Below are 57671 nucleotides of genomic sequence, written 5' to 3' on the forward strand. Positions count from 1 at the left end.
ACCGCAGGCGGAACCGAGCCGGCTCAACCCCAAGTACGTCTTCGAGACGTTCGTCATCGGGTCGTCGAACAGGTTCGCGCACGCGGCGGCGGTCGCCGTCGCCGAGGCGCCCGCCAAGGCCTACAACCCGCTCTTCATCTACGGAGACTCGGGCCTCGGCAAGACGCACCTGCTGCACGCGATCGGCCACTACGCGCACAACCTCTACCCGAACGTCCGCGTGCGCTACGTGAACTCCGAGGAGTTCACCAACGACTTCATCAACTCGATCGGTGAGGGCAAGGCGGGCGCGTTCCAGCGCCGCTACCGGGACGTCGACGTCCTCCTCATCGACGACATCCAGTTCCTCCAGGGCAAGGAACAGACGATGGAGGAGTTCTTCCACACCTTCAACGCCCTCCACAACGCCAACAAGCAGGTCGTCATCACGTCCGACCTGCCGCCCAAGCAGCTCAACGGGTTCGAGGACCGACTCCGCTCCCGTTTCGAGTGGGGTCTCATCACCGACGTCCAGCCGCCGGACCTCGAGACGCGCATCGCCATCCTCCGCAAGAAGGCATCGAGCGAGCGGCTCGCGGCTCCGGACGACGTGCTCTCCTACATCGGCTCCCGCATCTCGACGAACATCCGCGAGCTCGAGGGTGCGCTGATCCGGGTGACGGCCTTCGCGAACCTCAACCGCCAGCAGGTCGACCTCCCGCTCGCCGAGATCGTCCTCAAGGACCTCATCACCGACGAGGACAGCGCGGAGATCACCCCCGCCGCGATCATCGCGCAGACGGCCGCGTACTTCGGCCTGACGATCGACGACCTCTGCGGGAGCTCGCGCTCGCGCGTCCTCGTCACCGCGCGGCAGATCGCCATGTACCTGTGCCGCGAGCTGACCGACCTCTCGTTGCCGAAGATCGGCCAGCAGTTCGGCGGGCGCGACCACACGACGGTCATGCACGCGAACCGCAAGATCACCGAGCAGATGGCGGAGCGACGGTCCACCTACAACCAGGTCACCGAGCTGACGAGCAGGATCAAGCAGCAGCACCGGGGCTGAGGCGCGTCGCCGTGGGCCGGCCCGCGCACGCCGTCGGGAAGGTCCGACCCGGTCCGTCGATCCACCGTGGCCTCCCTACGCCCCGCACGGGAGGCTGCACGGCTCCTGCACGACCGCACGCTCCCCGTCACGCGCCCGCGGCGTCGGGTCTCGACGCGCTCGACGCTTCCAACCGTGCCGATCCTCGTTCCGCAGCGCGCTCCCGTCATGGGTCCATGCCGGGCTCCCGCGCGAGCAGGACCGTGTCACGTTCCCGCACCGGCTCTCCCGCCCGCCCAGGTGCCCGTGCGGCCACGTCGGCGACGACCGGTGCCTCCGCCGCACCGTCTGGCGACGTCCTCCTCCGCCTCGTCCACACCGATCCACAGAGATGCCCACTGAGGTGCATCGTCCTGTGGATACAGCCCTCACGAACGTCCCGACATAGCCTGGCGACCCCGGAAGAACGCTTCGTACACAGCGTGTGGGTCGAGTTGTCCACAGTCATCCACAGGGCATCTGTGAGTTGTGACATCCGCGTGATCTGGGGACCCGCGTTCGCCCACAGCACCCAGCGGCTCTCCACAATCCGCGGAGTACCGAGCGTTTTTCCCGGGAGGCCTGTGGAAACGGTGCGTCGTGCACAGTCTGTGGACGGCGCTCGGAGGCGGCTGCTGTGCACGCTTCTGTGGATAACTGTGGACGACCGGCCCTACGGTGTGGACGACGAGGTGCTCCACGGTGGACGACGTGTGGGGACAGATCGCTCGCCCACAGGCCGTGCGACTTTCCCACAGCCAGACCACGGGTTTGTCCACACGCGTTTCCGGGTCCTGACCTGCACTGACACCCGTTTTCCACGCATTCCACAACCCCTATGACGACGACGAAGGTTTGATCAAGGGGGAATTCCACACGCCTTCATCAGGCTCCGGCGGCCGACCCGCGCGACCTGCCCCGACCACGATCCCGCACCAGCCGCCGACCGGCCATCGGCATGCCGACGGAAGGGGCAGGCGCACCGGCCGACACCACGTCGACGTCGGTGCACAGGACCGTCCCCAGGCACGTCGTTCCAGTTCCTCCCGACCTGCTCCTCGCGTAGGGTTCATGCACGACACGTGTGCGCGGACCTGCGACCCGAGCTCCTCGCGTCCCCCGCCACGGCTCTCGCCCGGGCGGTCAGGACGTCACTCAGCCCGACGACGAGCCGTGCGCCGAGGCGCAGCCGGACGGCACATGTGAAGATCGAGTCCGATCAGGACGTTGGGACGAGAGGGTGTGGGATGAAGTTCCGGGTTGAGCGTGATGTCCTGGCCGACGCGGTGACCTGGACGGCGCGGACCCTGCCGACCCGCCCGCCTGCTCCGGTGCTCGCCGGGGTGCGGCTCGAGGCCGACGCGTCCGGGACGATCGGCCTGTCGAGCTTCGACTACGAGGTCTCGGCCCGCTCGGAGATCCCCGCGGAGGTGAGCGAGCCCGGCACGGTGCTCGTGTCCGGTCGTCTGCTCGCCGAGATCTCCCGCGCGCTCCCGGCGAAGCCGGTCGACGTCGTGCTCGAGGGCAGCAAGGTCACCGTGACGTGTGGCGCGAGCCGCTTCACGCTCCTCACCATGCCTGTGGACGAGTACCCCGCGCTGCCCGCCATGCCCGAGCTCTCGGGGACGGTCTCCGGCGACGAGCTGACGAACGCCGTCGCGCAGGTCACGGTGGCGGCGAGCCGCGACGACACGCTCCCCCTGCTCACCGGGGTCCGGGTCGAGATCGAGGGCGAGAAGATCACGCTCCTCGCCACGGACCGCTACCGCCTGGCGCTCCGCGAGCTCACGTGGACCCCTGTCACCCCCAGCTACTCGGCGGTCGCGCTCGTCCGGGCACGCACCCTCAACGACGTGGCGAAGTCGCTCGGCAGCTCGGGCCTCGTGAACGTCGGTCTGAACACCGGGGCCGGGGTGGACCTCATCGGCTTCGAGGCGGGCGGCCGCCACACCACGTCGCAGCTCGTCGACGGCGACTACCCCGCCGTGCGTCGGCTGTTCCCCGACGAGACCCCGATCCACGCGGTCGTCCCCACGGCTCCGCTCATCGACGCGGCCAAGCGCGTGTCGCTCGTCGCGGAGCGCAACACCCCGATCCGGCTGTCTTTCACGGACGGGCAGGTGGTGCTCGACGCGGGGCAGGGCGACGACGCGCAGGCGTCCGAGGCGCTGGAGGCCGTGCTCGTGGGCGAGGACATCTCGGTGGCCTTCAACCCCCAGTTCCTCCTGGACGGTCTCGGGGCCCTCGGGACGGACTTCGTGCGCCTGAGCTTCACGCACCCGAACAAGCCCGTGGAGTTCACCGGGCAGGACTCGCTGGACGGCGAGGACTCCTCGCACTACCGCTACCTGCTCGTGCCGATCCGCTTCGCGGGCTGACCGCGCGGACGGCTCCGCCCTGTCTCTCGACCGCCTCACCGCACCCCGGAGGACTCGCATGGTCACGCGCATCGGACTCGTCGGCCTCGGCAAGATGGGCAACAACATGCGGGCGCGCATCCGCGCGGCCGGCATCGAGGTCGTCGGCTACGACCCTCGCCCGGAGGTCTCCGACGTCGCGAGCCTCGCCGACCTCGTCGCGGACCTGCCCGACGACGGTCCGCGCATCGTGTGGGTCATGGTGCCCGCGGGCGAGCCGACGCGTGGCGTGGTGACCGAGCTCGGCGACCTGCTCGGCGCGGGCGACTTCGTCATCGAGGGCGGCAACTCGTACTACGCGGAGGACCAGGCGCGCGCCGCCGAGCTGGCCGAGAAGGGTGTGGGCTACCTCGACGTCGGTGTCTCCGGCGGGGTCTGGGGTCTCGAGAACGGCTACGGCCTCATGGTCGGCGGCGACCCGGTCCACGTCGAGGCCGCCATGCCCATCTTCGACGCCCTGCGGCCCGACGGCCCCCGCGAGGAGGGCTTCGTCCACGCCGGCGAGGTCGGTGCCGGTCACTTCGCCAAGATGGTCCACAACGGCATCGAGTACGGCCTCATGCAGGCGTACGCGGAGGGCTACGAGCTGCTCGCCGCGAAGAGCGAGCTCGTCAAGGACGTGCACGGCACGATGAAGGCGTGGACGCGCGGCACGGTCGTGCGGTCCTGGCTCCTCGACCTGTTCGTCAAGGCGCTCGAGGAGGACCCCCAGCTCGCCGAGATCGACGACTGGGTCGACGACTCCGGCGAGGGTCGCTGGACGGTCGACGAGGCCATCGACAACGCCGTCCCGCTGCCCGTCATCTCGGCCGCGCTCTTCGCGCGCTTCGCCTCCCGCCAGGAGCAGTCCCCGGCGCTCAAGGCCGTCGCGGCGCTGCGCCAGCAGTTCGGCGGACACGCCGTCAAGGCCGCGGGCCCGGCCTCCCCGGGGGCCGGACCCCTCGAGCCCCCGGCCTGACCGGGGCGTCCGCCCGCCTCGTCCTCGACCTCTCGCTGAACCGATGTACGTCTCGCACCTGTCCCTCGTCGACTTCCGGTCCTACGAGTCCGTCGACGTCGAGCTCGTCCCCGGCGTGAACGCCCTCGTCGGGCAGAACGGCCAGGGCAAGACGAACCTCGTCGAGGCGATCGGGTACGTGGCGACGCTCGCGAGCCACCGGGTCGCGGGGGACGCGGCGCTCGTCCGCGCCGGCGCCGCACGCGCCGTCGTCCGGACGCGGGTCGTCCGGGGCGACCGGGCGAGCACGGTCGAGCTGGAGATCGCCTCAGGCCGGGCGAACCGGGCCCGCATCAACCGGTCGCCCGCGCAGCGGCCGCGCGACGTCCTCGGCATCGTGCGGACCGTCCTCTTCGCGCCGGAGGACCTCGCCCTGGTCAAGGGTGACCCGGACGGTCGTCGACGGTTCCTCGACCAGCTCGCCGTTCTCCTGGTCCCGCGGGTGGCCGCGCTCCTGGCGGACTACGAGCGGGTGCTGCGCCAGCGGGGGGCGCTCCTCAAGTCCGCGACCGCGCTCCGGGGTCGCGGCCGCGGGACCCGCCGTCCCGCGGCCGCGGAGCCGCCGCCGGACGACGACGCGCCCGAGGGCGCGTCGTCCCCCCTCGCGACGCTCGAGGTCTGGGACGCGCGGCTCGCGAGCCTCGGCGCCGAGATCACGGCTCTGCGCCTCCAGCTCGTGGCGGCACTCACGCCGTACGTCGCCGAGGCGTACGAGCAGGTCAGCGCCGGGCAGGGCGAGGCGCGGATCGCGTACCGCTCGTCGGTCGACGAGGCGCTCGACCCAGACGGGGCCGGAGGCGCCGGTCCGGCGCCGGGTGAGACGGTCCCCGGCGGCGACGGTCCGACGTCGGCCCTCCCCGGCACGCCGGCGCTCGAGCAGCGCATGCTGGATGCCATGCGGGTGGTGCGGGCGAAGGAGGTCGAGCGCGGGGTGAACCTCGTCGGGCCGCACCGCGACGACGTCGTGCTCACCCTCGGCGGCCTGCCGGCGAAGGGGTACGCGAGCCACGGCGAGTCGTGGTCGTTCGCCCTCGCGCTGCGCCTCGCGTCGTACCGCCTCCTCAAGGACGGGGCGCCGGCGGGGCTCGACTCCCTCCTGTGGGCGGACCAGTGGGGTCCCGACGGCGAGCCGGTGCTCGTGCTCGACGACGTGTTCGCCGAGCTCGACGTCCGGCGGCGCGAGCGGCTGGCCGAGCTCGTCGCGGACGCCGGCCAGGTCATCATCACCGCGGCCGTGCCCGACGACGTCCCCGCCCTCCTGGACGGGGCGCGGTTCGCCGTCCACGACGGGACGGTGACCCGTGTCGAACCGTGACGGATCGCGCGGCGTGGCGTCGTCCGATGCCGGTGGGCCGCCCTGGGAGCGGGAGAAGGCGGCCGCCTCGGCAGGCGTCCCCGCGTCGGCGCGCGAGACCGTCGAGGACCGGGACGAGGTGGAGCCTCGGGCGACCGGGGTGCCCGTCGGAGACGTCGTGGAGCTGACGCCGCCGGCGGAGGTCGCACGGCAGGCGCTCAACCGCGCGAAGGCGGCGGCCCGGGCGAAGGGGCTGCGGCCGGGGCAGGAGCCTCGCCGCCGGATCCTGGCCGACCCGCCCACGTCGGGCGCCCGGCCGGGTGGACGCGACCCGCAGCTCCTGGGCGACGTCGTCGCGCACCTGCTGCGGGAGCGCGACTGGGTCGCCGACGTGTCGGTGGGCGGTGTCGTCGGGCGGTGGCGCGAGGTCGTCGGGGACCAGGTGGCGGACCACTGCGAGCCCGAGACCTTCGAGGACAAGGTGCTCGTCGTGCGCGCCGACTCGACCGCGTGGGCGACGCAGGTGCGGCTGCTCACCCCGCAGCTGCTGGAGCGCCTCGCGCGCGAGGTCGGCGAGGGCGTCGTGGAGACGGTCACGGTCCTCGGGCCGGCGGGGCCGAGCTTCCGGCGCGGCAAGAAGTCGGTCCGCGGACCCGGCCCGCGCGACACCTGGGGCTGAGGGCCCGACGCCGCGGGCCGCGTCGATCAGAGACGCACCAGAGGCGGTACCGACAGACGACGAGGCCCGCCGTGACCGGGTCACGGCGGGCCTCGCGGGTGGTGACCGGGGCGCTGGTCACCACGTCATGAGGTCAGGACTGCACGCGACGGCGCAGCCAGAACACCAGCGCGCCGCCACCGACGAGCAGCGCCGCGAACGCCGCGGCTCCGGCGACGGTCGCACCGGTCGTGGCGAGCTCGGGACCGCTCGCCCCCGCGGGCGCGGGGACGTCCTCGGCCGCGACGGGCGCGACGGGAGGGTTGGCGCACGCGCTCGTCGCCGGCGGGTACGACACGACCGTCGAGTACGCCGGGTTGACCTCGAAGAGGACCTCGACACCGTCACGCGTCCAGGCGTAGTTGCCCTCGGTCTCGGTGTACGACCCGTCCTCGTTGCGGACGAAGCCGGGCCACTGCTTCGGCTCCTCCGCCGAGGCGCCGGGCCACAGGATCGTCCCGTTCAACGGCTGGCCCTCCACGACGTAGTTCTCGCCACCGTTCGGGTGCAGGAACGTGATCGTCAGCGGGTTCTCGTCGTCGACCGTGATCCCCTCGGGCAGGGCCACCTCGTAGCCGAGGTAGGGCACGTCACCCTCGCAGACCGCCTCGATCGCGCCCGGGACGAGCGCGCAGGCCTCCTCGGACGGCAGCAGGTCCGCGATCGGGAAGAGCGCGCTGCGGCCGTCCTCGGCGACGACGTAGCCGAGCTCGGCCGTCTCCGCCGAGAACTCCACGGTGGCGCCCTTCGGCTCCGCGACGACGCCCTCGGCCGTGACGGTGTAGCGGAACTCCTCGGACTCGGCCGGGACGTTCTCCTCCGTCAGCTCGGTACCGCACACCTCGACCGCGGAGGGGACGACCGGCGTCGCGGGGGCGACGACCTCCTCGTCGACCGGCTCGGGCGTGTCGCACGCACCCTCGGGGAAGAGCTTCACGAGGTCCTGGTGGTCCCAGGAGATGAGGGTGCCGTCGGGGAACTCGCCGAGGTGCTTGCCGTCGGGCGAGTAGCGGATGTCCGTCGGGAGCTCGGCCAGGCCACCGGGCAGGTCGACGAGGTCCTGCTGGACCGCCCACGCGGTGCACAGCTCCTCGGTGGTCACGTCGGGCTCGATGGTCCTGGCGACCTCGCGCACCGCCTCGAGGTCGAGAGGCGCGACGAGCCACGTCTTGTCCCAGGGCTTCTCGGGCAGCGCGACCTCGTCGCTCGTGACGAGCTTCTGCGGCCCCGAGTTCTCCCAGGCAGCACCCCGCGTCGGGTCGAGCTTGGGGTAGACGTAGACGCCGACCTGGACCGGGCTCTCCTCCTCGGGAGCCTCGCAGGCCGTCGTCGTGCCCTTCCAGGACTTGTCGTACCTGTCGTTGTCCGAGGCGTCGACGGCGACGCTCCAGGTGTGGTCCTGGGTCGGGTCGAGATCGTAGGTCTTCTTGAAGTGCCCGTCGAAGCTGCGGGGCTCGAGCGTCTTGCCGTCGACGACGACGGTGAGCCCGTTCCCGGGTGCGTAGGCCCAGAGGTCGACCTTCAGGCTCTGGCAGTCGGCGACGGGTCCGCCGCTGTGGGCGGAGGCGGGGGCCGCGGTGGCTACCAGCAGGCCGCCGAGTGCGAGCGCTGTCGCCGCAGCGCTCGCGAGGAGTCTCTTCACGGGGTGAGGGTCCCTTCGGGGTCGGGCCGCCCGCGCGCCGATCACTCCGTGCGCGGACGACGCGCGAATCAGGATGGTGTGTGGTATTAGACCACCTTCGCGGCGAAATGCCGATTCCCGACTTGTCGGGACCGGGAGCGTTCCCACGACTGCCCCGGCGCGGTGGTCTGCGCGCGTTCCGGCGACGGGTGGCCGGACCGTCGGGCCGCCTGTACGCACGGCCTGTGGACAACGATGTGGAGAACTCACGACGGCACCGCACGGATCACGTCGGGAACGGCCTCGGAGATGTCCCCAGGGGCGCCACAATCCGCGGAATTCGGGTCGTGGCGGGTAGACTGGGGAGGTCATTCCGGGTCTGTTCACCACCCGTGCGCGCAGCCCTTCCGAGGAGGCGCGGCCAGCCGTCCACGGCCGACCGTCCACCCTCGCGGAGGAGCCGACGCCGACCGTGGTGCGGGCCCGGAACCCTTGAGCAGCAGCGCCCTGCTTCCGCGCGAACGCGGGCGCAGTCTGCACGACGACGAGGAGCAGTCCTGCCCGTGGCAGACCACACCGACACCGCCATCTCCGACCCGACGGCGTCCGCGGAGGCGGCACCCTCGGCGGGCGGCGGCTACGACGCGAGCAACATCACCGTCCTCGAGGGCCTCGAGGCGGTCCGCAAGCGTCCGGGCATGTACATCGGCTCGACCGGCGAGCGGGGCCTCCACCATCTTGTGTACGAGATTGTGGATAACTCTGTGGACGAGGCCCTCGCCGGGCACGCGGACACGATCGACGTGACGCTCCTCGCGGACGGCGGCGTCCGCGTCGTCGACAACGGCCGCGGCATCCCCGTCGCGATCCACCCGACCGAGGGCAAGCCGACGCTCGAGGTCGTCATGACGATCCTCCACGCGGGCGGCAAGTTCGGCGGCGGCGGGTACGCGGTCTCCGGTGGGCTGCACGGCGTCGGCATGTCCGTCGTCAACGCGCTCTCGACGCGCATGGTGTCCGAGGTCCGTCGTGACGGGTACTCGTGGCGCCAGGAGTTCACCGAGGGCGGCAACCCGGTGACGCCCGTCGAGCGGCTCGAGCCGTCGGACGAGACGGGGACCACGCAGACCTTCTGGGCCGACCCGGGGATCTTCGAGACGACCGAGTACGACTTCGAGACCCTGCGCGCCCGCTTCCAGCAGATGGCGTTCCTCAACAAGGGTCTGCACATCACGCTGACCGACGAGCGTCCCGCCCACCTCGACACCGGCGACGAGGTCACCGGGGGCGACGGGGCGGCCGACGCGGACGGCGTCTCCGAGGCGGACGACACGACGTCGGGCGCGTCCACCCCGGCTCGCACCGTCTCGTACAAGTACGACGGCGGCCTCGTCGACTACGTCAAGCACCTCAACTCGGCGAAGAAGGTCGAGCTCGTCCACCCCGACGTCATCGACTTCGAGTCGGAGGACACCGAGAAGCGGATCTCGGTCGAGATCGCGATGCAGTGGACCAGCGCGTACTCCGAGTCCGTGCACACGTACGCGAACACCATCTCCACGACCGAGGGCGGCACGCACGAGGAGGGCTTCCGCGCGGCGATGACCTCGCTGGTCAACCGCTACGCGCGCGACAAGGGCATCCTCAAGGAGAAGGACGACAACCTCACGGGCGACGACATCCGCGAAGGCCTGACCGCCGTCGTCTCCGTCAAGCTCGGCGAGCCCCAGTTCGAGGGCCAGACGAAGACGAAGCTCGGCAACACCGAGGCGAAGACGTTCGTCCAGCGCGTCGTCCACGAGCAGCTCACCGACTGGTTCGACTCGCACCCGAACGAGGGGCGCGACGTCATCCGCAAGGCGATCCAGGCGTCCCAGGCGCGCATCGCGGCCCGCAAGGCGCGCGAGGCCACGCGCCGCAAGGGCCTGCTGGAGTCGGGCGGCATGCCCGGCAAGCTGCGCGACTGCCAGTCGAACCGCGCCGAGGAGTGCGAGATCTTCATCGTCGAGGGTGACTCGGCCGGCGGTTCCGCCGTCCGCGGTCGCAACCCGCAGACGCAGGCGATCCTCCCGATCCGCGGCAAGATCCTCAACGTCGAGCGCGCGCGCCTCGACCGGGCCCTCTCCAACCAGGAGGTCCAGTCGATCATCACGGCGTTCGGCACGGGCATCGGCGAGGACTTCGACCTCACCAAGCTGCGTTACCACAAGATCGTCCTCATGGCCGACGCGGACGTCGACGGCCAGCACATCGCGACCCTCCTGCTCACGCTGCTCTTCCGGTACATGCGCCCCCTCATCGAGAACGGGCACGTGTACCTCGCGCAGCCGCCGCTGTACCGGCTCAAGTGGTCGAACGCGCCGCACGACTACGTCTACTCGGACAAGGAGCGCGACGCGTTCCTCGCGTCCGGGCAGGCCGCCGGCAAGCGGATCCCCAAGGAGAACGGGATCCAGCGCTACAAGGGTCTGGGCGAGATGGACTACTCGGAGCTGTGGGACACGACCATGGACCCCGAGCACCGCACGCTCAACCAGGTCACCCTGGACGACGCCGCCGCCGCGGACGAGATCTTCTCCGTCCTCATGGGCGAGGACGTCGAGTCCCGCCGCAGCTTCATCCAGCGGAACGCGAAGGACGTGCGGTTCCTTGACATCTGACCAGCCGGCGCCCGCCCCGCGCGGGCGACCGGCCCGCGAACGCGCCCCGGCGGCGCGGACCGCGGCAGGCGACGAGCACAGCGAGCACGCACGAACGAACGAACGAGGTAGACCGTGAGCGACGAGCAGAACCCCGAGACCGAGCCCGCGGCTCCCGGCGACGGGGCCGAGGAGATCGTGCACGCCGACGGGACGGCGGTCGCGGTGCACCACGGGCGCATCGAGCAGGTCGACCTCCAGCTCGAGATGCAGCGGTCGTACCTCGACTACGCGATGAGCGTCATCGTCGGGCGTGCCCTGCCGGACGTCCGCGACGGCCTCAAGCCCGTGCACCGCCGCGTGCTGTACGCGATGTACGACGGCGGCTACCGGCCGGACCGGTCGTACTCGAAGTGCTCGCGCGTCGTCGGCGACGTCATGGGCAAGTTCCACCCCCACGGCGACAGCGCGATCTACGACGCGCTCGTGCGCCTCGTGCAGGACTGGTCGCTGCGGTACCCGCTCGTCGCCGGCCAGGGGAACTTCGGCTCTCCCGGCAACGACCCGGCGGCCGCCCCGCGGTACACCGAGTGCCGCATGGCCCCGATCGCCATGGAGATGGTCCGGGACATCGACAAGGACACCGTCGACTTCCAGGACAACTACGACGGCCGCACGCAGGAGCCGGCGGTCCTGCCGTCGCGGTTCCCGAACCTGCTGGTCAACGGCTCGGCGGGCATCGCCGTCGGCATGGCGACGAACATCCCGCCGCACAACCTGCGCGAGGTCGCCGAGGGCGTCCAGTGGCACCTGGACCACCCCGAGGCGACCCGCGAGGAGCTCCTCGCGGCGCTCCTGCTGCGCATCAAGGGCCCGGACTTCCCGACCGGCGCGACGATCCTCGGCCACAAGGGCATCGAGGAGGCGTACCGGACCGGACGCGGCTCCATCACGATGCGCGCGGTGGTCAACGTCGAGGAGATCCAGGGCCGCGTGTGCCTGGTCGTCACCGAGCTCCCCTACCAGGTGAACCCGGACAACCTCGCGGCGAAGATCGCCGACCTCGTCAAGGACGGCCGCGTCCAGGGCATCGCCGACATCCGCGACGAGACGTCGGGCCGCACGGGCCAGCGCCTCGTGATCGTGCTCAAGCGCGACGCCGTGGCGAAGGTCGTGCTCAACAACCTCTACAAGCACACCCAGCTCCAGGACACGTTCGGCGCGAACATGCTCGCGCTGGTGGACGGCGTCCCCCGCACGCTGAGCCTCGACGCGTTCGTCCGCCACTGGACGACCCACCAGCTCGACGTCGTCGTGCGGCGCACCCGCTACCTGCTCGCCGAGGCCGAGCGCAGCATCCACATCCTGCGCGGCTACCTCAAGGCGCTCGACGCGCTCGACGAGGTCATCGCGCTCATCCGTCGCTCCCCCGACGTCGAGGTGGCGCGCACGGGCCTCATGGAGCTGCTGGGCGTGGACGAGGTCCAGGCGACGGCGATCCTCAACCTCCAGCTCCGCCGTCTGGCCGCGCTGGAGCGGCAGAAGATCCTCGACGAGCACGACGAGCTCGAGCGCAAGATCCTCGACTACGAGGACATCCTCGCCAAGCCGGAGCGCCAGCGGACGATCGTCGGCGAGGAGATGGGCGAGATCGTCGCCAAGTACGGCGACGAGCGGCGCACGACCATCCTCCCGTTCGACGGCGAGGTCTCCATCGAGGACCTCATCGCCGAGGAGGAGATGGTCGTCACCATCACGCGCGGCGGCTACGTGAAGCGGACGCGCAGCGACAGCTACCGGGCGCAGAAGCGTGGCGGCAAGGGCGTGCGCGGCGCGCAGCTGCGCGAGGACGACATCGTCGACCACTTCTTCGTGACGACGACGCACCACTGGCTGCTGTTCTTCACGAACCTCGGGCGGGTCTACCGCGCCAAGGCGTACGAGCTCCCCGAGGGCGGTCGCGACGCCAAGGGGCAGCACGTGGCCAACCTGCTCGCGTTCCAGCCCGGTGAGAAGATCGCGCAGGTGCTCGACCTGCGCGACTACGACGCCGCGGAGTACCTGGTCCTGGCGACGCGCCGCGGCCTCGTCAAGAAGACGCGGCTGTCCGAGTACGACTCGCCGCGGTCGGGCGGGCTCATCGCGATCAACCTGCGCGAGGACGAGTCGGGCACGCCCGACGAGCTCGTCGCGGCGCTCCTCGTGGACGCCGACGACGACCTCATCCTCGTCTCGCGCAAGGGCCAGTCGATCCGCTTCCCCGCGGCCGACGACACGATGCGGCCGCTCGGCCGCGCGACGTCGGGCGTGACGGGCATGAAGTTCCGCGAGGGCGACGAGCTCCTCTCGGCGGACGTGGTCGAGGAGGGCTCGGACCTCTTCGTCGTGACCGAGGGCGGTTTCGCCAAGCGCACGCGGATCGACGAGTACCGGGTCCAGGGGCGCGGCGGGCTGGGCATCAAGGTCGCGAACCTGGTGGAGGCTCGTGGAGATCTCGTGGGGGCTCTGGTGACAGAGGCCGACGACGAGGTGCTGGTGATCATGGAACGCGGGAAGATCGTGCGGTCCGCGGTCGACGAGGTGAACCTCACGGGCCGCAACACGCAGGGGGTGACGTTCGCGAAGCCCGACAAGGGTGACCGCATCATCGCGGTCGCGCGGAACGTCGAGCGTCGCCTCGGAGAGGATCGGGATACCGTGGAGGGCGAGGACGGGACCGGCACGGCCCCGGTCGGCACCGACACGAGCAGCGCACCGATCATCGACCCGACCGCCTCGTCCGACGGGGCGAGCGGGACCGAGCCGGCCCCCGGAACCACCGAGGAAACCAGATGAGCAGCGAGAACAACGCACCGCCGACGATCACGCCCCGGCTGACCGTGCCGCGTCCGGACACGGACACGACCTCGCGCGCGGGCGCGTCCACGGCGAGCAAGCACGCGGAGTCGAACGGCGCGTCGAACGGTTCGGCGTCGGGCGCCGTCCCGCCGCCGCCCCCGCCGCCGCCTCCGAGCCAGTCCGGGAGCCAGACCGGCCAGGAGCGCGGGGTCGACGACGACGGGATGGAGCGGGCGTCGGGCGAGAGCCGCGTCGCCGTCGCGCGCGCGGGTGCCGTGAAGGCGGCCGCTGCGGCCATCGCCGCGGCGAAGACCGCGGCCAAGAAGGTCTCTGCGGCGGTCCCGGCCGCACCGGCGGAGTCCGACCCTCAGCAGACCGGTCACGACGAGATCGACGACGAGACGGTGAGGCGCGTGCCCACGACCACCTCGGCGGCCTCGGCCGCGACGAACGCCCCGGCGGCGGCCTCGCTGCACTACTCCGCGGCCGGCGTGTCCGGCTCCGCGACCCCGCTCACCGGTGCCACGCCCGCCGTCGGGACCGCGACGGGCGCGACGCCCACGGTCCGGCACGACGGCGGCCCGCGCCGCGTCAGGCTCGCGGTCTCGCGCATCGACCCCTGGTCCGCGATGAAGCTCGGCTTCCTGCTGGCGGTCGCGATCGGCATCATGACCGTCGTCGCGACGGCCGTGGTCTGGTACGTCCTCGACGGGATGATGGTCTTCGCGAAGATCGAGGACCTGTTCACGCAGATCGTCGGCACCGAGACCGACGTGGACATCCAGCAGTACGTCGCGTTCGGCCGGGTGATCTCCATCGCCACGCTGCTGGGCGTCGTGAACGTGGTGATCATCACCGCGCTGTCGACGATCATGGCGTTCCTGTACAACATCGTCGCCGCGCTCGTGGGCGGCGTGCACCTCACGCTCACGGACGACTGACCCAGGGCGGCTCCCGGACCGGGGGTCACGGACCCCTCGGTTTGGGTCTGCGGCTCCCGGTGGGGTAACCTCAATCGCTGCCTGCGAGCGGAGCGGCCCCCCGGGGCTGTCCGGCGAGGCGCGTACGGGCCTATAGCTCAGACGGTTAGAGCGCTTCCCTGATAAGGAAGAGGTCAGAGGTTCAAGTCCTCTTAGGCCCACTGCCGAACCCACTCGAGGGGGAACGTCATGAAGAAGCTTCTCGTCCTGCTCCTCGCCGCCGGCGCCGGGTATCTCCTGTGGCGCAAGTACACGGAGGACAACGCCGAGCGCGACCTCTGGGCAGAGGTCACCGACACCTTCGAGTGAGCACGTCTCACTCCTGACCGGCCCCGGCCGCGTCACCCGGGGCCATGGCGCAATTGGTAGCGCACCTGCTTTGCAAGCAGGGGGTTGGGGGTTCGAGTCCCCCTGGCTCCACCACCGAAGGGCCTCCGACGTCTGCCGTCGGGGGTCCTTCTTGCTGTCCGAGGACGGCCAAGCAGCACTCTCCCGAGCGCTGCGCGCCAGGTTGCCCCGTCGAGCGTGCGGCTACGCTCGCTCCTACTCCGCCGGTCGAGGTGGGGAAGGGGGGCGAGGACGTGACCCAGGCGCAGCCTCGACGGACTCCGCGCTGGATCGTGCTGGGCTTCCTCCTGGCCAGCTTCGCGTGGGCGCCGATCATCGCGATGTCGTTCACCGAGCCGCCGACGCCTCTGCGCACGGTGGTCTTCGTCGGCGCTCTGGTCCTCCTCGGACTCGCGCTGCTGCTCGTCCTCCTCGACGCCGTCGCTCCCGCCCCGGACCGGGCGTCCCGGAGGTGGAAGGTCGCCGGGCTGATCGCGCTCACCCTGGCGCTCTGGGCCCCGACGTTCTCGTGGGCCGAGCCGGGTGAGGAGCCCTGGCCGTGGCTCGCGGGCTTCGTCGTCGCCGCCGCGGGCCTGGCCGGCTGGCGCAGCGGCGTCGTGGCAGCCGTCGTCCTGGGTGGTGCTGCCGCGGCAGGCGGCGCAGTCTTCGACGGTGCGCCCCTTCCCAGCGTCGTCACGACCATCGGCGTCGCCCTCACCGTGTGGGCGATGTGCCAGGCGCTGGTCTGGTTGCACCGGCTGTGGTGGTCCGCGCAGGACGGACGGGAGGCACAGGCACGCCTCGCGGTGGCCGAGGAACGGCTGCGTGTCGGCCGAGAGCTGCACGACGTGCTCGGACGGCGCCTCGCCGTGATAGCGCTCAAGGCCGAGCGAGCCGCCGACCTGGCCGCGCGAGACCCCGATGCGGCCGCGGGCGAGAGCCGGAGCATCCGCGACCTCGCGGCCGGCACGCTCCAGGAGGCCCGGCGCACGATCCACGGAGAGGCCGTGACGGACCTCCCGTCGCAGCTGCGGTCGGCGGACCTCGTGCTCCGCTCGGCGGGGATCACCCCGTCGGTCGCCGCCGATCCCCAGATGCTGGCCGCCGTGCCGCCCTCGCTCGCCGGGCTCTTCGCGACGGTCGTCCGCGAGGCCGTCACGAACGTCCTGCGGCACAGCGACGCCCGCACGGCATCGATCCGCGTCGTGGTGCAGGGACCGGTGACGACGCTGAGCGTGGAGAACGACGGCGTCCGACCCGCGGTCGGGTCCGACGCAGCCGGCGGGACCGGTCTGGCGGCCCTCGCGGCACGGGCCGGTGCCGTCGGTGCGGAGCTCGTCGCGGGCCCGGACGGGGACGACCGCTTCGTGGTCCGGGTGAGCCGCTCGGCGCCGTCGGGGAGGTGGTGATGAGCGAACGGATCCGGGTGCTCCTCGCCGAGGACGACGAGCTGATACGGGAGGCTCTGGTCGGACTTCTGGAACGGGAGCCGGACGTGGACGTCGTCGCCACCGCCCGCGACGGCCGCGAGGCGATCGACCGAGCGCTGCGCCACGCGCCCGACGTCGCCGTCGTCGACCTGCACATGCCCGAGGTGGACGGGCTCGGCGTCATCGCGGAGCTGGCCCGAGCGCTCCCCCGGTGCGCGGGCGTGATCCTCACCGGACACGGTCACCCGTACGTGCTGCGCGAGGCCCTCGCCTCGGGGGCACGGGGGTTCCTCGCGAAGGGGGCGCCAGGCGCGGCGCTGGCGGACGTCGTCCGGCGGGTCCACGAGGGGCAGCGCTACGTCGATCCCGTCCTGGCCGCGGACGCCCTGACCGTGGCCCCGTCGCCGCTGACCGTCCGGGAGACGGCCGTGCTGGCGGCCGCGCAGCAGGACCGTGCTGTCCGCGACGTGGCTCGAGAGCTGTTCCTGTCGCCGGCCACGGTGCGCAACTACCTGGCGTCGGTCAGCCGCAAGCTCGGGGCCGACAACAGGTCCCAGGCGTACCGCATCGCCCGCGAGAACGGCTGGGTCTGACGCGCCCTCGGTCAGCGTCCGCACGGGTGTCCCGTGCGTGATTCACGGGTCCGTCGTGCGCGGCCCCGGCCCAGACTCGCGACCATGGACACACAGCAGCCCCGTCTCGATCCCGCGCAGCACCACGACGCCCACCGTGACCACGGACCGGGCCGCCATCTGCTGGAGCGGTGGCCGTCCCTCGTGGGACTGCTCGCTCTCCTCCTCAACGTCACGAACGGCGCCGACGCGCACGTGACCGCGATGATCATCGTCATCGCCTCGGCGTGCTACCTCGCGGCCAGCGCGATCGGGTCACGGCGCAGCGGCTGGATCGTGGTCGGAGGAGCGATCGTCGCCGTCGTCCTCGCGCGCGTCACCGGGCTCGACCCCACCGTGACGGTGCTCGTCCTGGGCGCGGCGTTCGCGGTGCTGGGCCTCCTCCGGGGCGCCGGCGTCGACCGCCGCGAGCTGGGCATCCAGGCCCTGGGGTTCCTGGGCTTCAGCGCCGTCGCGCTCACGGCCATGATGGTGGGCCCCGTGCCCGCTCTCTACCTCGCGGCGCTGGCCGCCGTCGGGCACGCCGCGTGGGACGTCGTCCACTTCGTCAGGGACCGGGTCGTGCCGCGCTCCCTCGCGGAGGCGTGCTTCGTGCTCGACCTCGGCCTCGGCGTCGCGATGCTGTGCCTCGCCGCGGTCGCACCGGCGTAGCTGCGCGAGACGTGAGGAAGCGCACCGACGGCGCACGCTCGTCGTCCGGTCCGGAAGCCTGGTCAGCGGGCTGGTCAGCGGCCTGGCCGGCGGGCCGTCCGCGGAGACGACGAAGGGCCCCACCGCGCGGTGGGGCCCTTCGCGTGCGAGCGCTCGGCACGCCGTCCTGCGAGGTCAGACGTCGTCGGCCTTCTTGGCGGCGTCCTCCGCGGCGGCCTCGGCCGCCTCGCGCGCCTTCTTGCCGGCGTCGCCGAGGTCGTCCTTCGCGTCCTCCGCCGCGTCCTTGGCCGAGGAAGCCGTGCCGCGGGTGGTGCTGCGGGCGCGGCTGGTGGCCTTCTTGGCGGCGTCCTTGGCGTCGGAGACGGCGTCGCTGACGCGGTCGCTGACGTCGTCGCGGACCTCGGCGGCGCGCTCGGCGAGCTTGTCGGTCGCCTCGCGGCCCTTCGCCACGGCGACTCCCGCGGCCTCGCCCAGCGACTCGGCGGCGTCCCCGACGGCGTGCCGGGCGTCGCCGACCACGTCGTCGAAGTGGACCTGCTGCTCCTCCTGCTCCCACGGCTCGGCCCAGGGGTCGGTCGTGGGCTGGGCGCGGCGATAGAGGACGTAGCCGACGCCCGCGGCGGTGACGCCGCCGGCGATCCACCAGAGGGTGCGGCCCTTGCCCTTCGAGGCGTCGGCCTCGGCGGCCTTCGCCGCCGCCTTGTCGGCCGCGGCGGCGAGCTTGGCTGCCGCCTTCTCCGCCGCCTTGTCCGCGTGCTTCGAGGCCTTCTTGCCGGCCTTGCCCGCGGCCTTCTGCGCCTGCTTCGCGGCCTCGGCGGCGGCCTTCTGCGCCTCCTTGGCGAGCTTGCGCCCCTTCCGGCCGGTCGCCGCCGCCGCGGCGGCGGATGCCGCGGCGGTCGCCTCGGCCGCGTTGTCGGCCGCGCGCTGGGCGGAGTCGGCGGCACTGGCGGCAGCGGCGTTGAAGCTCGCGACGATCTTCGGCAGCACGTCGTCGACGAGCTTGTCGTGCGCGGTGTCGATCGCGGGCGCGGCCTTGCCCGCGGCCTTCTCGACGCGCGGCGCGGCGGCCTGGATGCTGTCCTGCCACGCCTTCTCGACGCGCGGCTGGAGCCACTCGAGGAACGCCTCGACCTTGGGCGTGCCCCACTCCTTGGCGTGGACGGCCGCGTCCTTGGCCTGGTCCGCGAGCTGGGTCGCGGCGCTCTGCGCGGTCGCGGCGGCCTGCGCGGCCTGGTCCTTGAGCTTCTCGGTGTCGATCGACTCGAGCGTGTCCTTGACGGAGTCGCTCGCTGAGCGAGAACGGGTCATGCGTGCTCCCCGGGGTCGTCGTCCGACGGGACGAAAGGGCGGATGCGATGGGCGTTTCCGACCACTCTGCCACCACCGTGCCCGACCCGCGAGACATCGCGTCGGACGGGTCGCGCGCGGGTCTCGTGGGAGGATGGTGCCCATGTTCGCAACCCTCCACACGACCGCAGGTGACATCCGGATCGAGCTCCTGCCGAACCACGCCCCGAAGACGGTGGCGAACTTCGTCGGGCTCGCGAAGGGCACCACGACGTGGTCCGACCCCCGCACCGGCGCAGAGCGCACCGAGCCGTTCTACGACGGACTGATCTTCCACCGCGTGATCCAGGACTTCATGATCCAGGGCGGCTGCCCGCTGGGCACCGGGACGGGCGGCCCCGGCTACACGTTCAACGACGAGATCCACCCCGAGCTCCAGTTCGACCGCCCCTACCTCCTGGCGATGGCGAACGCGGGCCTGCGCCGCAACCCGGTCACGGGCGAGGTCGAGGGCACCAACGGGTCGCAGTTCTTCATCTCGACGGTCCCCACCACCTGGCTCAACGGCAAGCACACGATCTTCGGCGAGGTCGCGGACGACGAGTCCCGCGCGGTGGTCGACGCGATCAACACGACGCCGACCCGCCCGGGCGACCGCCCGCAGGAGGACATCGTCATCACCTCGGTCACCATCGAGGACTGACCATCTCGACCACACCTCCCGGGCCCCCCGGCCCGCCCGCGTACGGGACGGCCGGACCGCACGACGGTCCTGCCGTCCCGCCCGTGTGCCCGCGGCACCCGGACCGGGTGTCGTACGTGCGCTGCCAGCGCTGCGGCCGCCCCGCGTGCCCCGAGTGCCAGCGCCCCGCAGCCGTCGGCATCCAGTGCGTCGACTGCGTGCGCGAGGCGGCCCGGCAGGCGCCGTCGCAGCGCAGCGCACTGGGCGGCAGGGTCCGCGGTGGCCCGCCGGTCGTGACGTTCACGATCATCGGCCTCTGCGTCGTGAGCTGGATCCTCCAGCTCGTCACCGGCGGCGAGTGGACGCGACTGTGGTGGTTCGCACCGGTCATCGGCGAGGACGAGCCGTACCGGTTCCTCACGTCGGCGTTCCTGCACTCGACGAGCCCCGTCCACATCCTCTTCAACATGTACGCGCTGTGGGTCACGGGGCCTTTCCTCGAGCAGATGCTCGGCCGCTGGCGCTTCGTCGCGCTCTACCTGCTGTCGGCGATCGGCGGCTCGGTCGGCTACCTCGTCCTCGCCGGCGGTCCGACGTCGGAGGGGTGGTACCAGCCCGTGGTCGGTGCCTCGGGCGCCGTGTTCGGGCTCTTCGGCGCCATCCTGCTCGTGCTGCGGCGCACCGGTCGTAACGCGATGCAGATCGTCGTCCTCATCGGCATCAACTTCGCGATCGGTCTCTTCTTCACCGGCATCGCGTGGCAGGCGCACCTCGGTGGGCTCGTCGTCGGTCTCGTCCTCGGGGCCGCGTACGCGTACGCGCCGAAGGAACGCCGCACCGTGGTCTCGGTGGGCGCGACGGCGGTCGTCGCGGTCGCGCTCGTCGCGGCAGCATGGCTGACCTATGCCTCGGCGGACCAGGTCGGACACCTCGTCGGCTGATCCCGGGTCGCGGTCCCGGTGAGTTATCCCCAGGGTTACTCACAGGTGTGGAACTACGCCGGTGTCATTCCGCACCTCACGGCTCGCCCGGCTCGCCGCGCGCCCCGAGGCGCGCGGCCGCCGTCGGACCGCCTACTTCCAGCGCGTGGTGAGCGCGAAGCCCGCGATGATGAACGCGAAGCCGACGCCGAGGTTCCAGGCGCCCAGCGCCGGGATCGGGAGCTGCGCGGACCCGCTGAGGTAGAACAGCACGATCCACGCCAGCCCGACGAGCATGAGCCCGAGCATCGTGGGCACGAGCCAGCGCGGGTTGCCCGACTCGGGCTTGGGCACGCTCGGCGGACGCTGCGGCTTGGGCTTCTTGCGCGACTTCGACTCGGGCACGAGGGTGGGCTCCTGTCCTGGTGGGGTCCGCTGCCGGCGGCGTCGGGACGCACCGCGGGAGCGGACGCCTGCCGTCGTCGTGCAGGAACCGTGCATGGCTCGGGCGAAGGTCGTCGACGCGCCGGGAGGCTCCGTAGGAGCACGGGTCCGTCACGATCGTGGACGACGTTCGTCGACTAGCGTAGTGGGCGCACACAATAGGCACGGACACCGCGCGCGGGCAACGGCCCTGTCGCGGCGGCGACGACACGACAGACGCACGGCAGAGACACACCGGAGAGACGGCCGACGACCTCGTCCGCCCAGGAAGGAGACGGTCGCGTGAGCAGCACCGACCCCGCCTCCGCGACGCCCGACGACCCCGCCGAGGCGGTCGCGGCCGGTCCCGCGCCGTCGCCCGCTGCCCCCGCTGTGCCGCCGCGCTCCCGCCGGGTCCGGTCCGCCGTGACCGTCGCGCTCGTCCTCGCGCTCGCCGGCGTGATGTTCACGGCGAACGCGCGCCTCGCCCGGGGCGACGACTCGCGTCACCCCGAGAATCTCGCGCAGCTCGTCGACCGCGAGTCGGACCGCGTGGCGGAGCTCTCGGCCCAGGTCGACGCGCTCACGGAGGAGATCGCAGGACTGTCGCAGACCGGCGACGCGCCGGCCGGCGTCGATCCCGACCTCGCGTCGCGCACCGCGGTCGCGGCCGGCACGACGCCGGTCAGCGGCACGGGCCTGTCCGTCTCGCTCGACGACGCACCCCCGGAGGGCAACTACCCGCCGCAGATCCGCCCGGACGACCTCGTCGTGCACCAGCAGGACATCCAGTCCGTCGTCAACGCCCTGTGGGCCGGTGGCGCGGAGGCGATGACGCTCCAGGGTCAGCGCGTCACCGCGACGTCGGCGTTCCGCTGCGCGGGCAACATCCTCCTGCTGCACGGCCGCGTGTACTCGCCGCCCTACGTCGTGGAGGCCGTGGGCGACCCCGAGGCGCTGCGCGACGCCCTGGAGCGCTCGCCCGGCGTGCAGGTGTACCAGGAGTACGTCGACGCCGTGAACCTGGGCTGGTCCGTCGAGGACAGGTCCGACCTCGAGCTCCCCGGCTACGAGGGCGCGCTCGAGCTCCGCTACGCCCGGCCCTCCGACGCGGTGGCGTCGTGACGGCCACCGCCCCCGCGCCGGTGCGGCACGCGGGCCGCCGCTCCTCGGGGCGCGGCGCGGTCTCGACGGTCGTCGGCGTCGTCGGGGAGCTGCTCATCACGCTCGGGATCCTGCTGGGGCTGTACGTCGTCTGGCAGCTCTGGTGGACGGACGTGCAGGCGGACCGCGTGCAGGCGCAGGTCCTGGAGGAGATGGACGCGCCCACGCCGGACGCCGCGGACGTCGCGACGGCCGTGCGCCGGGACGAGCCGCCGGTCATGGAGGCGCCCGCCCTCGGCGAGGTGTGGGGCACGCTCTACGTGCCGCGCTGGGACGGCAAGATGATGCCGATCGCCGAGGGGACGGACAAGCGCTCGATCCTCGACCAGGGCCAGGCGGGGCACTACCCCGAGACCGTCATGCCGGGCGCCGTCGGCAACTTCTCCCTCGCCGGGCACCGGCAGACGTACGGCAAGATCTTCCACGACGTGGAGGAGCTCGAGATCGGTGACCCGATCGTCGTGGAGGCCGGCGGGGTCTGGTACGTGTACCGCGTGGACCACATGCAGGCCGTGAAGCCCGACCAGGTGGAGGCCGTGGCGCCCGTCCCGTGGCAGCCCGGCGTCGAGCCGACGGAGCGGTACCTCACCCTGACGACGTGCCACCCGATCGGGCTGAACTCGCTCGTGGCGCGGTTCATCGTCAACGCGAAGCTGGACTACTGGATGCCCGTCGAGGACGGCACGCCGCCCGACCTGGTCGGCCAGGCGGCCCCTGCGGCCGAAGGGAGCGCGTGATGTACGGGGCGCTGTGGCGCGTGCTGCCCGGCCCGGCATGGGTCCGGGTGCTGATCCTGCTCGTCCTCGCGGCCGCCGTCGTGCTCGCGTGCTTCGAGTGGCTGTTCCCCGTCGTGTCCGAGTACATGCCGTTCAACGACCCCAACATCCAGACCGACGCCGCCGGCGCCGTGTCCGTGGAGGCCCCGCGATGACCCACCAGACCCGCATCCTCGTCGTGGACAACTACGACTCGTTCGTCTACACGATCGTCGGCTACCTCGACCAGCTCGGCGCCCGGACCGTCGTCGTGCGCAACGACGCCGTGCCCGAGCCCGACGCCGAGGGTCGGTTCCACGACGCCGACGGCACCGTGTTCGACGGCGTGCTGGTCTCCCCGGGGCCTGGCACCCCGAAGGAGGCCGGTCAGAGCGAGCAGGTCATCCGCGCGTGCGCGGCCTCGCGCACGCCGATGCTCGGCGTGTGCCTGGGCCACCAGGCGCTCGCCGAGGTGTACGGCGCGACGGTCACGCACGCACCCGAGCTCATGCACGGCAAGACGAGCCTCGTCGAGCACGAGGGCGAGGGCGTCCTGGCCGGGCTCCCCGCCCCGTTCACCGCGACGCGCTACCACTCGCTCGCCGTCGTGAGCGACACCGTGCCCTCCGAGCTCGAGGTGACCGCGTCGACCTCCGGCGGCGTCATCATGGGACTCCAGCACCGCGACCTGCCCCTGCACGGCGTCCAGTTCCATCCCGAGTCGGTGCTCACCGAGGGCGGCCACCGCCTGCTCGCGAACTGGCTCGAGGCCTGCGGGCTCGACGGCGCCGTCGAGCGTTCGGCGGGCATGGCGCCGCTCGTCCGGCAGTAGCCGACCGCACGACGACGGGCCCGCACCTCTCGAGGTGCGGGCCCGTTCGTCATGGCTCGCCGGGTGGGCGTCAGGTCAGCCCTCGCCGCCCCCGCCGCCGTTGCCCCCGCCGTTGTTGCCTCCGCCGCCGTTGTCGCCGCCGGTCGACGGGCCGGGACCGGTCGAGACGATGAGCGAGACCTCCGTGCCGACCTCGACCTCGGTGCCGCCCCCAGGGTCGGAGCCGATGACGACCCCGGCCGGCCACTGGTCGGACTCCTGGTTCTGCTGCGTCCCGGGGTTGAGCCCTGCACCTCCGAGCGCGTCGTTCGCCTGGTCCAAGGTCATGCCGACCAGGTTCCTCGGGACGTTCGTCGTCTCCGGCTCCTCGGCCTTCGGGATCGCGACGTCGATGGTGACCTCCGAGCCCTGCGGCACGCTGCCGGCGTTGGGCCGCTGCGCGACGACCTGACCCTCGGGCTCGTCGGACTCCACCTCGTTCACGACCGGCTTGAGACCGAGGTCGGTGATCTTCTGCTCCGCGCTCTGGCGCTGGTCGCCCACGAGCTCGGGAAGGGCGACGAGTCCGGACGAGACGTAGAGCGTGACGGTCGAGCCGCCGGCGACGGACTGACCGGCCGCGGGGTCGGTGCGCGTCGCCGCGTCCTTCGCGACGTCCTTCGAGTCCTCGGAGCCTCCGGACGTGACCTCGAGGCCCTGCGCCTCGAGGATCTGGCGCGCCTCGTCCTGCGACCTGCCCTTGACGTCCTGGATCACGACGGCGTCGGGTCCGGCGGAGAAGAAGGCCGTGACGGTCGAGCCGAGGTCGGCCTCGGTGCCGCCCGCGGGATCGGTCTTCGTGAACGTCCCCTCGGCCTCCGTCGACTCCTGGTCGATGGCCTGCTCGTACGCGAACCCGGCGTCGGTGATCCTCTGCTCGGCCTCCTCGGGCGTCACGCCTGCCGAGAGCGTCGGGACCGTGCCCGTCGTCGGCTCGTCCTCGCCCTGGCCGTTGATGACGAGCATCGTGATGATCGCGGCGAGGGCGAGCACACCGATCGCGATGAGGGTCCACATGAGGCCCTTGCGGCTCTTGGGCTCCTCCTCGTCCTCCCCCGGCACCTCGTCGCCGGGCGGGACCGCCGGCGCCACGCTCGTCGCCCACGGGTTCGGGGCGGCGGCCGCGGGGGCCATGACCTGCGTGGCGGAGTCCACCATCGTGGGCTGGAGGTCGGCGGCCGCGGCGGCGGCACCGAGGCCGGCCGCTGCTGCGGCGACCCCGAGCGCGGGGGCCGTGATCGCTCCGCCGCGCACGGCGTTCTCCAGGTCGGCGCGGAACTCCGCCGCGTTCGAGTACCGGGCCGTGCGGTCCTTGGCGAGCGCCTTGAGCGTGATGCGATCGAGGACCTCGGGCACGTCGGGCGCGACGGCGCTCGGCGTCGCCGGGGCCTCGCGCACGTGCTGGTACGCCACCGCGACGGGCGAGTCGCCGATGAACGGCGGGCGGCCGGTGAGCAGCTCGTAGAGCAGGCAGCCGGTGGAGTACAGGTCGGAGCGCGCGTCGACGGTCTCGCCGCGCGCCTGCTCCGGTGAGAGGTACTGGGCGGTGCCGATGACGGCCTGGGTCTGCGTCATGGTCGCGGCCGAGTCCGCCATGGCGCGGGCGATGCCGAAGTCCATGACCTTGACGGCGCCCGTGGGCGTGATCATGACGTTCGCGGGCTTGATGTCGCGGTGCACGATGCCGGCGTGGTGCGAGTACTCGAGCGCCGCGAGCACGCCCGCCGTGATCTCGACCGCCTCGTCGATGGGGACGGCCTGGCCGTCGCGAAGGATGTCGCGGACGGTGTGGCCCTCGACGTACTCCATGACGATGAACGGGACGTGCACCGAGTTGCCGGTGGCGTCCGCGTGGACGTCCTCGCCGGTGTCGTACACCGCGACGATGGCCGGGTGGTTGAGGGACGCCGCCGCCTGGGCCTCGCGGCGGAAGCGCGCGAGGAAGGTGGGGTCGCGGGCGAGGTCGGACCGCAGGATCTTGATCGCGACGGTGCGACCGAGGCGGTTGTCGTGCCCGATGTGCACCTCGGCCATGCCACCACGGCCGATGAGCTCACCGACCTGGTAACGCCCGGCAAGCACTCGGGGAGCGTTGTCCACCACTCATTCGTCCTTCGGTGTCGTCGGAGCCGCGGGCGCGTCCGCTCGCGGCACATCTGGCGCAATCATCCCACTGGAGGGCGTCCGGGAAAGCCGGGAACACAACGATGTCGTCACGATGTCACCCGTCCGGAGAGCGTCGGGGAGTCCGGCGCGGCGGCGTCGGTGACCGTCTCGACGACGGCGGCGGGAGCCGCGTCCGCGTCGTCCCGGTCGCGGTCGCCCAGGGAGGCGATCGTCGCGACGACCAGCACGAGGAGCAGGCCCAGCAGGGCCACCAGGGGCCACGTGAGGCCGTTCGGCAGCCCGCCGAGGCGCCGCCCCGTCGTCGTGGACGTGCGGCGGCCGGAGGACGACCGCGACGGGGCCGCCTGCGACTGCCGTCGGGCCTCGGCCCGCGTGGCCGGCGCCACCGACGGGGTGCTCGCGGGCGAGCCGGCGCCCGGCCGCGTGCCGCCCCGAGCGGGCTGCGGGCGTCGCGACGAGCGGGTGCCGCCGTGCATCTCGCGGCGCGGCGGGTAGGCGCGGGGACCGGCCGGGTCCTCGCCCGCCGACGCGGGGACGGGGCGCTCCCAGGGCAGTGCGGGACCGGGGGCGGGCGCCGTGTCGGACGGCGGTGCGGTCGCCTGACCGACGGGCTCGGCGTCTCTCTCGGCGAGGTGGCCACCCGCGGGTTCGGCGGCGTGGGCGCCTGGTCGGGCCTCCGGGGCGATCCACGGCGTCGCGGGGTCGACCGGGTGCGGGTCGCGCACGGCGGCCGGGATGACGAGCGGCGTGATGACGGGAGCGGGGGCCGGCTCGGGTGCCGGAGGGGCATCGTCCTCCGCCGCGCGTGCGCGGCGGCCGCGCCGGGTGTTGGCGGCCGCGCCGGCACGGGCGGACCACGGGTCGGCCGCGAGGCGCGCCTGGATCTCCTCGAAGACCCGCGCGAGGGCGTCGGCCGGGTGCGGCCGCGCCAGCGGGTCCTTGGCGAGCATGACCATGACGAGCTCGGAGAGCTCCGGGTCGACCGACGACGGGAGCGGCGGCACGGGCTCGTTGACGTGCGCGACCGCGATGTCGACCGGGGTGGACCCGGTGAACGGCCGGTTCCCGACGATCGACTCGTACGCGACGATCCCCAGCGCGTAGATGTCCGACGCCCCCGTGGCCGCCTGCCCGACGGCCTGCTCGGGCGACAGGTACTGGGCGGTGCCCATCACCATGCCCGTCGCGGTCATCGGTACCTGGTTGGCCGCGAGCGAGACGCCGAAGTCGGTGATCTTCACCGTGCCGGAGCGGTCGATGAGGATGTTGCCCGGCTTGACGTCGCGGTGCACGACGCCGGACAGGTGCGCCGCGTGGAGGGCGCGCGCCGTCTGGGCGAGGATCGGCAGCAGCCGGGCGGGCGGGAGCACGGGCTCGCGCTCCAGCAGGTCCGCCATGGGCTCGCCCACGACGAGCTCCATGACGAGGTACCCGGAGCCGTTGGTCTCGCCGTAGTCGTACATCTGGGCGATGTTGGGGTGCGAGAGCGCGGCGCTGTTGCGGGCCTCGGTCCGCAGGCGGTTGAGGAAGTCCTCGTTGCCCGCGTACTCGGTCCGCAGGACCTTGACGGCCACCTCGCGCCCGAGCGCGTCGTCGGCCGCGACCCATACCTCGCCCATGCCGCCGACGGCGATGCGCCGCACCAGGCGGTAGCGGTTGCCGAGCGTCAGCCCCCTCACGGGCTTCATCCGTTCAACACCGCCTCCATGACGGCGCGCGCGATCGGCGCGGCGATCGCGCCGCCGGTCGCCTCGTTGCCCAGCGAGCCGCCGTTCTCGACGATGACCGCGACCGCGACCTGCGGGTCGTCGGCGGGCGCGAAGCTCGTGAACCACGCGTGCGGCGCGGCCTCGCCACCGGTCTCGGCGGTCCCGGTCTTGCCCGCGACCTGCACGCCCGGGATCTGCGCCGCCTTCCCCGAGCCGTTCTCGACGACCCCGAGCATCATCTGCGTGAGCTGGTCGGCGGTCGACGGCGACACCGAGGTGCGCAGGCGGCGCGGCTCGGACTGGCGGACGACGTCGAGGTCCGGGTTGCGGATCGTCTCGACCGTGTACGGGGCCATCTGCACGCCGTCGTTCGCGATCGCGGCGGCGACCATCGCCATCTGGAGGGGCGTGACCTTGACCTCGCCCTGCCCGATGCCCGCGCGCGCGATGCCCGCCGGGTCCGCGCCCGGGGTGCCCTCCGCGGGGAACTGGCTGGGGGTGACGTCCATCGGGATCTCGAGCGGCGCGTCGAAGCCGAAGTCCTCGGCCTGGTCCCGCATCGCGTCCTCCCCCAGCGTCATGGCGAGGTCGCCGAACGCGGTGTTGCAGGAGATGCGGAGCGCGTCCGCGAGGGTCATCTCGCCCGTCGGGGAGCAGCGCGACCCGCCGAAGTTCTTCATCGTCTGCGTCGACTGCGGGTACGGGAGCTCGTCCGGTGCCGGGATCACGGTCTCGGCCGTGTACTGCCCGCTCTCGAGGGCCGCGGCCGAGGTGACGATCTTGAACGTCGAGCCCGGCGGGTACGTGTTGCCGCGGATCGCCCGGTTCGACATCGGGTTGCCGTCGGCGTTGAGGAGCTCCTGGTACCGGTCGCGCGCGGCGGCGGTGTCGTGCGTCGCGAGCTCGTTGGGGTCGTAGCTCGGCTTGGACACGAGCGCGAGGACGCGCCCCGTCTTCGGCTCGATCGCGACGACCGCGCCGCGCTGGTCGCCCAGCGCGTCCCAGGCGGCCTGCTGCGCCGCCGGGTCGATCGTCAGCTCGACGGACGCGCCCTGCGGCTGCTTGCCGGTGAACAGCGCGCTGAGGCGGTCGAGCCACAGCGAGCTGGCTTCGCCGTTGAGGTAGTCGTTCTCCTTGTCCTCGATCTCCGTGCGCCCGTTGGTGAGCGAGAGGAACCCGGAGACGGGCGCGTAGAGCGGGCCGTTGGCGTACTGCCGCTGGAAGCCGAACGCGTCGTCCACCGGGGTCGAGGACGCGATCGCGTCGCCCGCGACGACGATCGGGCCGCGGAACTTGTTGTACTCGCGGTAGATGGTGCGGGCGTTGCGCGAGTCGTTGTTGAGCGAGTCCGCCTGGACGAACTGGATGTACGTCGTCGACACCATGAGCGCGAGGAACATGACGAGGACGACCGTCGCGACGCGACGCAGGGGGACGTTCACCGGGCTCCTCCCCAGGGGTCGGTCTCGGGGTGGGTGCCGTCGGGACCGGGGCGCCGCACGACCTCCGTGCGGAGCTCGTCGGGGTGGGCGGAGACCTCGCCCGTCTGCCCGACGGCGGGCTGCACGCCCGTCGTCGCGCGCGTCGGACCGGTGGGAGGCCCGACGGCGGCGGGCGCGCCGACCGTGGTGGGCGCGTCGTCGGGCCGGGCGCCGACGGCCGGAGCCCCGCTGCCCACGACCTCGACCGGCTCGGAGTCGGGGCGCGTGCGCGTGCCGCCGGGAGCCACCTGCCCGCGCACGGGCAGGGACGAGGGCCGGCGCGCGTCGTCGGAGATGCGCAGCAGCAGGCCCACGACCAGCCAGTTCGCGAGGAGCGACGACCCGCCCTGCGCGACGAACGGCATGGTGAGGCCCGTGAGCGGGATGATCCGGGTGATCCCGCCGACGACGACGAAGAGCTGCCACGCCATGACGAACGCGAGCCCGCCCGCGAGGAGCTTGCCGAACCCGTCGCGGACCCCGATCGCGGTGCGCAGGCCGCGCTCCACGAGGATGAGGTACGCGAGCAGGATGCCGATCAGACCGGTGAGCCCGAGCTCCTCGCCGAGCGAGGCGTAGATGAAGTCGGAGAACGCGTACGGGACCGTCCGCGGGTAGCCCGCGCCCCAGCCGGTGCCGAACAGGCCGCCGTTGCCGAGCGAGAACAGGCCACCCACGAGCTGGCCCGAGCCGCCGGGACTGCGACCGAAGATCTCGGGGTCGAACGGGTGGAGCCACACGTCGACGCGCGCCTGCACGTGCCCGAACGTCGACGCCGCGAGGACCGCGCCGACGGCGATGAGCAGCAGACCGATGACGACCCAGCTCACGCGCTCGGTCGCGATGTACAGCATCGCGACGAAGAGCCCGAAGAACAGGAGCGACGTGCCGAGGTCGCGCTCGAACACGAGGATCGCGAGCGAGACGAGCCAGACGATGATGATCGGCCCGAGGTCGCGCAGGCGCGGGAGCTGCAGGCCGAGCACCTTGGGCCCGGCGAGCGCGAGCGTGTCGCGGTTCGTCACGAGGTAGCCGGCGAAGAAGATCGCGAACGCGATCTTCGCGAACTCCGCGGGCTGGAGCGAGAAGCCGAAGACGTTGATCCAGATCTGCGCGCCGTTGATGCGCGTGCCCAGGCCCGGGACGAGCGGCAGCGCGACGAGCACGATGCCCGCGATCATCGCGGTGTACGTGTAGCGCCGCAGGGTCCGGTGGTCGCGCAGGAACCAGATCACCGCGAACGCGCAGAGGATGCCGAGAGCGGTCCACTGGAGCTGGCGCGGCGCGAGGTCCTGGGTGCCGCCCGTGACCTGGGACCCGAGGTCGAGGCGGAAGATCATCGCGAGGCCGATGCCGTTGAGCGCGACGGCGATCGGCAGGATCACCGGGTCCGCGTACGGCGCCTTGAAGCGCAGCAGCAGGTGCGCGGCGCCGGCGAGCACCACGGTGCCGATGCTGTACACGTAGAAGCGGCCCGGCAGCTCGCCCGTGAGCTGCAGGCCCACGAGCGCGTACGCCCCGATGCCCAGCGCGAGCGCGAGGACAAGCAGACCGAGCTCCGCGCCCCGGCCGGGGCGCACCTCGGTGGTCTCCACCGTGGCCATCAGGCCCCCGAGCCGGCGCCGTCGGTGGGTGCCGGGGTCACGTCGGGCGCCCCGGCCTCCGGGGTCTCGGTCGCGCCCTCGGTGGGCGTCTGGGTGGTGCCGTCGGTCGCCGGCGCGTCGGTGGACTCCTCCGCTGCCTCGGCGACGAGGCGCTCCGCGCGCGCCCGGGCGTCCTCGAGGGACTCCGCGGGGATCGTGGTCTCCAGGCGGTCGACGACGTAGCCCGGCAGGTCCGCGACGCGCGTCCCCGTGAGCTCGATCGGCGTGGACAGCGTCACCGGGCCCGCGTTCTCCGGGATGCCGCGGAACACGGCCACCTGACCGTCGGCGACCCCGACGTAGTACTGCGTCTGCGTCCAGCGGTACCCCGCCCACCCGGCCACGCCGAGGCCGGCGACGACGAGGAGGATCGCGACGACCGTGATCCAGCGGCGCGGCGCACGGCCGGGCCGCACGTCGCCCTCGCCCTCCTCCGCGACGTCGCCCGGGGTCGCCTCGCCCTCCGCGGCCTCGGGCGCGTCGTCCGCGGCGGGCTCCTCGGTCGCGGCGGGGGCGTTCGCGCTGGCCATGAGGGCTGCCGCCCGCGCGGCGGGGCCGTCCGCGGCCGACGTCGGCGCGTCGCGGTCGATCGCCGCCGACCCGACGATCTGCGCCCCGGTGCCGGGAGCCGCGCCGTCGGGCAGGACGTCGAGGTCGAGGATGTCCGCGACCACGACGGTCACGTTGTCCGTGCTGCCGGCGCGCAGCGCGAGCTGGAGCAGGTGGTCGGCGCACTCGTCGACGTCGGGGGTGTCCGTGAGCGTCTGGGCGATCGTCTCCGGGCTGACGAAGCCCGAGAGGCCGTCCGAGCACAGGAGCCAGCGGTCGCCCGGCTTCGCCTCGCGCACCGACATGTCGGGCGTGAGGTCGATGTCGAAGTCGCCGAGCACGCGCATGACGACGTTGCGCTGCGGGTGCGTCTCCGCCTCGTCGGGCGAGATGCGGCCCGTGTCCACGAGGTGCTGCACGAACGTGTGGTCGGTCGTGACCTGGGTGAGCTCGCCGTCGCGCAGCAGGTACGCGCGCGAGTCGCCGAGGTGGGCCATCGCGAGCTTGTTGCCCGCCCGCAGGATCGCGGTGACGGTCGTGCCCATGCCGACGAGCTCGGGGTCGGTCACGCTGCGGTCCACGAGGTCCTGGCGCGCGTGGTCGATCGAGCGCTCGAGCTCGGCGAGCGCGTCGTCCGGGCCGTGCGACTCGCCGTCGAGCGGCGCGAGCGCCGCGATGGCGATCGACGACGCGACGTCGCCCCCTGCGTGGCCGCCCATGCCGTCGGCGACGACGAGCAGGTGCGGCCCGGCGTACCCGGAGTCCTGGTTGTTGGAGCGCACGAGCCCGACGTCGGAGCGCGCGGCGTAGCGCAGGGCGATGTTCACTGCGGGCTACCTCTGCAGCTCGACGACGGACTGACCGATCCGCACCCGCGTGCCCGGGCCCAGCGGCGTCACCTGGGCGATGCGCTGGTCCTCGACGTAGGTGCCGTTGGTGGAGCCGAGGTCCTCGACGAACCAGGACCCGTGCTGCGGGAAGATGCGCGCGTGGCGCGACGAGGAGTAGTCGTCGTCGAGCACGAGCGTGCAGCTCGGCGCCCGTCCGATGAGGATCGACGACGTCGTGAGGGGGATCGTCGTGCCCGTGAGCGGGCCGGCGGTGACGACGAGCCGGGACGGTCCCGCGGGTGCGGCGGGGCGTGCGGGCTCCGGAGCCGCGGCAGGCGTGGGGCCCGACGTCGGGCGCGCGGCCTGCGCAGCGCCCTTGCGGCCCCGGCGGGGCGTGATCTTGGTGCCGTACAGGTCCCGACGCAGCACCCCGATCGCGGAGAGCACGAACACCCAGAGCAGCACCAGGTAGCCCAGCCGCAGCAGGGTGAACGTGAGGTCGGTCATGCGGGCCGGATCACCACTCCTCGTTGTCGGACGCGCCGGTCCAGAACATGATGCGGGTACGGCCGATCGTCAGGGAGTTGCCGTCCAGCAGCGTCGCGGCCGGCACCTGGTGGCCCTCGACGAACAGGCCGTTGGTCGAGCCGAGGTCCGTCGCGATGACGCCCTCCGGCGTCACGCGGATCTCCAGGTGGCGGCGCGAGACGCCCGGGTCGTCGACGACGATGTCGGCCTCGGAGCCACGCCCGATGACGGTGACCGGGCCCGTGAGCAGGTAGCGCTGCCCGTCGATGTCGACGAGGGGGTGCCGCGTGCTCGGGGACGCGGACGTCGCGGGCGCCACGTTGCCGCGCACGCTGGCCGAGCGGAGCTGGAAGCGGCCGACGTCGAGCGTGTCGTTCTGCTCGAAGCTCACGCTCACCGGGCCGACGAACGCGTAGTGCTGCGACGCCGCGTACTGCGTGACGTTCGACGCCAGCTCGTCGGCGAGCGTCTCCGCGCCCCACCCCTCGACCTGGCCGAAGTCGTCCACCGACAGCTCGATGGTGAACTCGTTGGGCACGACCGTGCGCTCGCGGTCCACGACGGCGGCGCGGTCGTCGACCTCGCGCCGCAACGCGCTCGCGAGCTCGACGGGCTTGACCTCGCTGCGTCCGACCTTGGCGAAGGCGTTGTTCACCACGCGCTCGACGCCCTTCTCGAAGCGGTCCAGGACTCCCATGCCACCTCCTCCCTCGTGCTCGCTCGTGCTGCGGCTCGTGCCGCGGTCCTCGTCTGCGCCTCCCGGACCCGCTCCCGGTGGCCTCTGGTGCACACCTGCGTCCCGGGCAGACTACCTAGATCGTATCGATCACGTCTGCGACGGAGGCCCGATTCGTCGCACGATCTCCGGACGGATGTGGTGCGTTCGGGGCGGAGCGTGTGAACGTCGGGCGCGCGGCCGTCGGGTACCTCGTCGGTGCGCGACGACCGGCACGTGGCGGCCGTCACGTCGGGTCGCGCGGTTCCGGGCGTCCTCGTGCGCCGTGCTAGTCTTCTGCGGCACGCGCGAGTGGCGGAATGGCAGACGCGCTGGCTTCAGGTGCCAGTGTCCGAAAGGGCGTGGGGGTTCAAGTCCCCCCTCGCGCACGTGGAGAGGGTTTCGACTTCTCGGTCGGAAGACCTTCGGAAAGTCCCGGTCAGGTGATCCTGGCCGGGACTTTCTGCGTTCCGGGGTCAGTGCGGAGCGCTGGACGACGGCGTTCGCCGGCTCTGGGCGTGGCCGGCCCGGGTCCTGGGGGTGCTTGGGGTGGGTTGGGCGGTGTGCGGAGGCGTCTGAGGGCACGTCGGAGCGTCGCGCGGGTTGTGGTTCGACGCCCGGTGTTGCTGCGGCGGGTGCGCGAAGCTGTCCTGGTGGTCAGTGCGAAGCCGGTTGATCCCCTCTGCCTGGTGGTCCGCGGCGGTGTCGTCGCGGTGACCGGGTGCTTCTGCCGAGGGGTCGGCTGTCCGCGGGTTCGTTCAGCTGCGTGGCCCAGGGGTCGGGTTCGTCGTGGCGGGTGTGCCAGCGGTGGAGCTCGATGGTGTTGTGGGCGGCGAGGTAGATCGCGAGGAGCAACGCGGTGGCGTGGCGGTCGAAGATCTGGATGAAGCCGCGGTTGAGGTTGGCGTCGGTGAACCGGATGTGGGCGTTGAAGGTCTCGGCGTAGGTGCGCCTGTTGTAGGAGATCGCCCAGGCTGTCGACTGCCAGGGCAAGGTCTGGCGGTCCCGTTCGTGGGTGCTGTCCGCGACGGTGACGGTGATCCCGCAGCCGCAAGGCGTGCCTGCCTGGCAGGTCGTCGTGGGGAGATGGGCGCCGAGCCGCATCGTCGCGGGGTTGTTGGGGCAGCGAAGTCGTCCGCCGAGGCCGGGGCCTTTGAAGCGTTGGGTGCTGGCGCGGTCGTCGTGGCGGGCGTGGGCGATGAACCTGTAGGGCTCGCGGGCGTCGAAGACCTCACGGGTTCGGGCCTTGACGTCCGAGGACTGCCCGACCCGCGGTGGTTCGAGGTGGCGCAGCGGCGTGGGGAGCGCGGTGGTGTAGAGGTGCCCGTCGAGCCAGATCGTCCCGGGTGCAGGGCCTGGTCGGGCGCCACGCTGGGAGGTGTGCAGGTCCATGGTCACGGCGATGCCGAGATTCCGGAGGGGGCGTGCGAAGTGCTCGGGTCGCGCGGTGGTGTAGCCGCGGTCGAACAGTGCCTCGTCGACCGGTCCGGATCTCGTGATGGCGCGCGTCAGTGCTACGGCGGCGCCGGCGCGGTCAGTCACGCCGGGCCGTAGCGCCATGCCTGCGCAGATGCGCGGCCCTTCTCGGTCTCCGACAGATGCGACGTAGGTCGCGAGGTGGAGCTCGTATCCGACGTAGTGCTCGCTGGGACGGCGGTCGGTGTGCGTGCGTTTGCCCCAGCGGGCGTCGGGGTCGGCGCAGACCTGACCCTCGGGCGTGCGGTAGCCGTGGGAGTAGGGCACGGCGAAGGACTCGAAGTCGGTGCCGTCGACCGCTATCGCTCGGGTGCGGCGGAACGCACGCGGTATCGAGGCCTGGACGATCGTGGTGACGAGCTCGTCCGGTGTGAGGTCCAGGGCAGGGCAGCCGTGCGGGCAGGGGTCGACCTCGCCCGTGTCGACGTTGACCCGGATTCGGTGGTCGTGGTCGATGTGCACGCCGGTGCGTGTCGCCCTGACCAGCGCGGTGAAGGTGGACCAGATGCGCCGGTAGAGGCGTTGGCGCTCGCCCGGGTCGCTCGTCCAGGAATCGCGGAGCCCGAGGCGTCGCCTGCTCTGCGGGGTGATGCTGAGGATGGTGGACTCGACGCTGGCGAGGGTCATTCGATGCGGGTCGGACAGCGCGTGGAGGAAGAGCAGGCGTGAGACCAGTGGTAGGGAGGCGCAGCGGGGCCGGCCTTTGGTCGTGGCGGCGGTGCCGAGGATCGCCTGGATCTGAGGATGAGCGGCCAGGGCGATGGCGCGCGATACGCGCTGCTTCTCGGTGAACGGGTTGGGGCGGTATCGGATGATGCTGCGGCCCGACGCGGTGTGCGTGGGCCTGTTCCGGGTCCGACCCGCCGTCGTCACTGGCGGGTCAGCTCCGCGTAGAGGTCAGCGTCGGTGATCGGTGAGAGGAACTGCATGACGTGGCTGAAGGTCTTCCACGAGGTGAGGCCTGCCATCTGAGCCAGACCGTTCAGGTGGACCTTGTTCTCCAGGTGGTGCAGCAGCCATGTCGCGCGCAGCCGCTGAATCTTGAGGTCCGGGCAGTCGGGCGGCCGGTCGACCTTCTCGAGCAGATGTCCCAGAGGTGCACGATCCCAGTCCTTCGTGGTGAAGCCCAGGATCCCTGACCCCGGGTCCTCCTGGCGGATTTGGGCGAGCGTGACGTCGTGCGGCGGGGTGACGGGGATGATCCGCGCCCTGGCGCCGGGGACCGCCAAGCAGAGGTGTCCATGGCGGTCGAGGAGGTCATCGGTCGTGACCATCCGCAACTCTCGCGGATAGCAACCAGTACCGAGACCGAGCGCCAGCAGTGCGCCGAAACGGCGCCGCAGGAGTGGCGTGCGCTGTGAACGGCCGACGTCGAGAAGGCGTTCGACCTCATCCTGCGTGTACGGCCTGATCGTGTACTCCGGGCGCAGCAACTTCGGCAGCGGCGCCCAGGGTGCGTGCCGTGTGAGCTGCATCGAGAACCGGCGCAGGTCCGCCCGTCGCGTGCCCTGAGAGGAGAGGGCAAGGTGCGTGCACCCGACCGCGATGAATCGCTCGACGACGTCGGGAGTGAAGATCGCCTCTCGCTCCAGAGGCATGCCCTGCCGGTGCGCCCACACGACGAACTGCGACAACGTGCGCATCGCCTCGGTGGCCCGCCGAGGTTCGACCGGGTGCAGGTCGAGCGCGACCTGACGGGTGAACTCAGCGACCGGTGCCCAGTCCTCGGGCCGGATCGCGTTCGGCGTGTACCGGTGCACCCGAGCCTCTGCCTTCGCGGCAGCGTCGGCGTGGCGGTTGACGTCAGAAGTTCCAGAAGAGCACTCTGAGAGCACAGCAAGACCCCCACGGGTAGGCGGGTGTTTCTGGCAGCGGAGATCGCACTCCGTTGTGGCGAGTGATCGGGTTCGGGAGTTGCCGCTCCTGGACCCGTTTTCGCGTCTTCGACGCGCTGCGCCGACTGAATCAGCCCATGTCGGCTCCGCCCTCGTCGTCGAGAGCCTTCGCGAGGAGGTCCGCGTGTACCGCTGTCACTGGCCGGCCTGAAGCACGGGCAGTCTCGTACAGGCGTAGCGCGATGTGCGCAGGAATCCGAGCGTCGAACCGCACCGTCTCGTCGGGCGCGTAGACACGGTCGCGCGATGACGGGCGCCCCGTCCGAGCAGCCGGGATGACCACCGCGCTGTCCTGGTTCTTCACAATCACCACCTCCGTTCGAAACGACCAGCAGCAAAACCCGGATCCGTGGATCCGTCAGCCGGTTGGTCGGACCGAAACGAAGGAGGTGGTGGGACTCCGTCGGTGCCACGAGCGGATGGCCAGGATCGTGACTTGCCCCCGCACGAGGTACGGGCAGCCATCACCAAGGTATGCCCACTGGAGTCCGGAGTCACGAGCGGCACGCGCAGTTGGAAGCGAAACAGCGGACCATGGAGTCGGACGTCTCCGGAGGTGTCGATGAGCCCACGACCCATGCTGATCCTGGACCTCGACGGAGTGATCAGCCCGTTTGGGAGCGAAGCGAAGGACGGGATGGCGGTTGCGCGCGTGGGCGGGTACCTCCTGCTCTACCGCCCAGATGTCATCGCAGGGCTCAACGCCCTCAACAACGAGGGAGACGTCCAGCTTCGATGGCTGACGAGCTGGGGCGACGACGCCCGGACTCACGTCGCCCCGGCGCTCGGCCTATCGGATTTCCCGCTCGTCGGCGAGGACACGAGTGCGCCACCGCGTGGATCGTGGCCGAAACTACGGATCGTTCTCATGAACGTGACTGCAACTACAAGGTTCGCCTGGATCGATGACGATCTGACACCTGCACGGCAACGTCGGATCCATCGGGCGCTTGGCAGCGAGCAATGTCTACTCCTTCGACCTGAGGGAAGGACTGGCCTCACGACCCACGGACTCGATCGGGCGCGGATTTTCCTCGCTTCTTCTGGCCGCAAAGATGATCACAAGGCGCGCTGGGAGCGCTAGTCACTCGCAGTGACGACGATGCTGCTCCGATACCGCGTGTCCAAACCATGCGGCCGCTGGCGTCACGCGAGGATCGGGTCCCGTCCTGTCGCTCGCGCGGAGGGCGGGTGAAGTGCGCAATATGATCGCCACGGGTCAGTAGGCTCGACCTAGGTCGGCGCATGACGTCGGTCATTCGCTGTTTCCGTGGGAGGTGCTTGTGCCTCGGGTTCCTGAGGTCGTCCGCAAGGTGAAGGTCGACGCACTGTCGCTGGACCTGAACAACTACCGGTTCGCCGTCGCTCAGCCCGATGAGGCGATGGCGTTCAACGACCTCTTCGAGGGCGAGGACGTCATGAGCGTCGCCCGCTCGCTTCTGCACGAGGGATACCGGACTAACGAGGTCCCCCTCGTCGTCGAGGAGGAGGGTTGGTATGTCGTGCTCGAGGCCAACCGGCGGGTCAGCGCTCTGCGCGCCCTGCGCGACCCGTCCCTCGTGCCCAATCACCGTCACAAGCTCGAGGCTCTGGTCAAGCGGTACCAGGCGGACGCCGACGATCTGCCAGACGAGATTTACGTAACCGTCTATCCCGACCGCGGGAGCGCGGCTCCGGTTTTGGCACGCCAGCACATCGGCGCGGACAAGAAGAGCTGGGGCCTGGACGAGCAGGCCAGGTTCGTTCTCGCACAGCTCGCTGGCGGGGCGGACGTGGCGACCCTGAAGGCGACGCTGACCGGGATCAAGGACGTACCGCGTCTCGTCAGGATGGGCCGGGTTCGGCAGGCGCTGCACAGCACACCGTTCACCGACCCTGCCCTCGCCTCGTACGCCACCGGGCGCGAGCTGAAGATGTCGGCGTTCGAGTACGCGTACAAGGACCGGGCTCTTCGTCCACTGATGGGCTTCGAGTTCGACGGGGACGGGAACCTCGTCGCGCAGCCGCGCACGCCAGCGCAGGTGGCGGTGCTAGAGCGGCTGCTTCGAGGCTTCGAGGTCGGCGAACTGAGCACACGCAAGGTTCTGAACGACAAGAAGGGCGCTGACTACGCCAAGCTCGTTGACGAGCTGCAGCAGCTCGCAGGCGTAGTGTCCCCCGACGCGCCTGCACCGATACCCACACCACCTACTCCTGCCCCCAGCACCGTCGGTCCTCCCGGGACGCCGCCGCCCGGGGCACCTGACGCGGCCCCGACTACGTCGCCCTCCGGCGGTGGTACCGACACGAAGGTCCCCGGGGCAGCGCTGGTTCGCCCGAACCATCCCGACACCAAGCGCAAGCTCTACGTGACCGTCGACTTCAGCCGGCTGCCGAGCGGGCTCCAGAAGCGGTTTCTCGAGCTGCAGCGAATCGACGTCGAAGCATTTCCGGCGGCTGCCGCGATGCTCCTGCGTTCGGTAGTCGAGTCCTCCGTCAAGCACCACTACGCGGTACGCGGTGACCACCGCGTGTCAGGGACGCTCAACGAGGTCGTGCGGCGGCTGGCCGACGATTACAAGAAGGTGGTCAAGTCGCTCGACAAGCAGATCAGCCTGCTTCAGAACGGACTCTCGCCACGACTGCGTCCTGGCTCGGGAGACTGGTTCAACGCCGCCGCCCACGATCCGAACAGCGTCGTCAACGATCAGCAGGTGCGAGAAGCGTGGCAGGAACTAGAGCCGCTAGTGCGGTTCCTCATCCAGCCTCCGGTATCCTCCACCTCGTGACCAGTGCCTGTGCGACGTCCGGGGAGGCGATCATGAGTTCGTCGGTGAACCCTGGGTGTCGTGCGGAGTAGTTGAGCTCGTAGCGGCTGCGGAAGTGGTGCGCGTAGAGCTTCTCGATGAGAGGCGCTACGTCGTACGTCATGAGCCAGTGAGCACCGTCGACCTCGTCGATGATGCGGGCGAGGGCCTCGTGGTCACGAGCGTCGAATGCGTTGAGGTAGAGCCGGGACCCGGCCTGCACGTACGGCGGGTCGATGTACATCAGCACTGACGGGTCCTGTGCATAGGCGCGGATGACGGTGCGCCCGTCGAGGTCGCTAACGGTGATCCGGTCAGACAGGTCTCCAAGCGCCATAAGACGTTCGGAGAGGGTCTGGCGGTTGAACCGTGCGTCGATCTTGTAGTTACCCTCCTGGGTCAGGCCGCCGATGACGCCGCCGCGCAGCACGCCCGACCGGTTGGTGCGGTTGAGGTAAAAGAAGGCGAACCCCAGAGCCAGGGTGTCCGTCCGGTCACCAGATCGGTAGAGCTCTCGCTGGTGCCTCCATTCGTCGATCGTTAGCGGGACCGTGCGCACCAACTCGACCAGCTTTTCGTTGTACTCCGTGACCGAGCGCCAGAACGCGTAGACGGCGGGGTCGTAGTCGTTAATGACGAGGCGGCGGACGAGCCCCTGCCGGAGCAACGCGATGCCCGCTCCCGCACCGCCTGCGTACGGCTCCACGTAGACCGGATTGTCCAGCCCTAGGTCGTCGACCAAGTCGGCAAAGACCCCTGCCAGGGCTGCCTTGCCGCCGGGGTACCTCAGCGGTGACAGGGTGCCGTACCTGCGCGAGGCACGGATGCTCAGACTCTCCACTAGGCAGACCTCCTGCCAGCTCGGTGTGCGGCGACCCTGCACCGGGTGGAGCAGAACTTCGCATCCGCTCGTGCCACGGCATGCGCACCACACCGCTGACACGTGATAACTAGGCCCCGTCGGCGCATCCGTTCTTGACGGACTCGGTGCGCCAGTCGGGCCAGCTCCTCCTCGCTGGCTTCCGTCACGTCGAGCATGTAACGGATCTTACCGTTACGGACGCCGTCCCAAGCCGAGCTTGGCCAGGAGGTCGAGGAGTCAGCTGCTCTCCGAAGGGCCCACATGCGTCTTGTACCCCCGGTGCTGAACGTCCATACGCGCGCTCTACGTGCATACGTGTGATAGGTGTTAGGGTGACATCCTGGCGCACGTAGAGACGTATCGCGTGCGTATCGACGTATCAACCTAGGAGTAAGCGTGCAGAAGATCGAGCCACTCGCCACCATCCCTGACGTTCGTGAGGTGGACGATGCCGGAGGCATCCACTTCGAAGCCGTCCTCCCGGGTCGAGAGATCCTGTCCTGGATCGACGCCGACCTCATCCGATTCGAGAACAACATCCGGCCCGACTGGCAGGAGAACAGCCGTATGTCTGCGAAGACGCGGCGGAAGGTGAACAACTGGGCTAGGGAGCTGCTCGACGGCAACGGCGTCATCGGGAATCTCTCGATCCGCGTGGACCCGGACCCGCAGGAGACTGACTACGAGTTGGAGGACGGAACGTTCGTGCTCTACAAGGGGCACTTCGACACCGCGGTCGACTCCCAGTCGCGGATCACCGCCTTGCGGTTGGCGGCACAGAACTACGCGACGATGAACCCGGACGCTGTGAGCATCTACGACCGTCGGTTCGCGGTCCGGATCTGGATCGCCGACGAGAAGACGGCCGCGCGCGTTGCGGCCAAGTTCAACACCGAGGGCGAGAAGGTTAACGAGACCGCGGCCAAGTGGGCACACTCGGACGAGTTCACCACGGACGATCTGGCGAACCGGCTCGTCCGTGGCTCCAAGCACCTGCGGCACAACGTGGAGATCCTCAAGAACTCGGTCTCGGCGTCCTCCGCGAAGATCTTCGCCTTCAACACCCTTTCGAAGGCGCTGCAGGATCACTGGTCGGACATCCCCTACAGCGCGGAGGACCGGGACGAGCAGGTCGCGTTCCTCATCGAGTTCTGGGACCACCTCGTCGATGTCCGCCCCGAGTTCGGCATGCTGCCCATCGAGAAGCGGAGGGAGATCCGCGGGTCCTCGCTGGCCGGTACCGCCCTGTCGATCCACGGCGTGGCCGCCGTCGCCGCTCGCATCTGGGCGACCGAAGACAAGGACATGACGTGCCTCAATGTGCTCGCCGAACCCGCCAAGACGGGCAACGGTGCGCACGAGGTCGACTACTTCTCCTACAGCAACCCTTTGTGGCAGCGCCTCGGGGTTCTCGTCTCGTCGGTCACCTCCGCCGGAGACACGCGCCTCACCGTGCGTTCCTCGTTCCAGACCCGCAAGGCCGTCGCGGACTCGCTCGTCGCGCGGGTCGGATTCTAGAAGCCCACGTGTCCCTTCGGCACTTTTGCCGAGAGTAGCTGGGGAGCGCTAGGAGGGAGGCGGCGCCTCGGCGCCGCCTCCCTCATGTTCCCTCCCCGACGGGATCGGACGGTTGCTAACGCTGGACGTTGGAACTCGCCTCTCTCCAGACTGGCCGCAGTGTTGGGACTGCCCCAAGATCGATTGACTCCTGATCTGTGACGACTGTGGTCCTCGCTGGAAGGACGTCCCCGTACCCGAGCCCCATCCCGCATGAGTTCTGTCGTGATGTGGTTGCCGTGGCCTGTCAGGGCGGCTCGGTCGCTCAGATCTCGAAGGACTTCGGGATCACCGAGTCCTGTGTTCGTGACTGGCTCAAGGCGGCCGATGTCGATGACGGTGTGCAGCCCGGTGTGACGAAGCAGGAGTCCGCCGAGTTGCGTGAGCTCAAGCGTCGGAACCGTCAGCTCGAGCAGGAAGTCGAGATCCTGCGCCGGGCGGCGGCGTACTTCGCCAACGAGATCTCCCCAAAATGGCATACCCGCTGGTCGGTGACCTGGCCGCGGACGAAACCCCCGTCACGGTGACCTGCCGGGTACTTGGGTTCTCCAAGCGGGCCTACTCGCGTGGAAGGCCCGCCCTGCCACGCCCGCAGACCTGCAGCGGGCGTACCTGATCAACGCCGCCATGGGCGTGCATCGTGACGACCCGAAGTTCGGGTCCCGGTTCGTCGCCAACGAGCTGACCGACGTCGGTCTTCAGGTGTCGGCGAACACGGTCTAGTCGCTGTGCCGCGTAGCCGGCATCGTCTCCCCCGTCCACCGCCGACGCCGGTCGGGGAAGAAGACTGGCCCGCCCGTGCACGACGACCTCGTTCAACGACAGTTCACTGCTGATGGTCCGGACCGGTTGTGGCTCATGGACATCGCCGAGCACCCCACCGTCGAGGGCAAGCACTGGCAAGCTCTACCTGTGCGCGATCAAGGACGCCTGGTCCGGGCGGATCGTGGGCTACTCGATGGACTCACGCATGAAGTCCTCGCTCGTCGTCGCCGCGCTCAACAACGCCACCGCCCTACGCCCGGCCACCCCCGTGACCGCGGGGCAGACCGGCCCGATCCGCCACTCGGACCGCGGCAGTGAATTTCTGCTCCAGGTGCTTCGTGGTCGCGCTGTATCACCACGGCATCACCGGCTCACGGGCAGCGTCGGCGCCGCCGGAGACAACGCCGCCGGAGACAACGCCGCCATGGAGAGCTTCCTCGCCCTGCTGCGGAAGAACGTCCTCAACCGCAACGCTGGGGCACCCGCGACGAGCTGCGCCTGGCGATCATCACCTGGATCGAGAACACCTAGCAGCGGTGCAGACGCCAAGCCTGACTCGGACGCATGACACCCGTCGAGCTCGAGACCGTCTACGCTGCCAACACCCTGGCCCTCGCGGCCTGCTCGAAGAGTCAACCGATGCTGGGGCAGTCCCGGGTGGTGAACGCGATCGCGAAGTGCGTCGCCTTCCGTCTCGGTGCGCAGGCTCGGCATCCGCGGGTGGTCCCACCGACGGCGGCGAGTGGAGACGAGTGTCCTACTGGGCCTGGTGTCGCGTCCTGCGGGGCGACGTTGAAACTCATGGACCAGCCCGCTGTGCGCGGTGCTCTGTCTGTGCTTTGATCGGCACGTGCCTACCCAGTACAACTTCGATGATGTTGTTGCAGCGATCGGCAGCCCGGCGTTCATCGGTGATAGCCTGTCTGCTTTCGCGGTGAGCGACAACGACTCGTTCTTTGTCAGCCCTGAACTCGTCGTCAAGGAGGGCCTGGGCGACCTGGGCGCTCAGGTTGTGCTCATCTCTGCACGCGGAGCGGCAGGAAAGAGTACCGCTGCTGCCGAGCTCTCTCGCCGTCTCAAGGTCCCACTCTGGAAGCTTGAGGATGATCATGCGGTCGGCGCGACGGCGCTTGACTACAACCTGAGCCGGTACTTGAGGGTGCCCGACGCAGAGGCGAGCATCGCCGATCTCGATCGGCCGCTAGTCCTGATCGACTCTCTTGACGAGGCGCGCGCGCGCGTCTCGGGAACGTCCTGGAGCGAGTTCCTTGAGTCCATCGCGAACTACGCGCGAAGAGGCTGCCGGTTCGTCCTGCTCGGCCGTGAGCGGACTCTCGAGGAGGCGTGGCTTACCCTTGCCGACGCGCAGACGACCCTCGCCTGGCTTGAAGTGTCACATTTCGGCTCGCACCAGCGGCTCGAGTACGTCGATGGCCGCGTCAATGCGAGGGCGAAGTCCGGTGCCGTCATCGACCACCCGCACTACGCGGCCGCCCGCGACGCCGTCATCGGGTCCCTGACCGGGCCCGCCCTCGACGGGAGTGGCGAGGCGTTCGCAGGGTATGCGCCCGTTCTCGACGCCGTTGCTGCGGTGCTCTACGGGTCGAGCAACCTGTTCGACATCGCCAATCAGTTCAGCATGACCGCGGCGAGTACGCGCCACCTCGAGGTTCTGCAGACCATCTTGGATGACCTTCTTCGACGTGACCAGGGCAAAATGCGGCCTCTCGCGGCACAACTCGGCCTCGACCCCGAGCAGACATACACGCCAGGCGAGCAGATCGACTGGCTGTGCCACGACCTGCTCGGGGCGCCTGCCCCGACCCTTGACCACATCACGAGTGCTGAGACACGAGACAGCTACATCCAGGGGGTTCGCTCGTTTGTGGACGACCACCCCTTCCGCAACGAGACCAACTGGGCGAGCGCCGTGTTTACCGCCTTCGTTGCGTCGCGTCGCTTCGGGTCCACGTTTACCGGTAAGAGTCTGGTAGAGGTCGGCAACGCATCGGGACTCCTGTTCGACCTGGTGGCGCTCGCCGGGGATGTGACTCTCATCGATGAGTGGCAGTTTGCGGCTCTGCACGCCTCAGTCACTGCTGGCGAGTACAGCGGGTCGCTGTCGACGGTCCTGCTCAGGCAGGGTCCTGATGGTGGTTTCGATGTCGACCTCAAGGTGTTCCGGAGGGACCAACCGATTGTTGGCTCGTTTACGCTCGTTCCCGAGGACCTTGACGAACTCTGCCTGTTCGGACCGCTCGAAGGCCTAACGGTGCAGACCAGCGGCCGCGTCGTTGTCCCCGTGCACCATCCGTCGACCGTCCTGGGTCCGGACTTGTTCATTCGGTGCGGGGACCTCGTAGTCGAGGGTGCCTCTATCGAGTTCGCGAACCGAGCTGTGCCGGGCCAGGATGAGGACCCGTCGGTCGGCATGGTCATTCTTGAGGTCGAAGGGCACCTTGCCCTGCCGCCGCAGATTGCGCGTGGACCCCTGACAGGCGACTTTGAGCTCCGCGTCCCAGCAGCCACGACGCTCGCTTACCCGTGGCATGAGTACCGTCAGCTCCTTGAGGATCCCGCGGCCGTTGACACCTCGGATCGGGCCGTGAGGTTCCTCAACATGCTCATGAATCTCACCCGCACGCACGGTCACTCTGGTGAGCGGGGTTCCTTCGTCAAGAAGCTTGAAGGCCGACAGTCCGTCAAGGGCAGCGAATTTACGCGTGCCGCCGCGGTTCTCGACGCGTTTGGAGTCGCTCACGTTGACGGCGACATGATCTACATTCGTGCCGATTTCGAGCAGCACAGGTTTAGCGGCAAGACCCTTCCGGGTCAACGAGTGATCGGCGACGTATGGGACGTTTGGGGCCCGATCGCGGAGGCCATCAGTAACGCGCTCGACTGAGGCCTGCGTCGACCGCAGGGGGCCGCGGAGCAGGTGTGCTTGGCGGAGCGGACTGGTGCCCCGTGGCTTCCCGATCGCCGCAGGTCAGGGCAATCGAAACGTCCCATGTGGAAAGGGCTTCGACTTCTGAGTCGAAAGACCTTCGGAGAGTCCCGGTTAGGTGATCCTGGCCGCGACTTTCTGCGCCCCAGGTCGGTGCGGAGCGGTGTACGACGGCGTTCGACAGCTCTGCGCGTGGCCGGCCAGGGTCCTTGGGGTCTTGGGATGGGTTGGGCGGTGCGCGGAGGCGTCGGAAGGTACCTCAGGCCGCCGCACGGCCACTGCTCCGGCTATCGTCGAAACGTCAGTCCGAGCTTCACCTGAAACCGGGGTGCGTGACTGGCCGTGCCTCCGCGGCGTAGCAAGGGCAACGCTCCTCTGGCGAACGAGGGAATGCCCAGCACTACGGGCGTTGGGTGACGTTCAACCCTCCTCGACCGCGACAAGGCCGACCAGGTCTGCGAGCTCACTGGGGTCGCGGGCCTGGTCGAATCGGCGCAAGGCTGGGATGTAGAGCGTCTTGTCCAGGTCCCAGTCAAACACGACCGCCGGCTCGTCATCGGGCGTCGCTGCGAGCAGGACAAGGTCGGCCAACAGTCGGGTTGACCTGCCGTTGCCGTCGACGAACGGGTGGATCCGCACAGCCTCGGCGTGCGTGGCAATCGCCAACTGCTTGACCGTCCAGTCCGGCGCGTGTTCCCAGCGGTATCGCAGGTTCTCGAGGGTGGATCGCAGCTCGACCGCGATCATGACCGGGTCGATGCCGATGCTGAGCTCGCGCTGGCGGTATACGCCCGCCCAGGTCCAGATGTTCTCGTAGAGGCGAGCGTGCAGATCCCGAAGCGTCCAGTCGGTCAGCAGATCGGTCAGGGACAGCTCGCCCGCCGCGGCGCGCACCACGAACGCTTCGCGCACCGCGTCCTCGTACGCCTGCTCCAGCTCATAGACCGAGGTCTTCGTCACCGGGTCTCCGATCGCCTCGGCGACCTCCGGCAGAAGGGCGTCTAGCTCCTCGAAGTCGAGCGGCGTGCTGCCGTAGTCCGGGTCGAGCCCGCTCACTTCGTCCGCGCGGGGCGTGCCGCGACATAGCGGCCGGTGACCGCAGAGCGCGTCGAGGACTTGACGGCGCGACCTTCGAGCTTCGCCGACGCTCTCGTCGAGCGAACTGCTACCCGTGCGGCGTCGCTCGCGCTGATCTTCTTGGCCATCTGCCCACCTCCGTCGCAGTCTTCTCCAGAATAGCGCCGGGCCCAGCGCCGGCGACCTGCCGGTCGACACGGCGAGTGCGGCCTCATGTCCGATGGCCCACGGTGTGCCTCGATGCCCAGTCTCGGTGTGCCTGGAAGCGATGCCTTACCGGTACGCGTGCTGGTCAGCGAGTTTCCGGAACCACCCACGTGGCGAGGGCTTCGACGTCACAGTCGGAAGGCCCGCGCAAGAGTCCCGGTCAGGTGATCCTGACCGGGACTTCTTGCATCCCGGGCTCCTCCTGATCCGATCCCCCACGCCGGGGGGCGTGGAGCGCTCCCCCGCCATCGGGTCGGCAGGAGTCAAGAACTAGTCAAGTGTCTGCGGCTTGCGCAATGGGAAACCGGTATCCTACGATCGAGAAACCGGTTACCCAGATCTCGACCCCATCTGAACGCCTCGACGAGCTCTTCCGAGGCGGGCTGCCCGACGTCGTCGTCGGCCGGCCGCGCAGGGCGCACGACCCGGCGCCCGCGCACCAGGACGAGGTCGTCGCGTCGACCGATGCGAACGCGGACCTGGAGCCGTGAGTCACCACGCACTGCCCCCAGTTCGATGACGAAAGGTGAGGCACCACGATGAGACGACCCGTCGCACGACGACTGCTCGCGGCCACCGCCGCGACGGCCCTGGCGGCCACGATGGGCGTGACAGCCCTGACGACGACCGCGAACGCGGCCGTGACCGGCAGCCCGACCGGCTACGCGACCCAGAACGGCGGCACGACCGGTGGCGCCGGCGGACAGACCGTCCGCGCCACGACCGGCACCCAGATCCACGCGGCCCTGTGCAACCGGGCCAGTGACGACACCCCGATCGTCATCGAGGTCGAGGGCACCATCAACCACGGCAACACGGCGAAGGTCTCGGGCGACAGCTGCAACACGGCGGCCGGCGTGATCGAGCTCAAGCAGATCAGCAACGTGACGATCGTCGGCGTCGGCAACGGCGCGACGTTCGACCAGCTGGGCATCCACATCCGTGAGGCCAGCAACATCATCATCCAGAACGTCACCGTGAAGAACGTCAAGAAGTCGGGCTCGCCCACGTCGAACGGCGGCGACGCCATCGGCATGGAGAGCGGCGTCCGCAACGTGTGGGTGGACCACGTGACGCTCGAGGCGTCGGGCGGGGAGTCCGAGGGCTACGACGGCCTCTTCGACATGAAGGCGGGCGTCCAGTACGTGACGCTGTCCTACAGCATCCTGCGCAACTCCGGCCGCGGCGGCCTCATCGGCTCGAGCGAGAGCGACACGTCCAACGGGTTCGTGACGTTCCACCACAACAAGTACGAGAACCTCGACTCGCGCACGCCGCTGCTGCGCGGCGGCATCGCCCACATCTACAACAACCACTACGTGCAGCTCAACGAGTCCGGGATCAACTCGCGGGCCGGGGCGAAGGCGAAGGTCGAGAACAACTACTTCGAGGACTCCAAGGACGTCCTCGGCACGTTCTACACCGACCAGAAGGGCACCTGGCAGGTCGCCGGGAACGTCCTCGACAACGTCACGTGGTCGAGCCCGAGCGGTGACATCCAGCCGGCCGGCCCGAACCTGACCTCCACGACGTCGGTCAGCATCCCCTACTCCTACACGCTCGACGGCGCGAGCTGCGTGCCGAACCTCGTGAACCAGACCGCGGGCGCGAACAAGGGCCTCAAGGTCTCGGACGGCTCGTGCACGCCGCAGACGCCGGACCCCGACCCCACCGACCCGACGGACCCGACCGACCCGACGGACCCGGGTCCCGTCGACCCGACGGACCCGCCGGAGCCGGGCGCCGAGACGATCTACGTCGCCCCGAACGGCAGCGCGAGCGCGGCCGGCACGCTGTCGGCGCCGACGACGCTCCCCGTCGCGATCGAGCGCGTCGCCTCGGGCGGCGAGATCTTCCTGCGCGGCGGCACGTACGACCTGTCGTCGACCGTGACGATCGAGCCGGGCAACGACGGCACGTCGGGCGACCGCACCCTGCTGTCCGCGTACCCCGGGGAGCGGCCCGTGCTGAACTTCTCGGCGCAGGCGGAGAGCTCGGCGAACCGCGGCCTCGCGATCGGCGGCGACTGGTGGCACGTCTACGGCATCGTGGTCGAGCACGCGGGCGACAACGGCATCCTGCTCGGCGGCAGCAACAACGTCATCGAGCGCGTCGTGACCCGCTACAACCACGACACCGGCCTGCAGCTCTCCCGTCTCGTGGCGGGCGCCCCGGCGAGCGAGTGGCCGTCGAACAACCTGATCCTCAGCAGCGAGTCGCACGACAACGCGGACTCGGACGGCGAGGACGCGGACGGCTTTGCCGCCAAGCTCACGTCGGGCCCGGGGAACGTGTTCCGGAACACCGTGGCGCATCACAACATCGACGACGGCTGGGACCTGTACACGAAGTCCGACACCGGGCCGATCGGGCCCGTGACGATCGAGAGCTCGCTCGCCTACGAGAACGGCACGCTCTCCGACGGCGGCCAGGCCGGTGCGGGCGACCGCAACGGGTACAAGCTCGGTGGCGAGGACATCAAGGTCAACCACGTCGTGCGGAACTCGTTCGCGGTGGACAACGGTAAGCACGGGTTCACGTACAACTCGAACCCCGGCTCCATCACCGTCAGCGGCAACGTCGCGGTCGGCAACGCCGAGCGCAACTTCAGCTTCGACGCCGGGACCCACCGGTTCAGCGGCAACGTGTCGTGCGACTCCGGGGCGAACGACAAGACGGTCGGCACGGACGCGGGCGGCAACTCGTTCTGGTCCGGCTCGAACGGGTCGGCCTGCTCCGCGTACGACGGCGAGCTCGGCTGGTCGTTCGCGGCGGACGGCTCGCTCCGGGTCACCTTCGGCGGCGAGCCGACGAACCCGACCGACCCGACCGACCCCACGGACCCGACGGACCCGACCGACCCGACCGGCCCGCCGTCGGGCACCAACCTCAGCATCGGCGCCGGCGCGGACGGCTCGAGCAAGGGCAGCGGGACGAGCTACGGCAACGCGATCGACGGCAGCACCGCCACCTGGTGGTCGCCCAGCGGCTCGACGGGGACCCTCTCCGTCAAGTGGGGCACCGCGACGACCGTGGGCCGGGTCGTCGTCAAGGAGGCCGCGGGCGGCGGCAGCATCGGGACGTGGCGCCTCGTGAACAACGACACGGGCGCCGTCCTCAAGACGGGCAGCGGCGCGGGGACCATCACGTTCACCGCGACGTCGCTCAAGAAGATCAACCTCGAGATCACCGGCGCGTCGGGCACTCCCCGCGTCGCCGAGCTCGAGACCTACGCCGGGTAGCCCGACCCTCCTCCGGGAGACCCGTGCACGACCCCGGGCGGGACCACCTGGTCCCGCCCGGGCTCGACGACGGCCCCGCCGCGCCGTCCGCGGCGGGGCCGTCCTTCTCCGTCGGCCCGTGCCGGGCGGTCTCGCCCCGCCTCAGGGGGCGAAGGGGTCGGCGGTCAGCGTGTACTTGGTCTGCAGGTACTCGTGGATGCCCTCGGCGCCGCCCTCGCGGCCGAGACCGGACATCTTCCAGCCGCCGAACGGGGCAGCGGCGTCGGAGACCACGCCCACGTTGAGCCCCATCATCCCGGTCTCCAGCCGCTCGATCATCCGCTGGCCACGCGCGAGGTCGCGCGTGTAGACGTAGGAGACGAGCCCGTACTCCGTGTCGTTGGCGATGCGCACGGCCTCGTCCTCGTCGTCGAACGGGACGATCGCGAGCACGGGCCCGAAGATCTCCTCGCGCAGCACGGCGCTGTCCGGCGGGACGTCGCTCAGCACGGTGGCGGCGAAGAAGCTGCCGGGCCCGTCCATCGCCGCACCGCCGGTCCGCAGGTTCGCTCCGCGCTCGACGGCGTCCCGCACGAGCGCGGCGCTCGCGGCGACCGCGCGCCGGTCGATCAAGGGCCCGACGGTCACCCCCTCCTCCGTCCCCCGCCCGGTGCGGAACGTCTGGACACGCTCGGTCACGCGGCGCGCGAACTCCTCGGCGACCGAGCGGTGCACCAGGAACCGGTTGGCGGCCGTGCACGCCTGCCCGACGTTGCGGAACTTGGCGAGGATCGCACCCTCGACGGCGCGGTCCAGGTCCGCGTCGTCGAACACGAGGAAAGGCGCGTTGCCGCCGAGCTCCATCGACGTCCGCAGGACGCCCGCGGCGGCCTGTTCGAGGAGCCGCTGCCCGACCGGCGTCGAGCCCGTGAACGACAGCTTGCGCAGGCGGGGGTCACGGAGGATCGCCTCGGAGACCGGGGCGGTGCGCGTCGTCGTGACGACGTTGACGACGCCCGGGGGCACTCCGGCCTCCGCGAGGATCGAGGCGAGGAGCAGCGTCGTCAGCGGCGTGAGCGTGGCGGGCTTGACCACGACCGTGCACCCGGCGGCGAGCGCCGGAGCGATCTTGCGCGTGGCCATGGCCAGGGGGAAGTTCCACGGCGTGATGAGGAAGCACGGCCCCACGGGGTGCTGCGTGACGACCGTGCGCCCAGACCCGGCGGGGCTCGGGCCGTACCGCCCCTGGACGCGCGGGGCCTCCTCGCCGAACCAGCGCAGGAACTCCGCGCCGTACCGCACCTCGGCACGCGCCTCGGCGAGCGGCTTGCCCATCTCGACCGTCATGAGGAGCGCGAGGTCGTCGGCGCGCTCCTGCACCAGGTCGAAGGCGCGGCGCAGGATCTCGCCGCGCTCGCGCGCGGGCGTGGACGCCCAGGCGGGGAAGGCGCCGCACGCGGCGTCGAGTGCGGCCACGCCGTCCGCGACGGTCGCGTCCGCGATCTCCTTGACGCGCTGCCCCGTGGCCGGGTCCTCGACGCCGAGCACGGCGCCGTCGGCGGCGGGACGCCACGCCCCGCCGACGAAGAGGCCGTCCGGGACGGTCGCGAGGAGCGCCGTCTCGCGCGGGTCGTTCATGGGTGCTCCTTCGTGGGGGACGGTGCCAGGACGGCGAGGAGGTCGGCCTGGACGAGCGTGCCGCGGTCGAGCTCAGCCGCGACGACCTGCCGGGCCGGGCGTGACGCCGGGTCGGGGAACATGGCCGCCCACTCGCGGTTCAGCGCCTCCCGCTCGCGGTAGTCGACGACGCGGACAGTCATCGTGAGGACGTCGTCGGGCGAGCCGCCCGCGACCGCCAGGAGCGCACGGACGTGGGCGAACAGGTTCACGCACTGGGTGTCGAGGTCTGCCGGCAGCTCGCGCGTCACCGGGTCCCGGCCGGTGAGCACGCCGGACGCCAGGAACGGGCCGATGCGGCTCGCGACCGGCACGGGGTTCTCGTGGCCGAACCCGGGGAGCGCGACGCTGACGCGGCGGGGTACGTCGTCGGTCATGGGGCGGCCCGCCTCAGGACGCCGCCACGACGCGGTTCTCGAGAGCCCCGAGGCCCTCGATCTCCGCGCGCACGACGTCGCCCACCTTCAGGAAGCGACCCGTGGGAGCCCCGATCCCCGACGGCGTCCCGGTGGCCAGCACGTCGCCGGGCATGAGCGTCATCACCTGGGAGAGATAGGCGATCTGCTCGTAGACGTCGTAGATCATGTCGTTCGTCCGCCAGTCCTGGCGCACCTCGCCGTTGATGGTGAGGCGCATGCTCAGGTCGAGAGGGTCGTCGATCTCGTCGTCCGTGGTGAGCCAGGGTCCGAGCGGGCCGTGCGTGTCGAACGACTTGCCGAGCGTGAACGTCGGCGACAGCTTCATGAGCCAGTCGCGCACGGAGACGTCGTTCGCGACGACGTAACCGGCGATCACGGACCGGGCGCCGCGCACGTCGACGTCCTTGCAGCGGCGCCCGATGACGACCCCGAGCTCGATCTCGTAGTCCAGCTCCTCGGACACGTCGGGCTTTACGACGTCGGCGCGGGGTCCGACGATGCACGACACCTGCTTGTTGAACCAGAGCTGGCTCGTGGGGATCGGGATGCCGGCCTGGCGCGCCTCCTCGGCGTGCTCCTTGTAGTTCATGCCGATGCCGAGGTACTTCTGCGGGTCGTCGACCGGCGCCTCGAGCACGACGTCGGCGACGGCGTACGACGGGCCGTCGGCCGCGAGCACCGCGTCGCGCAGGTCGTCGAGCGACGGGAGGATCGCGCGCAGCGAGGTCCCGACGCCAGGGACGTCGGAGACGTCGGTGACGCGCGCGGCAGCGAGGTCGCCGTCGGGGACGTCCACCCGGCCGAGCCGGACCGGGGAGTCGGCGGACGCGCGGAATCGTGCGATCTTCATGGGTTCTCGTCTCCGTCGTTCGTGGTGGTCGTGCCCTGGGCGGCGAGCTCGGAGGGCAGCGCGCCCCACTCCTGCTTCCCGTCCGGGGTCATCTGGAAGCTGACGAACCGCCAGCGGCCGTCAGGGCCGCGGTGCAGGACCTGGGTGGCGACGCCGGCGAGGGTCCGCTCGCCGCCCTCGGCCGTCCGCAGCCGGTTGGAGATCCGGCCCGTCACCACGACGACGTCGTCCCCGACCGTGCGCACGACGAGGTCCGCGCGGGTCACGTCGAGGTAGGCGTGGCGGGTGGCGACGTGCTCCAGGAGCAGCGCCTTGGTGTGGATCAGGCCCGGTGCGTGGACGTGGACCAGGGAGTCGTCGAACAGCGCGTCCAGCGCGTCGAGGTCGTGCGCGACCAGGGCCGCGCGACGCGCTTCCTCGACGGCGATCACCTCGGCACGGGTCGTCGGGTCCGCGACCCGCACCGCGCTCATACGAGGCCCCGGTAGGCGCCGCCGTCGAGCTGGACGTTCTGGCCCGTGAGGTACCCGGCCTGCGTGCTGCACAGGAACGCGCAGGCGTCGCCGAGCTCGTCGGGCCGACCGAACCGGCCCGCCGGCACCTCGGCCACGATCTGACGCCTCGCCTCGTCGCGGTCGATCCCGAGGTCCGCCATACGCCGTCGCACCATGACCTCCTGGCGTGGGGTGTCGAAGCGTTCGGGGAGCAGGTTGTTCACCGTGACCCCGTCCGCGGCCGCCGTCCGGCTCACGGACTTCGCGACGGCGGTGAGGGCGGCCCGTGCCGAGGCCGACAGCCCCATGTCGGCGGCCGGGCTCTTCACCATCGCCGACGTGATGTTGACGACGCGGCCGAACCCGCGGGCGCGCATGCCCGGCACGTAGGCGCGGATCAGCTCGACGGCGGGCACGGCGTTCGCGCGCAGGGCCGCCACGAGGGCTTCCTCGTCCCAGTCGTCGAGCGACCCGGGTGGCGGCCCCGCGTTGTTGTTCACGAGGACGTCGACCTCGGGGAGGGCGCCGACGATCGCGTCGCGGCCCGTCCGGGTGGTGAGGTCGCCCACGACGACCGAGACGACGGCGTCGGGCACGTGCTCGCGCAGGGTGTCCGCCGCCGCGGCGAGCCGACCGGCGTCGCGCCCGTTGAGCGTGACCTCCGCGCCCTCGCGCGCGAGGGAGGTCGCGCACGCGAGCCCGAGCCCCTGGGACGAGGCCGTGACGAGCGCGACGCGACCGCGCAGTCCGAGATCCATGGCTGCCGCCCCGTCAGAGCGCGGGGCCGACGACGGCCGCCGTGTCGGGGACACGGGGCGACGCGGCCTCCGCCTCCCACGTGCGGAAGCCCGTCGGCTCCCCCGCTTCGAAGCCCGGGCGCGGCTGGCCGACCATCGCGTGGTACCTCGAGAAGATCGCGTCGGCCTCGGCGAGCGGCAGGACCTCCTCGATGTCGTCGAACGGTTGGCAGTCCGTCCGGTCCGCCACCATGCGGCGGATCACCTCGTACCCCTCGCCGCGGTGGGCCATGACCATGGCGTTGACCTTCGCGAGGCGCTCGCCCTCGAACGCCTTCAGCGCGGCGGGCACCGAGTCGTGCTCGACGAGCGCCCGCGCGAGGGCGCCGCCGTCGACGATCGCCTGGCACGCGCCGTTCCCGCCGCGCGGGTACATCGCGTGGGCGGCGTCGCCGACGAGCACCACGCGGCCGTGGGTCCAGGAGTCGAGCGGCTCGTGCCGGATGAGGGGGAAGAGGTACACCTCGCGGTGGTCCCGCAGCATCTGCTGGACGTCGAGGAACGGCAGCCGCACCGTGTCGAACAGGGGCACGATCTCGTCGACGCTGCCTTGCTGGTTCCAGTCCTCGACGGTCTCGTCGCGCTCGCGCTCGACGACCCAGTTCACGAGCGTCTTGCCCGTGCCCTCGAAGTCGTCCGCGATGGGGTAGACGATCATCGTGGCGATCTGGGGCGCGCCGATGTGGAGGATCGTGTGCCCGTCCCGATAGGGGTCCATGAGGGTCGTGCCGCGATACATCGTGATGCCCGAGTAGTGCGGGTCGGCCTGCTCGGGGTGCATCTGGCGGCGCGCGGCGGACTTGATGCCGTCGGCGGCGACGAGGACGTCGGCGCGCACCCGCTCGGTGCGGCCGTCGGCGTGCTCGAGGTGGACCGTGACGCCGTCGGCGTCCTGCTCGTACCGCACGAACCGCGCGCCTTGCACCACGGAGTCCGGCCCGAGGCGGTCGAGCACGGTGCGGTACAGGAGCATCTGCAGGTACCCGCGGTGCACGAACCGCTGCTCGTGCACGTAGCCCATGTGGGTGCCGCAGAGCTCGGCGTAGATCTCCTGACCGTGGTTGTTGTAGAAGATCGAGGTCTTCGCGTCCACCGAGATGTCGACGAACTCGTCGTAGACGCCGAGCTCGATCAGCTCCTTGGTGCCGTACACCTTGACGTCGATGCCGACGCCCAGCGGCCGCAGCTCCTCCACGGACTCGTAGATGCGTGCGCGCAGGCCCTGCTGGTGGAACCGCAGGGCGGCCGCGAGCCCGGCCGGGCCGGCGCCGATGATGACGATGTCGAGCATGGGGTCCTCGTTCTCTCCGGGCGCCGCGACCGCCCTGGTCGCGGCGCCCCGTGTCGGCCGGCCGGGAGGGGTCGGCGGGGGCGTTCGTGGAGGCCGCGTCAGGCGGCGGAGCCCGCGGCGAGGCGCACCGCGGGGAACAGCTCGTGGAGGAAGCGGACGGTTGCGTCCCAGGCGCGCGCGGCGGCGCGCGCGTCGTACGCGACGACCTCCGGGTTCGGGGAGTGCTGCGCACGAGGGCTCGTGAAGGCGTGCTTCGCGCCGCCGTACAGGTCGAGCTCCCAGGAGACGCCGGCGGCCGTGAGCGCCGCCGTGAGCGCGGCACGCTGCTCGGCCGTGGCCATGGGGTCCGCCGAGCCCGTGCACACGAGCACGTGGCCGGTCGCGACGGGCGTGCTCCAGTCCGGGGCCAGCAGGTCGAGGCCGCCGTGGACGCTCACCGCTCCGCGGAGGTCGCCCGCGGCGCGCACGTACTCCAGCACGGAGGAACCGCCGAAGCAGTAGCCGAGACCGACGACGGCCGCCCCGTCCACCTCCGGCTGGTCACGCGCGGCGTCGTGCGCCGCGGCGACGCGAGCGATCCACCGTGCCCGGTCGCCGACCATCGACCCGATGAGCGGACCGATCTCCGGCTCCGTGGCGGGCTGGGTGCGCTCGCCCCACACGTCTGCCGCGAAGACGGCGAAGCCCAGCTCGGCGAGGCCGTGCGCGACCGCCACCATGTCCCCGCTCAGAGCCCGAACGCGTCGTGGACGAGGAGCACGGTGGGGGCGCTCCGCGCCCCGCTGGGCGCCACGAGCAGCCCGATCATCCGGGTGCCGTCGTGGGTGTACTCGACGTCGCGCGAGACGAGGTCGTTCATGAGCCGTCCTCCTTTGGACGTGGGGCCGAGCGGACGGGGGAGCGCTCGCGGCGGAGCCGGACGAGCGATCGAGGCCCGGACCATCCCTCGGCAGTGAGGCGTGCCCGGATCATAGAGCCGTTTCGTACACGATCTCAAGTACGGAAGGTCCTCGCGCGTCGCGTCCTATGTGATGACCTGTCGACCAAACCGCTGGAATATCAACGGATAGACGGTTTTCGGCCCGGGGCTCCTCGGAGCTCGATGGCGAAGGGACTTGTCGATCCTTCTTCCATCTGCATATGATTTCGAACACGATCCGCCAAGGATGGCGGATAGGATGACGTACTAGGATCGCGACTCCTCGCGCGAGCGACGGGTCGCCAACCCTCCGGAGACGGAGCCGGGCGACGCGCCCGGGCCCCGGTCCGGAGGAACGCAGCGGCAACGAGGCCTGACACGGCCGGCACACCGATGTGCGCAGGCAACGAACGTAGGACGGAGCACCGACCCGACATGGCTGTCGTCGACATCAACATCCACCACCTGCCCGAGGACCTCTTCTCGAACGAGAAGATCCTCAACGGCTTCCTCGACAGCGCACCGCGCGGCTTCGGCGAGATCGCGCGGGTCGCGACCACCGCGAGCGGCAAGCAGCAGCTGATCCTCGAGAAGCCGGCCGGCTTCCAGAACCTCAACTACGTGGACGGCGACTACTCCGTCGAGGCGAAGCTCGCCGCCATGGACGACGCCGGCGTCGACTACGGCGTCATGCGGGTCCCGGTCTGGCAGGAGTGGCTGCCGCTCGAGATCTGCAAGGAGGTCAACGACAACGCGGCGGACATCGTCAAGCGGTCGAACGGGCGTCTCTTCGCGACGGCGTGCGTCCCCCCGTGGGGCGGCAAGGAGAACGTGTACGAGCTCGAGCGCTGCGTCGGCGAGCTCGGCGCGGTCGGCGTCCAGCTCGCGTGCCACTACGGGCAGCTCTACCTCGACGACCCGGTCTTCGAGCCGTACCTCAAGGTCATCGAGAAGCTCGACGTCCCCGTCGTCGTGCACCACACCCCGCTGCCGGTCGAGTGGCGGTCGGTGATCGACTACACGAACCTGCGGCGAGAGTACGGGCGCATCATCGACCAGGGGATCGCGGTGGGTCGCGAGCTCTTCAGCGGGATGTTCGACCGCATGCCGGGCCTGCGCTTCATCCACACCATGATG

At 70.8% G+C, this 57671-nt stretch carries 48 protein-coding genes, 3 tRNA genes and 1 pseudogene (1 of these 52 running past the window's edge); 28 read left to right on the forward strand and 24 right to left on the reverse strand.

Annotated elements, in window-relative coordinates:
* From dnaA to A0J59_RS15420, 5 genes are all read left to right on the forward strand, one after another.
* Positions 1–1048: chromosomal replication initiator protein DnaA (gene dnaA, locus A0J59_RS15400; protein WP_064316695.1), on the forward strand; the 1048-nt coding region annotated here is incomplete at its 5' end.
* Positions 1049–2313: 1265 nt separating this feature from the next.
* Positions 2314–3444, forward strand: coding sequence for a DNA polymerase III subunit beta (dnaN, locus tag A0J59_RS15405; RefSeq protein WP_047230895.1), 1131 nt, complete (start codon positions 2314–2316; stop codon positions 3442–3444).
* A 58-nt stretch (positions 3445–3502) separates the two neighbouring features.
* On the forward strand, positions 3503–4441 hold the full coding sequence (gene gnd, locus A0J59_RS15410) for a phosphogluconate dehydrogenase (NAD(+)-dependent, decarboxylating) (protein ID WP_047230894.1): 939 nt from the start codon (positions 3503–3505) through the stop codon (positions 4439–4441).
* A 43-nt stretch (positions 4442–4484) separates the two neighbouring features.
* Positions 4485–5795, forward strand: coding sequence for a DNA replication/repair protein RecF (gene recF / locus A0J59_RS15415; protein ID WP_047230893.1), 1311 nt, complete (start codon positions 4485–4487; stop codon positions 5793–5795).
* Between the two features lie 13 nt (positions 5796–5808).
* Positions 5809–6453, forward strand: coding sequence for a DUF721 domain-containing protein (locus A0J59_RS15420; protein ID WP_255365259.1), 645 nt, complete (start codon positions 5809–5811; stop codon positions 6451–6453).
* A gap of 133 nt (positions 6454–6586) precedes the next feature.
* Here the strand turns inward: A0J59_RS15420 and A0J59_RS15425 are convergent, their stop codons facing one another.
* Entirely contained in the window at positions 6587–8134 is a 1548-nt protein-coding gene (locus A0J59_RS15425; protein WP_064316696.1) for a hypothetical protein, read from the reverse strand.
* A 566-nt stretch (positions 8135–8700) separates the two neighbouring features.
* Between A0J59_RS15425 and gyrB the strand changes: the two genes are divergently transcribed.
* The 9 genes from gyrB (at position 8701) to A0J59_RS15465 (ending at position 17610) form a co-directional block, all read left to right on the forward strand.
* Positions 8701–10773, forward strand: coding sequence for a DNA topoisomerase (ATP-hydrolyzing) subunit B (gene gyrB, locus A0J59_RS15430; RefSeq protein WP_047231203.1), 2073 nt, complete (start codon positions 8701–8703; stop codon positions 10771–10773).
* 174 nt (positions 10774–10947) lie between these two features.
* On the forward strand, positions 10948–13587 hold the full coding sequence (gene gyrA, locus A0J59_RS15435) for a DNA gyrase subunit A (protein WP_053370666.1): 2640 nt from the start codon (positions 10948–10950) through the stop codon (positions 13585–13587).
* Positions 13584–14531, forward strand: coding sequence for a DUF3566 domain-containing protein (locus tag A0J59_RS15440; RefSeq protein WP_064316697.1), 948 nt, complete (start codon positions 13584–13586; stop codon positions 14529–14531). The genes gyrA and A0J59_RS15440 overlap by 4 nt, the downstream gene beginning before the upstream one ends.
* A gap of 126 nt (positions 14532–14657) precedes the next feature.
* Positions 14658–14731: transfer RNA gene (locus tag A0J59_RS15445), tRNA-Ile, on the forward strand.
* Between the two features lie 28 nt (positions 14732–14759).
* On the forward strand, positions 14760–14879 hold the full coding sequence (locus A0J59_RS22125; protein WP_208863433.1) for a DLW-39 family protein: 120 nt from the start codon (positions 14760–14762) through the stop codon (positions 14877–14879).
* Between the two features lie 38 nt (positions 14880–14917).
* Positions 14918–14993: transfer RNA gene (locus A0J59_RS15450), tRNA-Ala, on the forward strand.
* Between the two features lie 158 nt (positions 14994–15151).
* Complete coding sequence (locus A0J59_RS15455) at positions 15152–16306, forward strand: sensor histidine kinase (RefSeq protein WP_156533077.1); 1155 nt, start codon at positions 15152–15154, stop codon at positions 16304–16306.
* Positions 16306–16920, forward strand: coding sequence for a response regulator transcription factor (locus A0J59_RS15460; RefSeq protein WP_047231199.1), 615 nt, complete (start codon positions 16306–16308; stop codon positions 16918–16920). The genes A0J59_RS15455 and A0J59_RS15460 overlap by 1 nt, the downstream gene beginning before the upstream one ends.
* Positions 16921–17004: 84 nt before the next feature.
* A complete protein-coding gene (locus A0J59_RS15465; protein WP_231581648.1) occupies positions 17005–17610 on the forward strand; it encodes a hypothetical protein in 606 nt (201 codons plus the stop codon).
* 174 nt (positions 17611–17784) lie between these two features.
* On the opposite strand, the gene A0J59_RS15470 is transcribed toward A0J59_RS15465, so the two are convergent.
* Positions 17785–18918, reverse strand: a complete 1134-nt coding sequence (locus A0J59_RS15470; protein ID WP_064316699.1) for a hypothetical protein — start codon at positions 18916–18918, stop codon at positions 17785–17787.
* 142 nt (positions 18919–19060) lie between these two features.
* Between A0J59_RS15470 and A0J59_RS15475 the strand changes: the two genes are divergently transcribed.
* Together A0J59_RS15475 and A0J59_RS15480 are read left to right on the forward strand one after the other, a co-directional pair.
* Positions 19061–19600 (forward strand): peptidylprolyl isomerase, encoded by a 540-nt coding sequence (locus tag A0J59_RS15475; protein WP_047230892.1) that lies wholly within the window; start codon positions 19061–19063, stop codon positions 19598–19600.
* A 272-nt stretch (positions 19601–19872) separates the two neighbouring features.
* Complete coding sequence (locus tag A0J59_RS15480; RefSeq protein WP_369799785.1) at positions 19873–20520, forward strand: rhomboid family intramembrane serine protease; 648 nt, start codon at positions 19873–19875, stop codon at positions 20518–20520.
* 132 nt (positions 20521–20652) lie between these two features.
* Here A0J59_RS15480 and A0J59_RS15485 read toward each other — a convergent pair whose 3' ends face one another.
* Complete coding sequence (locus A0J59_RS15485) at positions 20653–20904, reverse strand: cell division protein CrgA (protein ID WP_047230891.1); 252 nt, start codon at positions 20902–20904, stop codon at positions 20653–20655.
* A 321-nt stretch (positions 20905–21225) separates the two neighbouring features.
* Between A0J59_RS15485 and A0J59_RS15490 the strand changes: the two genes are divergently transcribed.
* The 4 genes from A0J59_RS15490 to A0J59_RS15505 are packed head-to-tail and all read left to right on the forward strand — an operon-like array spanning position 21226 to position 23673.
* The gene (locus tag A0J59_RS15490) at positions 21226–22047 is read left to right on the forward strand and encodes a DUF881 domain-containing protein (protein WP_231581646.1); all 822 of its coding nucleotides are present in this window, start codon (positions 21226–21228) and stop codon (positions 22045–22047) included.
* The gene (locus A0J59_RS15495; protein ID WP_064316701.1) at positions 22044–22823 is read left to right on the forward strand and encodes a class E sortase; all 780 of its coding nucleotides are present in this window, start codon (positions 22044–22046) and stop codon (positions 22821–22823) included. The genes A0J59_RS15490 and A0J59_RS15495 overlap by 4 nt, the downstream gene beginning before the upstream one ends.
* Positions 22823–23017: a hypothetical protein gene (locus tag A0J59_RS15500; RefSeq protein WP_047230890.1), complete on the forward strand. Its 195-nt coding sequence runs from the start codon at positions 22823–22825 to the stop codon at positions 23015–23017. The genes A0J59_RS15495 and A0J59_RS15500 overlap by 1 nt, the downstream gene beginning before the upstream one ends.
* Positions 23014–23673: an aminodeoxychorismate/anthranilate synthase component II gene (locus A0J59_RS15505; protein WP_047230889.1), complete on the forward strand. Its 660-nt coding sequence runs from the start codon at positions 23014–23016 to the stop codon at positions 23671–23673. Before A0J59_RS15500 ends, A0J59_RS15505 begins: the two co-directional genes overlap by 4 nt.
* A 75-nt stretch (positions 23674–23748) precedes the next feature.
* Here A0J59_RS15505 and pknB read toward each other — a convergent pair whose 3' ends face one another.
* The 7 genes from pknB to A0J59_RS15540 all read right to left on the reverse strand — a co-directional run bounded on the left by pknB (position 23749) and on the right by A0J59_RS15540 (position 33276).
* On the reverse strand, positions 23749–25794 hold the full coding sequence (gene pknB, locus A0J59_RS15510; RefSeq protein WP_369799786.1) for a Stk1 family PASTA domain-containing Ser/Thr kinase: 2046 nt from the start codon (positions 25792–25794) through the stop codon (positions 23749–23751).
* A gap of 131 nt (positions 25795–25925) precedes the next feature.
* On the reverse strand, positions 25926–27527 hold the full coding sequence (locus tag A0J59_RS21290; protein ID WP_082919083.1) for a serine/threonine-protein kinase: 1602 nt from the start codon (positions 27525–27527) through the stop codon (positions 25926–25928).
* Entirely contained in the window at positions 27524–28990 is a 1467-nt protein-coding gene (locus A0J59_RS15520; RefSeq protein ID WP_053370362.1) for a penicillin-binding protein 2, read from the reverse strand. Before A0J59_RS15520 ends, A0J59_RS21290 begins: the two co-directional genes overlap by 4 nt.
* Positions 28987–30633, reverse strand: coding sequence for an FtsW/RodA/SpoVE family cell cycle protein (locus A0J59_RS15525; RefSeq protein ID WP_064316703.1), 1647 nt, complete (start codon positions 30631–30633; stop codon positions 28987–28989). The genes A0J59_RS15520 and A0J59_RS15525 overlap by 4 nt, the downstream gene beginning before the upstream one ends.
* Positions 30633–32048 carry a Stp1/IreP family PP2C-type Ser/Thr phosphatase gene (locus tag A0J59_RS15530; RefSeq protein ID WP_064316704.1) on the reverse strand — a complete coding sequence of 472 codons (1416 nt, stop codon included), beginning with the start codon at positions 32046–32048 and terminating at the stop codon, positions 30633–30635. Before A0J59_RS15530 ends, A0J59_RS15525 begins: the two co-directional genes overlap by 1 nt.
* A gap of 6 nt (positions 32049–32054) precedes the next feature.
* The gene (locus A0J59_RS15535) at positions 32055–32558 is read right to left on the reverse strand and encodes an FHA domain-containing protein (protein ID WP_047230884.1); all 504 of its coding nucleotides are present in this window, start codon (positions 32556–32558) and stop codon (positions 32055–32057) included.
* Between the two features lie 10 nt (positions 32559–32568).
* On the reverse strand, positions 32569–33276 hold the full coding sequence (locus A0J59_RS15540) for a DUF3662 and FHA domain-containing protein (protein WP_047230883.1): 708 nt from the start codon (positions 33274–33276) through the stop codon (positions 32569–32571).
* A 324-nt stretch (positions 33277–33600) separates the two neighbouring features.
* Between A0J59_RS15540 and A0J59_RS15545 the strand changes: the two genes are divergently transcribed.
* Positions 33601–33683: transfer RNA gene (locus tag A0J59_RS15545), tRNA-Leu, on the forward strand.
* A 268-nt stretch (positions 33684–33951) separates the two neighbouring features.
* On the opposite strand, the gene A0J59_RS15550 is transcribed toward A0J59_RS15545, so the two are convergent.
* The 3 genes from A0J59_RS15550 to A0J59_RS15560 all read right to left on the reverse strand — a co-directional run bounded on the left by A0J59_RS15550 (position 33952) and on the right by A0J59_RS15560 (position 36969).
* Positions 33952–35643 (reverse strand): hypothetical protein, encoded by a 1692-nt coding sequence (locus A0J59_RS15550; protein ID WP_064316705.1) that lies wholly within the window; start codon positions 35641–35643, stop codon positions 33952–33954.
* Positions 35640–36530, reverse strand: coding sequence for a site-specific integrase (locus A0J59_RS15555; RefSeq protein WP_156533080.1), 891 nt, complete (start codon positions 36528–36530; stop codon positions 35640–35642). The genes A0J59_RS15550 and A0J59_RS15555 overlap by 4 nt, the downstream gene beginning before the upstream one ends.
* Before the next feature lie 205 nt (positions 36531–36735).
* Positions 36736–36969: a hypothetical protein gene (locus A0J59_RS15560; protein ID WP_064316769.1), complete on the reverse strand. Its 234-nt coding sequence runs from the start codon at positions 36967–36969 to the stop codon at positions 36736–36738.
* A 273-nt stretch (positions 36970–37242) separates the two neighbouring features.
* Here A0J59_RS15560 and A0J59_RS21670 point away from each other — a divergent pair, with 273 nt between their 5' ends.
* Complete coding sequence (locus tag A0J59_RS21670) at positions 37243–37749, forward strand: HAD domain-containing protein (RefSeq protein ID WP_156533081.1); 507 nt, start codon at positions 37243–37245, stop codon at positions 37747–37749.
* A 229-nt stretch (positions 37750–37978) separates the two neighbouring features.
* On the forward strand, positions 37979–39433 hold the full coding sequence (locus A0J59_RS15565) for a hypothetical protein (protein ID WP_156533083.1): 1455 nt from the start codon (positions 37979–37981) through the stop codon (positions 39431–39433).
* Here the strand turns inward: A0J59_RS15565 and A0J59_RS15570 are convergent.
* Positions 39402–40292 (reverse strand): DNA adenine methylase, encoded by an 891-nt coding sequence (locus A0J59_RS15570; RefSeq protein ID WP_064316708.1) that lies wholly within the window; start codon positions 40290–40292, stop codon positions 39402–39404. The two genes, A0J59_RS15565 and A0J59_RS15570, sit on opposite strands and share 32 nt — an antisense overlap.
* 417 nt (positions 40293–40709) lie before the next feature.
* On the opposite strand from A0J59_RS15570, the gene A0J59_RS15575 reads away from it, so the two are divergent.
* From A0J59_RS15575 to A0J59_RS15585, 3 genes and pseudogenes are all read left to right on the forward strand, one after another.
* Complete coding sequence (locus tag A0J59_RS15575; RefSeq protein WP_064316709.1) at positions 40710–41831, forward strand: DNA sulfur modification protein DndB; 1122 nt, start codon at positions 40710–40712, stop codon at positions 41829–41831.
* Between the two features lie 206 nt (positions 41832–42037).
* Positions 42038–43256, forward strand: a pseudogene (locus A0J59_RS22430) (IS3 family transposase); the annotation flags it as partial.
* Between the two features lie 229 nt (positions 43257–43485).
* Positions 43486–45540, forward strand: coding sequence for a hypothetical protein (locus tag A0J59_RS15585; protein WP_082919084.1), 2055 nt, complete (start codon positions 43486–43488; stop codon positions 45538–45540).
* Between the two features lie 462 nt (positions 45541–46002).
* On the opposite strand, the gene A0J59_RS15590 is transcribed toward A0J59_RS15585, so the two are convergent.
* Both A0J59_RS15590 and A0J59_RS21685 read right to left on the reverse strand, forming a co-directional pair.
* Positions 46003–46638 (reverse strand): Fic family protein, encoded by a 636-nt coding sequence (locus A0J59_RS15590; protein WP_064316712.1) that lies wholly within the window; start codon positions 46636–46638, stop codon positions 46003–46005.
* Positions 46635–46787: a hypothetical protein gene (locus tag A0J59_RS21685; protein ID WP_156533087.1), complete on the reverse strand. Its 153-nt coding sequence runs from the start codon at positions 46785–46787 to the stop codon at positions 46635–46637. The genes A0J59_RS15590 and A0J59_RS21685 overlap by 4 nt, the downstream gene beginning before the upstream one ends.
* A gap of 618 nt (positions 46788–47405) precedes the next feature.
* Here A0J59_RS21685 and A0J59_RS21300 point away from each other — a divergent pair.
* Positions 47406–50108, forward strand: coding sequence for a polysaccharide lyase family 1 protein (locus tag A0J59_RS21300; protein ID WP_156533089.1), 2703 nt, complete (start codon positions 47406–47408; stop codon positions 50106–50108).
* 141 nt (positions 50109–50249) lie between these two features.
* Here A0J59_RS21300 and A0J59_RS15605 read toward each other — a convergent pair whose 3' ends face one another.
* The 8 genes from A0J59_RS15605 to A0J59_RS22435 form a co-directional block, all read right to left on the reverse strand.
* Complete coding sequence (locus tag A0J59_RS15605; protein ID WP_064316713.1) at positions 50250–51725, reverse strand: NAD-dependent succinate-semialdehyde dehydrogenase; 1476 nt, start codon at positions 51723–51725, stop codon at positions 50250–50252.
* Complete coding sequence (locus A0J59_RS15610) at positions 51722–52141, reverse strand: RidA family protein (RefSeq protein WP_064316714.1); 420 nt, start codon at positions 52139–52141, stop codon at positions 51722–51724. The genes A0J59_RS15605 and A0J59_RS15610 overlap by 4 nt, the downstream gene beginning before the upstream one ends.
* Positions 52142–52154: 13 nt before the next feature.
* Positions 52155–53033, reverse strand: a complete 879-nt coding sequence (locus A0J59_RS15615) for a fumarylacetoacetate hydrolase family protein (protein ID WP_064316715.1) — start codon at positions 53031–53033, stop codon at positions 52155–52157.
* Positions 53030–53506, reverse strand: coding sequence for a DUF4440 domain-containing protein (locus A0J59_RS15620; protein WP_064316716.1), 477 nt, complete (start codon positions 53504–53506; stop codon positions 53030–53032). The genes A0J59_RS15615 and A0J59_RS15620 overlap by 4 nt, the downstream gene beginning before the upstream one ends.
* The gene (locus A0J59_RS15625; protein WP_064316717.1) at positions 53503–54285 is read right to left on the reverse strand and encodes an SDR family oxidoreductase; all 783 of its coding nucleotides are present in this window, start codon (positions 54283–54285) and stop codon (positions 53503–53505) included. The genes A0J59_RS15620 and A0J59_RS15625 overlap by 4 nt, the downstream gene beginning before the upstream one ends.
* A 13-nt stretch (positions 54286–54298) precedes the next feature.
* Positions 54299–55615 carry an FAD-dependent monooxygenase gene (locus A0J59_RS15630; RefSeq protein WP_064316718.1) on the reverse strand — a complete coding sequence of 439 codons (1317 nt, stop codon included), beginning with the start codon at positions 55613–55615 and terminating at the stop codon, positions 54299–54301.
* 98 nt (positions 55616–55713) lie between these two features.
* Positions 55714–56331, reverse strand: a complete 618-nt coding sequence (locus A0J59_RS15635; RefSeq protein ID WP_220084498.1) for a dienelactone hydrolase family protein — start codon at positions 56329–56331, stop codon at positions 55714–55716.
* Positions 56332–56342: 11 nt separating this feature from the next.
* Positions 56343–56474 (reverse strand): hypothetical protein, encoded by a 132-nt coding sequence (locus tag A0J59_RS22435; RefSeq protein ID WP_255365262.1) that lies wholly within the window; start codon positions 56472–56474, stop codon positions 56343–56345.
* Positions 56475–56969: 495 nt separating this feature from the next.
* Here A0J59_RS22435 and A0J59_RS15640 point away from each other — a divergent pair, with 495 nt between their 5' ends.
* A protein-coding gene (locus A0J59_RS15640; protein WP_064316720.1) for an amidohydrolase family protein crosses the window boundary here: on the forward strand, positions 56970–57671 show its 5' portion. The gene runs 348 nt beyond the window's last position; the window shows 702 of its 1050 coding nt (coding positions 1–702); its start codon is at positions 56970–56972; the stop codon falls past the right edge of the window.

Origin of the sequence: Cellulosimicrobium sp. I38E, from assembly GCF_001647255.1 — a bacterium.
In the GTDB taxonomy this organism is placed as follows: Bacteria; Actinomycetota; Actinomycetes; order Actinomycetales; family Cellulomonadaceae; genus Cellulosimicrobium; species Cellulosimicrobium cellulans_E.

What these genes read in the sequence shown, in the direction of transcription:
- A0J59_RS15625 (WP_064316717.1), bottom strand. Translation starts at nt 54,285, where the DNA reads ATGGATCTCGGACTGCGCGGTCGCGTCGCGCTCGTCACGGCCTCGTCC.
- A0J59_RS21670 (WP_156533081.1), top strand. Translation starts at nt 37,243, where the DNA reads ATGCTGATCCTGGACCTCGACGGAGTGATCAGCCCGTTTGGGAGCGAA.
- A0J59_RS15465 (WP_231581648.1), top strand. Translation starts at nt 17,005, where the DNA reads ATGGACACACAGCAGCCCCGTCTCGATCCCGCGCAGCACCACGACGCC.
- A0J59_RS15440 (WP_064316697.1), top strand. Translation starts at nt 13,584, where the DNA reads ATGAGCAGCGAGAACAACGCACCGCCGACGATCACGCCCCGGCTGACC.
- A0J59_RS15475 (WP_047230892.1), top strand. Translation starts at nt 19,061, where the DNA reads ATGTTCGCAACCCTCCACACGACCGCAGGTGACATCCGGATCGAGCTC.
- A0J59_RS21300 (WP_156533089.1), top strand. Translation starts at nt 47,406, where the DNA reads ATGAGACGACCCGTCGCACGACGACTGCTCGCGGCCACCGCCGCGACG.
- A0J59_RS15505 (WP_047230889.1), top strand. Translation starts at nt 23,014, where the DNA reads ATGACCCACCAGACCCGCATCCTCGTCGTGGACAACTACGACTCGTTC.
- A0J59_RS15615 (WP_064316715.1), bottom strand. Translation starts at nt 53,033, where the DNA reads ATGAAGATCGCACGATTCCGCGCGTCCGCCGACTCCCCGGTCCGGCTC.
- A0J59_RS15535 (WP_047230884.1), bottom strand. Translation starts at nt 32,558, where the DNA reads ATGACCGACCTCACGTTCACCCTGCTGCGGCTGGGCTACCTGGTGCTG.
- recF (WP_047230893.1), top strand. Translation starts at nt 4,485, where the DNA reads ATGTACGTCTCGCACCTGTCCCTCGTCGACTTCCGGTCCTACGAGTCC.
- A0J59_RS15605 (WP_064316713.1), bottom strand. Translation starts at nt 51,725, where the DNA reads ATGAACGACCCGCGCGAGACGGCGCTCCTCGCGACCGTCCCGGACGGC.
- dnaN (WP_047230895.1), top strand. Translation starts at nt 2,314, where the DNA reads ATGAAGTTCCGGGTTGAGCGTGATGTCCTGGCCGACGCGGTGACCTGG.
- gnd (WP_047230894.1), top strand. Translation starts at nt 3,503, where the DNA reads ATGGTCACGCGCATCGGACTCGTCGGCCTCGGCAAGATGGGCAACAAC.
- A0J59_RS21290 (WP_082919083.1), bottom strand. Translation starts at nt 27,527, where the DNA reads ATGAAGCCCGTGAGGGGGCTGACGCTCGGCAACCGCTACCGCCTGGTG.
- A0J59_RS15470 (WP_064316699.1), bottom strand. Translation starts at nt 18,918, where the DNA reads ATGACCCGTTCTCGCTCAGCGAGCGACTCCGTCAAGGACACGCTCGAG.
- A0J59_RS15500 (WP_047230890.1), top strand. Translation starts at nt 22,823, where the DNA reads ATGTACGGGGCGCTGTGGCGCGTGCTGCCCGGCCCGGCATGGGTCCGG.
- A0J59_RS15525 (WP_064316703.1), bottom strand. Translation starts at nt 30,633, where the DNA reads ATGGCCACGGTGGAGACCACCGAGGTGCGCCCCGGCCGGGGCGCGGAG.
- A0J59_RS22125 (WP_208863433.1), top strand. Translation starts at nt 14,760, where the DNA reads ATGAAGAAGCTTCTCGTCCTGCTCCTCGCCGCCGGCGCCGGGTATCTC.
- A0J59_RS22435 (WP_255365262.1), bottom strand. Translation starts at nt 56,474, where the DNA reads ATGAACGACCTCGTCTCGCGCGACGTCGAGTACACCCACGACGGCACC.
- A0J59_RS15540 (WP_047230883.1), bottom strand. Translation starts at nt 33,276, where the DNA reads ATGGGAGTCCTGGACCGCTTCGAGAAGGGCGTCGAGCGCGTGGTGAAC.
- A0J59_RS21685 (WP_156533087.1), bottom strand. Translation starts at nt 46,787, where the DNA reads ATGGCCAAGAAGATCAGCGCGAGCGACGCCGCACGGGTAGCAGTTCGC.
- A0J59_RS15610 (WP_064316714.1), bottom strand. Translation starts at nt 52,141, where the DNA reads ATGACCGACGACGTACCCCGCCGCGTCAGCGTCGCGCTCCCCGGGTTC.
- A0J59_RS15620 (WP_064316716.1), bottom strand. Translation starts at nt 53,506, where the DNA reads ATGAGCGCGGTGCGGGTCGCGGACCCGACGACCCGTGCCGAGGTGATC.
- A0J59_RS15630 (WP_064316718.1), bottom strand. Translation starts at nt 55,615, where the DNA reads ATGCTCGACATCGTCATCATCGGCGCCGGCCCGGCCGGGCTCGCGGCC.
- A0J59_RS15460 (WP_047231199.1), top strand. Translation starts at nt 16,306, where the DNA reads ATGAGCGAACGGATCCGGGTGCTCCTCGCCGAGGACGACGAGCTGATA.